Genomic DNA, 57,307 nt, shown 5'->3' with positions numbered 1-57,307 from the left:
CTTTCTATCCAAAAGGGAGTATAACAGCTGGCAATGCTTCACAAATGAGTGATGGGGCCGCATCTGTGTTAGTAATGGACCGTGAAGAGGCAATCGTCAATGGCATTACTCCTCTTTTAAAGTTCCGGTCATTTGCTGTAGCGGGCGTTGCTCCTGAAATTATGGGAATTGGTCCAGTTGAGGCGATCCCGAAAGCTCTTAAACTAGCAGGACTAGAATTAGCTGATATAGGGTTGTTTGAGCTAAATGAGGCGTTTGCTTCTCAGGCACTTCAAGTGATTCGACACCTTGATCTAGATCTTGATCGTGTGAATGTCAATGGCGGTGCGATTGCGCTTGGTCACCCATTAGGCTGCACAGGGACAAAATTAACGCTTTCCCTCCTGCACGAAATGAAACGACGAAAGGAACAATTTGGTGTTGTTACGATGTGTATCGGTGGCGGAATGGGCGCTGCAGGTGTTTTTGAGTTAATCGGTTAGAAAAACAATAAAGGGAGGAACGAGATATGAGTCAAACAGAAGACAAAGTGGTAAAAGGCGGGAGCTTTCTAGTAGAGGATGTTTGTTCTGACCAAGTATTTACTCCAGAGGATTTCACCGATGAACAAATAATGATTGGTCGTACAACGGAAGATTTCGTCATTAATGAAGTAGAGCCCGTTTTAGAGAAAATTGAGCAACATCAATTTGATCATACAGTTAGACTTCTAAAAGAAGCTGGTGACTTAGGCCTTCTCGCTGCGGATGTACCTGAAGAGTATGGCGGGCTTGGACTAGATAAAATTAGTTCATCACTTATTTCGGAAAAGTTTGTTCGTGGTGGTGCATTCGGGTTAAGTCACGGGGCCCATGTTGGGATTGGCTCTCTTCCTATTGTCTTTTTCGGAAACCATGAACAAAAATCAAAATATTTGCCTGACCTAGCATCAGGCGCAAAGCTTGCCGCTTATGCGTTAACTGAGCCAAGTTCCGGCTCAGATGCACTTGGTGCGAAAACGACAGCTGTTCTAAATGATGCCCGAACACATTATGTATTAAATGGAGAAAAGCAATGGATAACAAATTCTGCTTTTGCAGATGTGTTTATCGTCTATGCAAAAATTGATGGAGATAAATTCACAACGTTTATTGTTGAAAAAGAATTCGAAGGTGTATCAACGGGTCCAGAAGAAAAGAAAATGGGAATCAAAGGTTCTTCAACGCGAACGCTTATTTTAGAAGATGCCCTTGTACCAGTGGGGAATGTTCTTGGTGAAATAGGGAAAGGTCATGTAATTGCGTTTAACATTTTAAATGTTGGTCGCTATAAGCTAGGAATTGGATGTGTCGGAAGTGCGAAACGAGCACTTGAACTAGCTGCAACATATGCTACGGAGCGAAAACAGTTCAAAACGCCAATCGGCAAATTCACACTCATTCAAGAAAAGCTCGCCAATATGGCAACGGCAACCTATGCAGCAGAGAGTTCGATCTATCGTACGGGTGGGTTATTTGAAGATCGTCTTGGTGGGCTAACAGACGAGGAACAGAAGGATGGTCGTGCAGTTGCCAAAGCGATTGCTGAATATGCGATAGAGTGCTCCTTAAACAAAGTAGTAGGTTCTGAAACACTTGACTACGTTGTAGATGAAGCGGTTCAAATTCACGGTGGCTATGGGTTCATGGCTGAATACGAAGTCGAACGCATGTATCGTGACTCGCGAATTAATCGGATTTTTGAAGGGACAAACGAGATCAACCGTTTGCTTGTTCCCGGTACGATTATGCGTAAGGCGTTGAAAGGAGAGCTTCCTCTTTTACAAAAGGCAACAGCTTTGCAAGAAGAGATCATGATGTTAATGCCGCAGGAAATCGGGGACGCCTCACTTGAGCAAGAAAAGTACCTGCTTTCTATGGCGAAAAAAATCTTCTTAATGGTAGCTGGGAACGGGGCGCAAAAATATGCAGATAAGCTTCAGCATGAACAAGAACTTTTATCAAATGTAGCCGACATTGTTAGTGAGATTTACTCAATGGAGTCAGTGATTCTTCGTACTGAAAAAGCAATCAACAAAAGAGGCGAGGCGAAAGCTGAGCAAAAGCTTTTAATGACTCAAGTCTTCTGTCAAGAGGCCTTTAATAAAATTGAAGCTCATGCAAAAGAATCTTTGGTAGCAATGGAAGAAGGCGATACTCTTCGGACAATGCTAGGTATTCTCCGTAAGCTTACACGTCACACTCCGACCAATGTCGTCGCGTTAAAACGCCGTATTGCAGGTGTCGTATTAGAAGAAAAACGTTATGTCGTTTAATTAATAACTTTTGAGGAAATTCGTTTCCTCAAAAATAAAATATACTCCTTTCTTATGGAGCATTCTCCTCTCTAGTGCAAAGAAGTCCCAAAATGGGGCTTCTTTGTCAATTTTGTTGCTAGTCAGATTTCATCGAGTGTCTCGGTAGTTGACTGACTTTACATGTGATGGTACCGTGACAACAGGAAAGAAGCAATTGCATGATTCCTCTTGGCCTAACACATCCTAAACTTATTCTAGGTAGGAGAGGAGGAATCTTTTATGAGCAAAAAAGAAAAGATTAGCTATACAGCACCACTTACTGGGGTAGAAGAATTCTCGACTGAACTGAATGCAGATTCTGTTCATGATGCCTTGCAAACGACCTGGGATACAAAGCAAATCGATTGTGAACAAGTAGAAGATAAGCAATAATAGAGATAGTTCAAGTAGGTAGAAGACAAGCATGAACGCACAAACAGGGTCTGCCCCCCGAACGAAAAAATGCGCTAAAGAGCTAGAAATAAACTCGAACGAGCTTACTAAGTCGGGGGGCTGATCCTTCCAAGACACACCTATTGAATATAAATAGAATCGAAAAACGAAAGGAGACAGACAACATGACAATTACCTATTATGAATACCCAAAATGTGGAACTTGTAGAAAAGCAAAAAAATGGTTCGCTAACAAAGGAATTGGCGTAAACGCAATACATATCGTTGAACAACCACCAACCAAAGACGAATTGCGTAACCTTTTAGAAAAAAGTGGTCTTGAGTTAAAGAAATTTTTTAATACGAGTGGTCAAAAATATCGTGAGCTCGGCTTGAAGGATAAACTGAAAGAAATGACTGAAGATGAAGGACTTGAGCTACTTGCATCAGAGGGAATGTTAATCAAACGTCCAATTACAACGGATGGAACAAACGTAACGGTCGGGTTTAATGAAGGACAATTTGAGCAAACTTGGAGTGAATAGGTTTTGTTCTGATGGAAAAGCAGGTATAATGTAGTAAAATTTGTATTAATTTAGATGGAGGTATTAGGATGAGCAACTTACCTAAAGAATTAAAGTATTCTGAAGAGCATGAGTGGGTAAAAGTAGAAGGAGAGAAAGTTCGTATTGGAATTACGGATTTCGCTCAATCTGAGCTTGGAGATATCGTATTTGTAGAGCTTCCAGAAGTTGGCGATGAAATTGAAGCGGACGAGCCTTTTGGAAGTGTAGAATCAGTAAAAACGGTTTCTGAGCTATATGCACCTGTAAGTGGAAAGGTTGTTGAAGTTAACGAAGACCTTGATGATTCTCCTGAATTCGTTAATGAATCTCCATATGAGAAAGCATGGATGATCGTTGTAGAACCAAGTGACTCAAGTGAAGTAGATAACTTAATGTCAGCTGAAAAATATGAGGATATGATTAGCGAAGAATAAGAGAGGTTTTCAAACAAGCCTTTCCTTTTTGAAACTAGAAGCCGTTGTCTTAAGGTTTTCCTTATAGTTATGCAGAGGAAGAGCAGCACACTGCGTGCAAAGGCTCTTCCTCTTTTGTATTTTTCCACCATGGTTCATCTCCCCGAATTCGGATAACCTAATACTAACTTCTGTTTAAGGAGGTTAGAGTAATGAGTCTTGTACGCGTTGACGTAACGAGTCAAGTAAAAGGTAAGTATGAAAATGGACATATGAATCTGTATATGGGGGAAGCTCAAGTCGGAAAGGTAATTGAAACGAATGAAGGTTTTCAGCATGAAATGGCTGAAGGCTTTGAGTTCGAAAACGATAAAGTGTTTCGATATGAGCAAGAAAACCCAAATGAAGTGAAATCTTATGTAGAAGGTTGCGATGAAGGCTGGTGCTAAACATTTGTTGGCTGACTCAATAAGACATTGAGTCAGCTCTTTTTCCGTGGAGTTTTCAGCTAAAAGAGGAATTGATGATACTAGAATAAACGCCATAAATAAACCTGTTACAAAAGCAGTACCTATTAACACTACGTCTCCTGTTAAAATTGCATGTAGTAAGAGAATGGTCGCAGCAAATACGTGTTGTAATAATGAGAAGATCGAAATAAATCTTGAATAAAGGTTACTATTGGTACGAATACTATCGTTGTTACAACTACATAGAGGAGGCTCTCGAATGGATCAGCAACAGCAGCAAGATAACCCAATTGACATGGCTCTACAAGAATATAAAGAAGGTATTGGGAATTTCACAAAAAAAATGCCTAATATCGCCAAAAAGTACAATGCGTTCACAGAAGCTTGCTTTGAAGAAGGGAAGCTCACTCAAAAGGAAAAGCAAATGATTGCATTGGGGATTAGCGTGTATTCTCAAGATGAGTATTGTATCATCTATCATGCAAAAGGGTGCTTAGATCAAGGTTGTACAGAAGAAGAAATTCTTGAAACAGTTGGAGTAACAGCTGCGTTCGGTGGTGGTGCAGCTATGTCTCAAGCGGTAACACTAGTACAAGAGTGTATATCTACGTTAGGAAATAACGATTCACAGCTTCAATAAAGGCAGTCAGGGTTTATTAAGTTGTATGCAAAAGGAATTGTATTGGAACATTTTCTGACAATGCGTAATCAGATCTCACGTCGTTAAATGAAGGTAGATCCCTTTATTTCAAAGTTGATCAAATTTTCTCACTATGGTACGATTATTTCTGATAAAAACGAGAAAGGGTTGATTCATTATCCATTTATTAAAAAACCATCATCATGGTGAAATGGAAAAAGCAATGCAACAATCTCATGGAACAAGTTATGCAGAGTATAATCGTAACTTAGAAAAAAGAATTGAAATTGAAAAAGAACGTGAAAAAGACTATAAGGCTAGCAAGAAATTGATAGCTCAATTTGGCTAAGCTGTAATAAAACGAGAAGAGTAGTGCCTATTGGTACTGCTCTTTAATCATTTAAAAAAGAAATAAGTTTGATTTTAAAGTGATTTTTTTTATTTTTATAGTGATTTAAAGGAATGCTAATTATAGTGAACCATGTAGTTTGTGTGAGTGGAAGAAAGGCGTGGAAAAGGTGTAACGACTGACATTGCTACGCTATAGTAGGGGTGAGGATAGGAAAACACTATAGGCATAGTTAGAACAGTAACTTAATTAGTTCTGTCTCCTTGAACTTATAATAGATTTGTTATAAGATTGTAATGAGAATAGATTGAGAATAAAACAAAACATTATCGGCTTTGTCCCAATTTAAGATAAAGCAAAATACATTGGAGGTTATCGTAATGTCAGCACCATTTCTAAAGATCGAAAACTTAAACGTATCAGTTGAAGGAAAAGAAATCTTAAAAGACTTCAACCTTGAGATAAAAGGTGGCGAATTCCATGCCATCATGGGACCAAACGGAACAGGAAAATCAACCTTAGCGTCAGCAATTATGGGTCACCCGAAGTATGAAATTACGAGCGGTTCAGTCACGATTGATGGAGAAGATGTTCTTGAGATGGAAGTTGATGAGCGTGCTCAAGCAGGTCTTTTCTTAGCAATGCAATATCCAAGTGAAATAAGCGGGATTACAAATGCCGACTTCTTACGTTCAGCGATCAATTCGAAGCGCGAAGAAGGTGATGAGATTTCTCTTATGAAATTTATCCGTCAATTAGATAAGAAGATGGAAGTACTTGATATGGATGATTCTTTCTCACACCGTTACTTAAACGAAGGATTCTCAGGTGGGGAAAAGAAACGTAACGAAATTTTACAATTGTTAATGCTTGAGCCAAAGATTGCGATCCTTGATGAAATTGACTCAGGTTTAGATATTGATGCCTTGAAAGTCGTGTCAAAAGGTGTTAACGAAATGCGTAGTGAGAACTTCGGTTGCTTAATTATCACTCACTATCAACGTCTCCTTGACTACATCACTCCTGATAAAGTACACGTTATGATGCAAGGACGCATTGTGAAATCTGGTGGTGCTGAACTTGCTGCACGTCTAGAAGCAGAAGGTTACGACTGGATTAAGGCGGAGCTTGGAATCGATGACGAGCGTGTAGGTGTAAACCAAGAAGCATAATGTAGATCGGTTAAAGTGAGAAAACATATACTCGCGATTGGCGAGTGAGTACATTAGTAAAGGGTGGGTATGTATGTCAGTCGAGACAAAAGGATTGTTCGAAAAAGAACAAATTGAATCATTCTCGAATGGACGCAATGAACCAGATTGGGTACGCGACATTCGTTTAAAAGGCTTAGAGCTATCAGAAACAGCAGAGCTTCCAAAGCCAGAAAAAACAAAAATTGATAAGTGGAATTTTACAAAAAGCCGCTTTGACATGAATCAAAAGCCAAAAGCAACATCTGTGAAGGCTTTACCAGAAGTACTACAAGCGTTAATTGGCGAAGAAACAACAGAACAGAATTTGCTTGTTCAACAAGATACATCTGCTGTCTTCGTAAAAACGAGTGCCGAGCTAGCTGAAAAAGGTGTTATTTTTACAGATATTGAAACAGCTCTAAAAAAGCATGCAGAACTTGTGAAACCTTATTTGTTTGGTGAGGCAGTAAAACCAAATGAGAATTGTCTTCTTGCGTTGCATGCAGCACTGCTAAACGGTGGAGCGTTTATTTATGTTCCTAAAAATGTTCAAGTGGAAGTTCCTTTGCAGGCTGTATTTTCACTTGAAACACCTGAGGCAATTTACAGCAACCATGTGATTGTTGTAGCTGAAGAAAATAGTTCAGTCACATATGTAGAGAACTACACATCAATAGCTGGTCAAGAAGTAGTAGCAAACATTGTGGCAGAAGTATATGCAAAAGCGAACGCAAGAGTTGCATTTGGTGCAGTTGATAACCTTGCAAAAAACGTGACAACCTATGTCGTACGTCGTGGTCATGTAGATAAGGACGCTCGTATCGATTGGGCACTTGGTCAAATGAACGACGGAAATACGGTTTCAGAAAATACAACACATCTTGTAGGTGATGGCTCTTGGGCTGACACTAAGACCGTGACAATTGGTCGTGGAGATCAAAAACAAAATTTCACGACGCAAATTTTCCATCATGGAAAGCATTCGGAAGGTCACATTCTTAAGCACGGCGTTATGCGAGAAGCTTCAACAGCGATTTTTAACGGAATTACGAAAATTGAGCATGGTGCAACTAAGTCGAATGGTGTTCAAACAGAGCGTGTGTTAATGCTAAGTGAAAAAGCGCGTGGAGATGCAAACCCGATCTTACTCATCGATGAGGATGACGTAACAGCAGGTCACGCAGCATCCGTTGGTCAAGTAGATCCATTGCAAATGTTCTACTTAATGAGTCGCGGTATTTCACGTAAAGAAGCAGAGCGCCTAGTTATTCACGGTTTCTTAGCTCCAGTAGTTAATCAACTTCCGATTGAGTCCGTTAAGGAGCGTTTAAGAGAGGCAATTGAAGGGAAAGTACGCTAATGAATGCCAAAGAGATCAAAAAGCAGTTTCCGATTTTAGACCAAAATGTCAACGGAAATCCGCTCGTCTACTTGGATAGCGCCGCGACTTCTCAAAAGCCACTTAAGGTGATTGAAGCAATCGATGATTATTATCGTCGTTATAATTCAAATGTTCATCGGGGGGTTCATACACTTGGTACACTGGCAACAGATGGATACGAAGGAGCTCGCGAAAAGGTTCGGAACTTTATCGGAGCAAGTTCCATTGAAGAAATTGTTTTCACACGTGGAACGACAACGGCATTAAATTTAGTTGCATCCAGTTACGCTCGTGACAATTTAAAAGAAGGCGATGAAATTGTGATTTCCTTAATGGAGCATCACAGTAACATCATTCCTTGGCAGCAAGTTGCGAAGAGAACGGGGGCAACGTTAAAATATTTCCCACTTCAGCCTGATGGAACGCTAGATTTGGCAGATGTAGAAAATACAATAACAGATAAGACAAAAATTATTTCTGTCATGCACGTTTCAAACGTCCTTGGAACGATTAACCCGATCAAAGAAATTGCTGAAATTGCTCATCGTAATGGAGCGATTATGGTTGTCGATGGTGCGCAAAGCACACCACATATGAAGGTAAATGTTCAAGACCTTGATTGTGACTTTTTCGCTTTTTCTGGTCACAAAATGGGAGGCCCTACTGGAATAGGGGCGTTATACGGCAAGAAGCATCTACTTGAAAAGATGGAACCAATTGAATTTGGTGGAGAAATGATTGATTTTGTCGGCTTACAAGATTCAACTTGGAAAGAACTTCCTTGGAAATTTGAAGGTGGTACTCCAATCATTGCAGGTGCTATTGGCCTTGGCGCAGCCATCGACTTCTTAGAGGAGATTGGTCTTGATCATGTATTAAAACATGAGCATGAGCTAGCTGATTATGCAATCGAGCGCTTATCTGAAATTGATGGTTTGAAAATTTTCGGTCCGAAAAAGCGTGCAGGCGTTGTGACATTCAACCTAGATGATGTTCATCCGCATGATGTTGCAACAGTCTTGGATGCTGAGGGAATCGCAGTTCGTGCAGGTCATCATTGTGCACAGCCGCTGATGAAATGGCTTGACGTCACAGCAACAGCTCGTGCTAGCTTTTATTTATACAACACGAAAGAGGATGTTGATGTACTTGTCACTGGACTAGTAAAAACAAAGGAGTACTTTGGCGATGTCTTCTAAACTTGATACACTGTACAGACAGGTGATTATGGATCACTACAAAAACCCACGTAACCGAGGGGAATTTGATGGAGATTCCGTTACCGTAAATATGAATAACCCAACATGTGGTGACCGCATTCAAATTCAATTAAAAGTGAACGATGATAAGGTTACTGATGCGAAGTTTGTTGGGGAAGGATGTTCGATCAGTTTAGCTTCCGCTTCAATGATGACTCAAGCAATCAAAGGCTTGAAATTGGATGAGGCTGTAGCAATGGCTCACATTTTTTCAGATATAATGCTCGGAAAAGAGTATGATGAAGAGCGTTTTGACTTAGGGGATATTGAAGCATTACAAGGAGTGGCAAAGTTTCCGGCTCGTATTAAATGTGCGACTCTTGCTTGGAAAGCAATGGAAAAGGGAATCAACGACCACAAATAGCAAGACAATTTTAAAGGAGGCTTTCACAATGGCGAAAAAAATGCCAGAAATCGGAGAATATAAATATGGGTTCTCAGATAAAGATGTTTCGGTTTTCCGTTCAAAGCGTGGGTTAACGAAAGAAATCGTTGAAGAAATCTCACGCATGAAGAGTGAACCGCAATGGATGTTAGATTTCCGTTTGAAATCATTAGAACAATTTTATAAAATGCCAATGCCACAATGGGGTGGAGATTTATCAGAACTTCACTTTGATGACATTACTTACTATGTTAAGCCATCAGAGAAGTCAGAGAAATCTTGGGATGAAGTACCTGAAGAAATCAAGAATACGTTTGATAAGCTTGGGATTCCAGAAGCAGAACAAAAGTATTTAGCTGGGGTTTCAGCTCAGTACGAATCTGAAGTTGTTTATCACAGTATGAAAGAAGAATTAACAGAGCAAGGTATTCTTTTTACGGATACAGATACGGCACTCAGAGAGCATGAGGAAATTTTCAAAGAGCACTTTGGAACAATTATTCCTCCATCTGATAACAAGTTCGCAGCATTGAACTCAGCTGTATGGTCTGGTGGTTCGTTTATCTATGTACCAAAAGGTGTTAAGTCTGAAACGCCATTACAAGCGTACTTCCGTATTAATTCAGAAAACATGGGTCAGTTTGAGCGTACGCTAATTATTGCGGACGAAGATAGCTCCGTACACTATGTTGAAGGCTGTACAGCTCCAGTTTATTCAACAAACTCATTACACAGTGCGGTAGTTGAGATCATTGTTAAAAAGAACGCATATGCGCGTTACACAACGATCCAAAACTGGGCTCCAAATATCTTTAATCTTGTAACAAAGCGAGCAGTTGCTGATGCTGGTGCTACAATGGAGTGGGTAGATGGGAACATCGGCTCAAAATTAACAATGAAATATCCAGCTGTTGTTATGCGTGGAGAAGGTGCAAAAGGAACGATCCTTTCCATCGCCATCGCTGGTAAAGGGCAGCACCAAGATGCAGGGGCGAAAGTTCACCATCTTGCGCCAAACTGTTCATCTACGATTGTATCAAAGTCCATTTCAAAACATGGTGGGAAAGTAACATATCGTGGTATTTGTCACTTTGGCCGTAGATCTGCTGGCTCTAAGTCGAAAATTGAGTGTGATACACTTATCATGGATAATGAGTCAACGTCTGATACAATTCCATATAATGAAATTTTGAACAACAACATTACGCTTGAGCATGAAGCGACGGTTTCTAAAGTGTCAGAAGATCAACTCTTCTACTTAATGAGCCGTGGTATTTCAGAGCAAGAAGCAACAGAAATGATTGTAATGGGCTTCATCGAGCCATTTACAAAAGAACTTCCAATGGAATACGCTGTTGAAATGAACCGCCTTATCAAGTTCGAGATGGAAGGTTCAATTGGATAACTAACGATTAACCCTTGTATATCAAGGGTTTTTCTTATTTTTGGCACGTGCCAAATTCGATTCTTGCCAAGTTTATGCCAAGTTCTTGTAAAGTTGAAATTATTTTGATGTTATTTGAAGTGATTTTTAACATTATTTTTGTGAAGTATAAGCAGTGAATTTTGCAAGTTCATCTGTTTGAATTTTTTTAGTGATATGTCCATATGTTCTACTTAATTCTTTCGTGTCTACATGACCTAATCTTTTTGCTATATAAATTTCACTTACACCTGCTTCAAGTAGTAAAGTGGCATGAGTATGTCTGAAAGCATGTAAACCCCTATATTCGACCCCTGAAGTCTTATGATAGTTCTGAATCGTTTCACGAATGATAGAAGGTGTGAGATAATGCCCATTATAATTTTGAAAAATGATTCCATTATTATTTTTCTTAAATCTTGGATTTCCAAGGATCAGTTCATTTTGTTTTGCCTTGAATTTTTTTAATTCACGAATAAAATCTTCATCAATGCTAATTTGACGATATGATGAATCGTTTTTCAATGTGGTAAGAATCACTTTGTTGTTATCGTCACGGCTTGTTTGTTTATTGATATCAATCATATTACCTTCAATATCATCCCATCTTAAAGCAAGTGCTTCAGAAATCCTTAAACCTGTTTTGTATAAGAAGAAAATCAACATATAATACAACCGATATTCAGGAAATCTCTGATGCTTGTATGTCTTTAAATAACCCAATAACTGATTCATTTCATCAAGGGTAAAATATTTAACTTTTTCATCTCCTATCTTCAATGCAACATTATCCTGAACTTCTAACTTCAATTTGTCCGCAGGATTCTTTTCAAGTACTTCAAGTTCTTGCACCGCATAAAACAGAATACCTTTAATCACTGAAAGATATTTTCGCCTTGAACCAAGTGAATATTTTGGCTTGCCATTTTCATCAATTTCTCCAAATTTAGAAAGCCAATCTTTTACATCCGTTCTACTCACTTTCATAATCTTTTTATGTCCAAAAGTGGGCATCACATGATTTCTAATAATCACTTCTGTTTGCCTGAAAGTTGATTCTTTCGTTGTATTCTTTTTATGCTTCAACCATTCTTGCACAACATCTGAAAAAAGCATGTTTCTATCAGTTAGGGTTTGACTATAATATTTTCTTTCTTCAGCCTTTGCTGAAACAATTTCAGCCTCCTTTTTTGTCTTGAATGTTCCAAGGCTCACAAGTTTACCATCAACATGAACACGTGCCTGATATTTTCCGCTATTTAATTTTCGTATGTTTGCCATCTATTCTCTTTCCCCTTTCAATCCTTTAATACGATTTCGATAACGCTTTTTATTTTTGCTTTTTCTTCTTTTGTCAAAATCCTGTCTTGAAAAAATAATGGATGATTGGAATCCAGTAAAAAATTAAGTTCAATTGGCGTTTGTTCTTGTTCTGATAGTGACCATTCTCTATCTTCTCTTTCGTTTTCCATAATCATATCAATTGGGTCAATATATCCTGCTTGCACTAATAAATTAAAAGAAGGAACATTAAGTCCTGTTGCAATCTTTTCAAGTGTTTCTACTTTTGGGGTTCCACGTTTACCTGTTTCAACTTGTGATAAATAGGAGTGTGCAACCCCTGATAATTCACTAAGCTTTCTTATTGATAATCCTTTTTCTTTTCTTAATTTCCTTAATTTTTCCCCGAACTTGTTCATGTTTCATTCCCCTCTCTTTCTTCTTTTAAAATACTCTACTATTTTAATACAAATGGTTGCTAAAAGTAAATATTTTTTAATTTGTTCTCAAATGTATAACAAACGATGTTGTTGTCTACATTATAACCATGTGGTTGCAAAAGGTAAACACACAACTAATAAATTGGAGGTAAAAAACATGTTAAACATTTCATTAGATGAAGATGAATTAAAGAAACTGTATTTGGAGGAAGTACGAAAAAGGGTAGAAGAAATTGAAGAAGATATGTTCCTTATAGATACCAAGGAACTTTGTAGAATGCTTTCATTAAGCAGACCAACAGTAGAGAAATTATTTATTTACAATCCGAATTTCCCTGCTATGCGAGTGGGAAAGAAGTGGTTGTTTAATCGTCAACAAGTAAAGGAATATATCAACCGTTGGTCAATAGATGTTAGAAAAAAAGGTGGAAGTGTTGAGTATGACTAAGAAAAGCAAAGGAGAACATCACGAATGCAAGCAGAAGAAACCTACAAAGAATTTATAGAAAACGAAAAGTTCCCAAGGAAGGATGCAGAGATATCAGACACACATGAAACATTTGATTCATGTGGGTGGGTTCTGAAAGATGATGAAGTGGTGGTTGATATTGATTGCCTTCCAAAAGATAAGATTGAAAGGATAATCAGTTATTTTGACATCAAGACCCAAATTGTTTGGACTAGCAGAGGGGCACACTTTTATTTCAATAAACCAAAAGCATTCAAAGGAGCAAAGAAAGTGTGTCCCCTTGGATTTGAAGTTGAATATAAGCATTCAAAGAACACTGATTCTATCACAATCAAACAAAATGGTGAATTAAGAATCATAGACAATAAAGGCAAACGTGAGAATTTGCCTGAAATATTTTACACTAAAAAGTTTTTAAAACCTTTGCTTGGCTTGGATGAAGGCGAAGGAAGAAACAATTTGCTATTTGCCCACCGTATGAAGATATATGAGTTGAAGCAATGGCAACCCATTTTGCGATTTATCAACAATTATATTTTCGCTACCCCTTTACCTGAAGATGAATTCCAGACCATTACAAGGGATGTACATATTGAAGCGAAGAAAAACAGAGAACCTGAAGTAGCATCCGTATTGATAGCAAAATACAGGATTGTGCAATACCTTGGGAAATTGTATTGGTATGAAGATAATCAATACATGACTGATGATGATTTACTCAAACGATTGCTTTTCAGTGAGATAGGACAACAGAAATCAAGGTACTTTGAAGAAATCGTAAAGCAAATGAAAATACAAGCACCGATCGTGGACACAACCAAGGTTTTTAGTATCAAATTGCAAAACGGCATTTTGGTAGATGGGCAATTTCACAAGGTTGATTATAAAGAGTTCACACCTTTTTCAATTAACATTCCCTACAATGAAGATGCCGAACCAGTGAAGGATGTTGATGATTATATTGACCATTTAACAAACAATGATGCAGATTATCGGAACAGATTACTTGAAATATTGGCACATCCATTGATTGTTGATAAAAAATTTAAAAGGATGCTTGCAAAGTTCTTTATCTTTGTTGGTGATGGTGGGAACGGAAAAGGAACGTTGCTATTTATTATCAGAGAAATCCTTGGGCACAAAAATTGTTCAGGGTTATCAATTAAAAATATGACAGATGAACGATACTTTACAACCATGCAAGGCAAACTTGTGAACCTTGGTGATGATGTTCAGGATGAAGCCATCAACAACGAGCAAATGAAGGTTCTCAAAAATATTAGTACATGTGATTACGTCGCCACAAGGAATCTTTTTGAACAATCAAAAGAGGTTGAGTTGACCCTTTCATTGATATTCACATCTAATCATATTTTGAAATCCTTTGAAAAGGGTGAATCTTACAAAAGAAGGGTTGATTGGTTGCCAATGTACGGCAAGCCAAAAAAGAAGGACAAGAATTTCATTGACAAGTTGGCAACCCCTGAAGCATTAAAATATTGGGTGAAATTGATTGTTGAAGGATATCAAAGGATTTATAAAAATCTAGGTTTTTCCGAATCAGCATTGGTTACAAAATTCAATGAAGAATATCATTCAATGAACAATACTTGTATTGAGTTTTTGCAGGATTTTGACCCAAGCCATTTTGAGGGAAAGCGAGCACCTGAATCATATGAAGAATATGAAATTTGGGCAGTAGAAAATGGATTGAATGTACAAAGCAAAAAGTTATTTAAAGAATCTATCAGGAAGATATTGAATTTAGAAATAACAAAAGGAACCAAAGGTAGTAGAGTATATCGACCAATTAAAGAAGAAGAATAAAATTGCCACTTAGCCACCTTTTTGCCACCTATTCTGCCACCTATCAAAACATAGTAGTGTCAAGGGTTTAACCCTTCTTAGGTGGCAAAGTGGCAAAATATCATAATAATCTATAAAATAATAATTATTATTAGTTCAAGTAAAAAAGTAACTATAAGAAAAAGTAACAAATAAACAAATAAGAGAATTTGTGAAAAAATGCCACTTTGCCACCTTATTATGTTCAAACCCTTGATATCTAGGTTTTTGAAAAAAATGAGGGGGGCAAAAGGTGGCAAAGGGTGGCATTTTTGATTTTAAAATGTAAAATGATATCCCCCCAGTTTTGGATTTTTGGGATATCAATGGGACAAACGGTGGCAAGGGAACCTTTTCCGACCAAGCGATATTTTTGAAGAACTTTTTTAAAGGGGTTCTAAAAGTCCTGAACCAAGGATGTTATAGTATGAAACAGGGTTGAAAAGCCAATAATAATAAGGCTTGCATTACGGTGAATGAAGTTTCAATTTCTCCTTTACATTTTTTTGTTTCAATTGCTGAAATGATTTCAATAGTTTGCAATTGGTTGTTTTAACATCAACCCTTCCTTTTCCCCTGTTGGTTCGCAATCCCACAGGGGTTTTCTTTTGTAGATCGTCAATAATAGAATTAGAAAGGAAATGAATCCGAAAATGAGATGTTCAAGACCATTGTTTGAATTGGGGAAAATCGTGACAACAAAAAGTATTGATGAAACTCTTGAACCAAGTAAAATTGCTAGTCTTATTAGAAACCATATAACAGGGGATTTGGGCATACTTGAAAATGCTTATATTGATGCTAACAAGAATGCAATTCAAAAAGGTGAAAGGGTTTTGTCTACTTATATATTGCAAGGACAAAAAGTCTTTATCATAACTGAATGGGATAGAAGTATTACAATGGTTCTATATGCTGATGAATATAGTTCAAGAGAAAAGGTTCTGAATGTGTTCCAAGATTGATTGAAACCAAGCCAACAGGTGCATAATATTACTACACAAGATTTACATCAATTTCACAAGTTGATTCAAAATCTGCAATAAGAAGAACTCACAAAAGGAGCATTTTGTGAGTTTTTTTATTGCTTTTTCTGTTGTTATGAACCATGAAAAATCCTTATTTATCAAGGTTTTGGGCAAAATAATAACACCTATTCCATACCAAAAATCTATTGCCGAAAAATAGTGCTGATATAAAAATCCAAGATAGAAAGGGGGTACATAATTTTGATTGAAATCAGGGACAATTCTGTTATTATTACTGGCTATGTGAATGCCGTGGAACGTGAATCAGACTTTATACCATCCCCCAAAGGTAGGTTTAAAGAAATTATAAAAGCCAAAGTATTTGAACGTGCTTTGAGCCGTGCAAAGGATGTTCTATTGCTTTTTAACCATGATGAAAATAGAATACTTGGTTCCATAACCCAAGGAAATCTAAAACTCATGGAAGATTCAATAGGGTTGAAGGCTGAAACCGAAATCAGGGATTCATCCATTATTGAAAAAGCAAAACAGAACAATTTTTTGCAAGGTTGGTCATTTGGATTCATAGAACGGAAAAGCCGTTTTGAAAAAGGTTCTGATGGGATTGAAAGGCGGTTCATTGAAGATTTAGACCTGATAGAAGTGTCTCTATTATCGGTGAAACCTGCTTATCCGTGTTGTTCGGTGGAAATCAGAAATAACGGCATCTATGAAAGGCGATATTCTGATTTATTGATTGATGCAACATCAACAAAATCCTTTGTGGATTTATCACGATACGAGAACGAAATAAGATTCTTAAAACTGAAAGGAATGACTATATAACTATGGTATTAAAACAAATTCAAGATGCAAGATTGTTAAAACTGGCACATCAAAGAGAGCAATATTTAGTTGAAATGCAGGGGATTTTAGCAAGTGCTAAAAAAGAAAAACGTGCATTTACTGAAGATGAAAACAAGAAATTTGAAAGTCTTGAAAAACAGATTCAAACCATTGATAATGAACTTGAAAAAAATGATTTTAACAACCTTGAAGATTTAACGGAACGTATGCAAGAACGTGAAGCAAGATTTAAAGCAATGCAAAACCCAAGTTCATCCGACAAAATGAAAGAAAACCGAGCAAAAAAGCGTTCTGAAGAAAACCCTTTAGAAGTTCGAGGATATACAGGAAAAGAACGAATCGGAAAACATGATACAAGCGTTACAATCGGGGATCTAATTTACTCCCATGTAACAGGCAAGTTTAGAAATCAAGAGGTAAGACAAGCACTTTCAACAACTTCAGGGGGCATTGTGGTTCCTACTGATGTATACGAAAATTTTATTGACCTAATGAGAGATACAAATTTCTTGTTGAATACAACAATCTATCCAATGACAACAAAGGCACTTGTAATTCCAAAGGTTGTGGGTGATATTCTGCCAACATTTAAGGTTGAAAATGACTTAATTGTTGAAAGTGCCCCTGTATTCGATTCAGTACGATTGGAAGCAAAACCATTGTATGCAATGACTTCCATTTCACTAGAATTGATTGAATCAGGTGGACTTGATATTGGAATGGCGGTAACTAATATCATGGCATCTGCAATGGCACAAGCCGTTCAAAGTTTTATGTTGAAGGGTGGAGGTGTTAATGGATATAAAGGTATCTTGAATGACCCTTACATCAATTTAATTGATGCAACGACCATTGATTATGCAAGTATTGGGGCAGGGTTTAGAGCAATCAGAAGTGCAAACGGAAATCCTGATGGCATCATTCTAAACAATGCTGATGCAATGGATTTAGAATTGCTAACAGATACAACAGGGCAATATATTCAACCTCCTAAATTCATGGAGAACCTTGAAACCTATTCTATAGGTGGTGGACTTGATGAAGGCGAAGGGGTTGTTGCTAACCTTCAATCTATTGCATGGGGCATTTTGTCCGAAGGTGGACTTCAAATTGATATTGATAAATCAGGTGATGCTTTCAACCGTGGGCAAATTAAGATTCGTGCAAGAATCAATAGTGATTTTGCGTTGACGAATCCGAAGTTGATTTCATATATAAGACCAACACTATAGAAATAAAGTTTCACAAGGCAGGGGAGAACCCTTGCTTTTTTTGTTGTAAAAGGTTTTAGTATTTGAAATAATTGTTACTGAACTAACGGGCAGGTTAGTGAAACAAGGAATTAAGGAAAAATGTTTATACTTTGAAGGAAACGCAGACATTATGAAATATAATCATTTTTCTTTAGATGAATGGAGGTCATTTTAATGTGTACCTTAATTGGTTTTGGAATTGGCTTATTCTTTCTATTAATCGGTGGATTTTTCTTGTATTTGAATACAAAAGATGAACCGAGATTTTTAAGGCTAATTTCTCTTTTTTCGTTTGAAGGTGGAGCAATTTTATTTGGTTTGCTAATAATCTTAATAACTATTCTTCCTATCTTGGGCATAGGAACTGGAACGTGTGAAAGTGATTTTTTCAACTAACGGGTTGCGTATCTGGAATAAGCGGATATGTTTTTTTACTAACTTAACAAGAAAGTTGATTAAAGAATAAAGGGGGAAAGTGAAATGAGTATAGTAAATTATCTTGGTTGTAATTTTACTCTGCCTTTTAGTGATGATGATAGTGATGACAAAATTTTAATAGGAGATTTTTTTTCAGATGAACAAATGAGAAAGGATGTAAAGAAAAACTTTTCAACTAAGTATGTTTATGAAGTAACATCGAATGAATTTGGGAGTATATGGTTTAATGAATATTACAAAAGTGATTATCCAAAGGGTCATTTAGAAGGACATAAAAGTTTTAAAGCATTATGTGAATTTTTAGATGGTCACCTAAAAATAGGAGATTATTGTGAATTATACACTTGTTGGTTTGGCGATGAATTAGAAGATAAAGAATTTGAACAAACTTTAAACATAAATAACTTTGACATTAACCACATCAATATATTTGAAAAAACACTATTAGTAATTAAGAAATAGTTGTTGAGTTAACGGGTAGCATTACTTCAATAAGGAATCTTCAATAAAAAATGAAAAGAACTCACAGTGGCGACTATGAGTTCTTAGTGAAATACACTTATTTTATGTGACTTTAATCAATGCCAAGTTCGTGCCAAGTTTGTGCCAAGTTGAGTTGATGAAATATTTTGCAATATTATCCAAAAGACTTTGTATCAAGGTTTATCAGGTTATTTTTGATTATATTTTAACCCTTTTCACCTGTCGTTAATCAAGTTCGAGATGGAAGGTTCAATCGGGTAATAAGTATGGTGAAGCGAATCTTCAAGATTCGCTTCATTTTTTTGGGGAAAAGGAACATTCATGTTTACACTTAATATAAATCAGATCAATATCTCGTATTGCTGATATGAAAACGCCTTTTAAGATCAATCCGTACCAATGCTAAACAATGAAAACATGCTCTTAATGAGCGCGGATTTACTCGCGCATGACATACAGGGAACGCCGTTTGCTGTGAAATGATTATATAACAGTAGTGGTTACCAATCGTTTTTGCACCCGCTTGAAATAAAGTGGGTGTTTTTTCGAGTTTCTGGTACGGTTAAGGACTTATATCCTCCTACTTAAGAAGTGTAATCATGCAAGCGTTTTCTCAGTTGCGCGGATGTTTCACAGCATGAGTCAGTCATACTACTCATTTTAATGCAAGTTGTGAAAACCGATTGAAATGAAAGGGGTTTCACTTTACCATTAATGTAAGCCTTTTGGAGAGGCGGTTTCACAAAACAGAAATGGAGGGGTTTGAAGAATGAAGCGTCTATCTTTATTAGTTCTGTCACTGTTGCTTTTGTTAAGCACATTTATGCCAACGTTTGCACAACCGAGTTATGCTCAGTGGTCTGGGGATGATGGAGGTTATGAAAGCGTACTACTAAGAGGAAGTGTAGATCCTCTGAAATGGGATGGAAATGATCACCCCTTGTTACTTAATGAAGAAGAAGATGCCTGGGTTAGTGAACCTATCAACCTACCAGGTGGACAGAAGGTTGAATACAAGTTTGTGTATGATGGCGAATGGATGTCAGGGGAAAACTTAGCGTTTACGACTCCGCAGGCCGGGGCTTATCAATTTGTTTTTCATCCAGAAGATGAAAGGCATGTCGATGTTCGTCCTGCGACAGAATACGATGGGGAGCTAACATTACAACTTGAAGTACCGGAAGAAACTCCGGATTGGGTTGTCCCAACGGTAGCTTCGAATATGAACAACTTTAATTATTCTGTTACTCGTATGAATAAAGATGAAGAAGGTCTATATTCGATTACCTTAAAAGGTCCTGCTGGAGACGAGCTTGAATATCGTTATGGCTTGGGCGATGCGAAATATCAAGAAACAAGAGAAGAACACCGCACAGCCGATTTCACTGAAATAGGAAATGTAGTGGAAGATACAGTGGAAGGTTGGACTGGAATTCCAATTGCGAGTAATGTCTCTCATAACTTTAATCATTCTCCATTTGTTCCAAGTGAGAACGATGATGTAACTATAACTGTTGAGGTCGAACATTATGGACCAATTACTGACGGCGCTATTTATTTTACAACAGATGGTGCTTCGCCTGAGGGAGCAAGAGGAGAAGCTCAAGTAGGACAAGCAGTTGAAATGAGTGTGGTATCAACTGATGAAAGCAGCAATGGATATGTATCTATTTTAGAAGGAACCATCCCTGCTCAAGCAAATGAAACTCCAGTCAAGTATAAAGTAGACGTTTGGGATCAAGAGGAAAAAGGTTCTCAATTCGCTGATACCAATAGTTTAGATGCATCCGGAGCAACGGAATTTGCTTATTATGTCGATGAATTTACATCTCCAGATTGGGCCAAAGATGCTGTGATTTATCACATCTTTGTCGATCGATTTAAAGATGGAAATGTCGATAATAATTATGACACGGTAGATGTTGATGAAGTAAGTATAGAGGAAGCGTTGAAAGATTGGATGGGCGGTGACCTGGAAGGGATTATCGAAAAACTTGATTACTTAGATGATTTAGGAATTAACACGCTTTACTTATCGCCAGTTTTTGAAGGACCGTATTCTCATGGATATCATCCAATTGATTTCTTAGATATTGATAAAAACTTTGGTACGATTGAGGTATTAAAAGAATTAATTGAAAAAGCCCATGATCGTGACATGAAAGTGATTTACGATATGGTTCCAAACCATAGTTCAGATGAGAGCCCCTTCTTTCAAGATGCATTAGACAATGGAAAGGAGAGTCCTTATTACGACTGGTATACTTTCTATGAAGACGGATCTTATGAAACGTTCTACGGCGTGGAAAGTCTTCCGCAATTAAATAACGACAACCAAGAAACAAGAGACTATATGTTAGAAGAAGTAATTCCTTTCTGGTTGGAAGAGGTTAACTTTGATGGGTACCGCTTAGATTATGCTAAGGGACCTAGCTACAGCTTCTGGGTTGACTTCCGCCATGCGGTAAAACAATTAGATGAAGATTATTATATTTTTGGTGAGATTTGGGATAATTGTGAGAAGATCAACTCTTATTCTGGTAAGTTAGATGGAGCTCTTGATTTTGGTTTCCATGATACGTTTAAAAGCACGTTTGCTAATGATGGTTCCATGCAAAGTGTAAGTAACTTAGTAAAAGAAAATGCAGCAACTTATCATCCTGAATATATCATGTCGTCATTTTTGGACAACCATGATGTGCCAAGGTTTTTGTATGAAGCGGAAAATGATACGAATAAGCTCAAGCTTGCGTCCTTTACTCAATTTATGTTGCCTGGCTCACCAATGATTTATTACGGTACGGAAGTCGGTTTGTCACAAAGTGCAAACCATAATGACTACAGTGATTGGAAAGACAGATGGTACCGTGAGATGATGCCTTGGGATAAGCAAGACCAAGACCTTGATGTGTTTGCTCATTATCAAGAAATTATTGCATTAAGAGATAAGTATTCTGCATTACGAACAGGTACGTTTGAAGAAATTTATGTGGATGAAGATGTTCTCGTTTTTGAACGTGAAGATAACGATTCACGCTTACTTGTTGTAGTGAATAAAGGTGTTGAACAAACGTTTGATTTAGCAGAACTTTATCAGCAAGATCGCTTAACGAATGTAAGGCTTGAGAATGCATTAACTCAAGAAAAGAAAACGACGAAAAAAGGCACCATTGAGATTACAACCGAAGCGCAAGGCTTCCAACTCTTTGAAGTATCAGGTAACTTAGTCAAGGGGGAAGAGGAAGAAGAGTCGGTAGGTAGGGGAAATGGAAAAGCACCCGAAACACCGGTACGTAAGGGGCATGATAAGAAACTAGAATCACCGGTTCGAAATGGTCATGAGTAAGAGATAAGAATAAAGGGTCAGACGAGGGCACTGAAAAAGTCGTTTTTTCTTTTTCAGTGGCTTCGGTAATTTATTTTTAGGAGGGTACACTGGCTATTTCATCTTAATTATCTTTCAATTCTATTTGTTGCATGTACTCTTTCGTAAATACTTAAAATAATGGTCCCATACTAAAGTTTTAATCGTAGCTTTTATAATAAATGCTAGCTATCTAATCTTCTTTAATTTTTCAGAGCTAGTTCATACACCTGTGGGGGAGTATATTTGGCAAAGAGGGTATTGGCTTTTAAGAAGAAGCTTCAAGAACATAAAACTGTGTTAACGGCAACTCCTGTAGGAGCACTCTTCTTGATTGTTTTCTTAGTAAGAAGCGACATCTTACCAGAGGTTTTCATCGAAAAGAGTAGACTACATTTTTTACACGGTGAGTGTCATCATGTTCATCATTCTTTGGACTTCAAAACTAAAGAGGACACCAAAGCCTATCCTAATAATAAGTAAATGTTCTTTTACTGTTCACTTAATTCACAAAGTATTTCTTTATTATTTACCACCCCTTGCTTATCTAAGCCCGCTAGCCTATTTTTTATTTGCTGCCGTTTTTTGTACGTTTGGATCAATTGTAGTATCAAAAATGTTTTCCTATGTTCCATTTAGTAAGTATTTGATAGGAAATCCTCTACATATCCCTAAAGAAAAGCAGCAGTATAATCAAAAGAGCTATCACAGATTATTGTGATAGTCTTTTTTAATAGAATGAAATTCATTTGTATACTTCTCTATTAATCTGTCAATGATGGTAGGGAGGTGAGAGATATGCTAAAAAATATATTTATTTATGTGATCTTATTTGGGTTTATTTTTTCTTTTTATACAATCAATGCTGATAGTAGTAATAAGAATACTATTAATGAACTTATAGACATGATGGAAGTGGCAGAACAAAAGAAAATAGATATCCAAACATGGTCAGCTTATGCAAAACAGGATAATATTCAGGCAAAAACGACGAGTGAAGTTGATCAAATCATTGATGAAATGCAAAAGAAATACATGAACTTTCAATGGAGAGATGAAAAGGAAAGAAATAATCACTATAGAGAGATTATTGGTACAAAACATGATTCTGGCTTAAACAAGCGTATCGTTTTAACTGCTTATGAGAGCCATGGCAAACATGAAGTTAGTATGACCTTCCAAGTTGTTGGAGAAGAGTGGGATTCAGACATCATGACTAAACTTGAAGAGGATCTCAATGATGAATCGATTTTTTATACGGTGAGAGGAATAATTAAAAAGGAACAGAATGACCTGCAAAACGTAGCTTTTCAATTAGTTGAAGCCTTTTCTGGAGAGGTAGAGGAAGGGTTGAAGGAGGAAGATTTTGTGTCGCTTTCGGCTTATACCGATAATTGGAATTCAAGTATTGCTGTTGATACAGAGAAAAATATCAATTTGCAAGTTGGTGTAAGAACTACGCAAAATTCAGATACAATTAATGTGACAGTGGGAACACCAATTATTACGAGTGAATACTAATCATAGTTAGATAGATGAAACGAGCCTAGTAGCTTCATCTATCTTTTTTTAATTCGAAGTTTGATATAATTAATTTTTCTCATTTAATCCTTATACACTAAACTACCATTAGTGTGTAATTAAACGGTGAATGAAGCTTGATGATCTGAAAACGATTAGATTTCATGATAGAATTAAGACGTTTTAAGAATTTATGATAAAACACCTGCCTAAAAGGAGTGGAAAAAGGATGATCTATATTGGCTTAGCTGGGTGGGGAGATCATGACGAATTGTACACCGTAACGAGCAAGCAGTCGAAGCTTGAAATATATGCGGGGCATTTCCCGATTGTTGAGATTGATGCTTGTTTTTATGCGGTGCAGCCGATACGTAATATGGAAAAATGGGTTCGCGAAACGCCAACGACGTTTCAATTTGTTGTCAAAAGCTTTCAAGGAATGACGGGGCATCAACGTGGGTTTGCTCCATTTGAAAAGAAAGAAGAAATGTTCGAGGCTTTTCGTTTATCTCTTGATCCTCTCATACATGCTAAGAAGTTAGCGATGGTTCTTTGTCAGTTTCCACCTTGGTTTGATTGTAAGAAAGAACATGTGCAATGGATTCGCTATGTGAAGGAGCAGTTGCAGGGTCTTCCCGTTGCACTTGAGTTCAGGCATCGGTCTTGGTTTGAAGGTGGAATGCGTAATAAGACGTTACAGTTTATGAAAGAAGAAGAGTGGATCCATAGTATTTGTGACGAGCCCCAGGCTGGAATGCGTTCGATTCCGACAGTCTTGGAAACTACTGACCCTCACAAAACATTGATCAGGTTCCATGGCCGTAATGTTCATGGCTGGAATGACCCGCGAGATGGAACGTGGCGCGATGTGCGTTATTTGTATCAATACAATAAAACAGAGTTACAAGAGTGGAAAGAAAACCTTCAACAACTAGCTTCACACTCAAAGGAAATATTTGTTATTTTTAATAATAACTCAGGCGGACACGCTGCAGGAAATGCCAAACAACTCATTGAAATGCTAGGTATCGAATATCATGGATTGGCACCTAGACAACTTGATTTGTTTTCATGATAATAGAGATAGTTCCAAAAGGGTGACTTTCCCTTTTGGAACTATCTCGAAGTGATGAGCAGAGCCGCCGTAATGTTTTAAGGCTTTTGGATGGTTTCCCCAAAAGGCGCACGGCGAGCGGAGCCATCGCAGCCATTGTTCGCACGAGTGGGCTTTTCAGAAATGGTGCGCAGTGGGCTACAAAATTAGTTAATATGTGAGGATCAGGTGAGAATTATGGTTTGGTTAATCTTAGTAGTCGTTGGCTTGCTTGGGGGTACACTAGGAAGTTTAATGGGACTAGGCGGCGGAATCGTTGTTGTACCTGCCTTGCTTATGCTTGCAAGTTTATCGTATCTCGATATAACTCCGCAAGTTGCTGTTGGTACGTCACTTCTTATTATGATATTTACAGGTATATCAGCAACGATATCTTATATGAAGCAAAAGAAAGTAGATTATAAAAGTGGTTTGCTTTTCTTCAGTGCTAGTGGTCCAGGCGCAGTTGTAGGAACTTGGTTGAACAGGGGGGGGGATGCAAGTTCATTTCAGATGTATTTAGGTTTTTTTATTTTGTTTGTTTCTTTTATTCTATTGATTCGTAATCGTTTATCCCCACTTCCAAGGTCAGGAAAAGGCGTCGAGAGAGTCACTACGGATGAAGAAGGAAATGTATATACATATGGTTACAGACTAGTTCCTGTTCTTGCCTTATCGTTTGTTGTTGGAATGCTATCTGGTTTGTTTGGAATCGGCGGTGGCTCGTTATTAGTACCAGCCATGATCGTTCTTTTTTCCTTCCCTCCGCATTCAGCAGTAGCAACATCAATGTTTATTATATTACTATCAGCGGTCGTTGGGTCTTTATCCCATGTTATGCAAGGGAATGTGAATTGGATGTATGCCTTGGCGCTTATTCCTGGAGCTTGGTTTGGAGGGACACTTGGTGCGGCGATTAACCGTCGTCTTTCTAGTGATAAACTCGTGCTCGTTCTTCGTTTCATTCTCATTATTATCGCTTTCAGATTAATTTATGAAGGTATGACATCAACGTAGTACTTGGAAAAGGAGGTTTTTTATTTTGACGATTGAGCGTGTTACGATTTTCCACACGAATGATATACATAGTTGTTTTGATAATTGGTCACAAATAGTTGCTCATATAAAAGCTGAACGAGATGAACAAACACTGTACTTAGAACTTGGTGATCACGCAGATCGTAGCAATCCATTAACGGAAGCAATGATTGGAAGAGCCAACGTCGTATTATTAAATGAAGCACAAGCAGACTTTGTGACAATAGGGAATAATGAAGGCATTACTTTTTCAAAAGAACAGCTTGAGTCTTTATACGATCAAGCAACATTTCCAGTTCTTCTAGCCAATGTGTTTCACGCTGATGGGACTCGTCCTACTTGGGCAAAGCCATCTTTTGTGCACACTTTAAAAAATGGAATCAAGGTGGGAATGATTGGATTAACAGCTCCATTTGTCGCTTTTTATGAATTGTTAGGCTGGCGAGTGGTATCCCCAATAGAGACATTAAAAGAAATATTGCCAGGGCTTAGAGAAGAGGCCGATATAGTTATTCTCATGTCCCATTTAGGATTACGAAAGGATGAAATGATAGCTAATGAGTTCGAAGGAATAGATGTAATTCTAGGAGCCCATACGCACCATGTTCTTCCAAAGGGAAAATATGTGAATGACACCCTGATTGCGCAGGCGGGGAAAAATGGAGCCTTTCTTGGAAAAGTAGAGGTAGAATTTGATCAAAATAACAACCTTCTCTATCGAAAAGAAGCAACGTTAATAGACGTTACAAATCAACCAACAGATGAAACGACAGATCTGCTGTTAGTGGAAATGAAAGAAAAGACGAGTGCGCTCCTAGATGAAACGGTTGCAAACCTACCAAAGCGGTTGCCTGTAATGTGGCAAGAAAAAAGTGAGGCAGGGCAACTTTTATGCGATGCTGTAACACAGTGGTGTGGGGAAAAGATTGGTATGATAAATGCAGGGGTTCTTCTTGACTCTTTTGAAGAAGGACCGATTACAAAAGGGGATATCCACCGAATTTGTCCACATCCAATTAATCCTTGTGTCGTTCCATTAACAGGTGAAGAGTTAGAGGTAACGATCAAACGTGCGCTGACGCGGGAGTTGACTCATCTTGAGTTAAAAGGGTTTGGTTTTCGTGGGAAAATCTTGGGCAAAATGCTGTTTACCGGTATTGAGGTAGACGATACAGGTGGATCAATCAGGATCTTAGGAAAGTCACTTGAAAAAGAACAGGTATATCCCCTCGCTACACTGGATATGTACACATTTGGCTATTTATTTCCTGCAATTGCAGAATCAAAAAATAAGCATTACTTCATGCCCGAATTTCTTCGCGATGTCCTTGCCTGGAAGCTCAAACAAAATTGGACATAAATAGGTTCACGCCTCTTATAATATTTTCATATCGTATAAATGAGAATAATATGAGAATCTAATTAGGAGGGTGTAATCAGTGCTTGATATGAATCCAATTCAAATTGAAGGTGAGACGTTTATTGCTGTTACATTAAAGTTGCCTAAGACTAATTTTATGGCAGTTATGAATGATACAGGTTATATCATGTGCGGAGCACTAGACGTTGCCTTGTTAAATGAAAAGCTGAAAGAACGAAAAATCGTTGCAGGGCGTGCTGTTGGTGTCAGAACCATTGATCAGTTGTTAGAAGCTCCATTAGAATCAGTCACTCTAGAAGCCGAGCAACTCGGAATTACAACGGGCATGAAAGGCAAGGATGCATTGTTAAAAATGAAATATGAATAGAGGTCTTTCTATTAGTAGGAAGACTTTTCTTATGTATGCTGCCGTTAAAAGGTTATCGGTAGCATATTTTGTTTTAATATATATGTATACCTGCGATAAGTTTTAACTATTGGTATCAAAGTGAAAAAGTACAAATCTCTTTAGTGAGTGGATGTTCGAACGTATTCCGACGTTATTTAGTAAAGTGATCATATGTGAAAGCTATTTATTTGCAGACTGATTGTAATGTTGTAAACTTAATGTAATGATTATAGAAACAGAAGCGACTCTGGCTACTGCAAGTAGTGCAAATTAGTCTCTAGAGTAAAGAGTAAAGTGAAAACAGCTTAAGTAGAAAAAAGCGATTCGCTACTGTGCGAATTGCTTTTTTTGATTTAAAATCCCCATCTAATAAACATTGTTAATCGGCAACACTGGGATCCACCTACAGTGGCACTGAGTGTGAAAGTAACACCTGTTGGAGTGTAGGTTGTTTCTACAATTGAAGGAACTCCTGTTGATTTAATGATTTGGTCTACTTGTGTATCATCACTAGCCTGCGCAGCTTCCATTAATTGAACCATTGTTTCTTGGGAACTCACAAGACTGTTGATTACGATTCTGCCATGTTCTAATAATGTTAAATAGGCTGTTAATGAATTCTCGAAATATTCTATCGTAACTGGAGGGAAAGAAGATTCTGGTCTACGGTAGTAATATGGATAATACGGACCGTAATTTTGGTAAAACACTAATTTCAGTCCTCTCTTTACATGTATTGGATGTAGTCTATACACTATATGCAACATGAACTCTATACGTTAGCCAACCACAAGCTAGTCCAATTGTTTTTTAGTGAGAAAGCACTATTTATTGGTAATTTAGGTAATATTACAAAAAACATTTTGGAAAGTGAGTAATAAGTTGTAAAAAAATGAACTTGCCTATACAATAGATATTGTATATTATTTTGCAAATAATGAATTATTTGCAAAATAATAAAATTCATAGAAATAAGGGGGAAATTACACATGAAAAGGTTAAGTTTCTTAATGATGCTAGTTCTTATGTTAGTACTAGCTGCTTGTGGTGGTACAGAAGAAGCAGAGCCTGAAACTGATGGCGGTGCTGATGCTGGCGAGGAAACGGAAGACGCTGGCGATGCGGACGCTGGTGGATTCACTGATATTACAATCATGACAGGTGGAGAGCAAGGTACATACTTCCCACTTGGAGCAGCTCTTGCAAACAACATTATCAATGCGAACATTGAAAATGTAGACGCAGCTTCATTCTCTTCAGGTGCTTCAGTAGTTAACATTAATGGAATCGTTGACGGTGATGCTGATCTTGCTTTAGTACAAAACGATATTGCTTACTATGCGAGTGAAGGTATCAACATGTTTGAAGAAGATGGTGCATTAGAGGGATTTCAAGGCATTGCAACCCTTTACCCTGAAGTTATCCAAATCATTACGCCTGCAGATAGCGGAATTGAAACAGTTGAAGATTTAGCTGGCAAGCGTGTTGCTGTTGGTGACTTAGGTTCAGGTGCAGAAGCAAACGCGAAACAAATTCTTGAAATTCATGGAATCACATATGATGATATTACTGCAGAGTACATGAGCTTTGGTGACGCTGCTGGAAGCATTCAAGATGGTAACATCGATGCTGCTTTTATTACAGCTGGTTTACCAACTGGTGCAGTAGAAGCTCTTAAAGCAACAAAAGATATTAATCTAGTTTCGATTAGTTCAGAAAAGATTGCTGAATTAGCTGCTGAATATCCATACTACACAGAACATACAGTATCTGCAGATACGTATGACACTGAAGGAGATGCAACAACAGCTGCAGTTCTTGCAATGCTAGTAGTTTCAGCTGATATGGACGAGGACCTTGTTTATGAGATTACAAAAGCAATGTTCGAAAATACAGATCAATTTAGTAACGCTCACCAACAAGGAGCGAACATTACATTAGATACTGCATTAGACGGTATGCCGATTGATGTTCATCCAGGTGCACAACGTTATTTCGATGAGCAATAGAAATAAGAAGAAATACAGCAAAAAGGCATTGCTTATAAGCACTGCCTTTTTGTTCCTTATTATAACGATAAACATAGTGATCTTTTGGCCTAGTGAGAAAAAGGAATACTTTTTACAAATTTACCTACCTTATGCAGATATAGTTTTTTTTGAAGAACCTGTTCAGCCTGGTGCAACGTTTTATCATGAATATTTCCATTCCGTTGAATTATCACCAGTTAGAGAGCATTTTATAATTGGTGAAAACTATCAGATGATCGCGACAGAAAGCTGGTCGAAATCTTTTGGTGCCGGATTGCCATACGAAACAAAAGATAAACTTGAGAGAATAGACGGTTTTTTTGTCATACATGAGGAAAGGGAAATCGAACACCTAAATTTACTACCATCCGATTTATATCCTCATTTCTTTTTTTATGGTGAAAAGACGGTCGATTTATCAAGTGAATTAAGCGGAGAACGAATCCGTATCCAAGTAATCAAAAAGCATTAATAGTTACTAAGTAGTTGTGCTTAGTGACAATAAAGCAGACTTTTGTTCAATGAAAAAACTGATTTTTTTCGGGAACAACGGTAAATAAGATATAAGCTATATAGTGTGACATGATACTGTCACTATCAATTCTAATTAAACGTTTGATTAGTAAACGATAAACCTAGTCGTAAAGGAGTTGAAACGCTTGTCTAAGAAAGAAGAAATCAGCTATCAAGCAGATCCAGACATTGATAAGAAAGTTAATGAGCTAGCAGGCAGTGACCGTTCTGTTCGTGGATGGATGGCTTTATTAATTTTAGTTCTTACGATTCTCATGTCTATGTATCACCTTTATACAGCTGGATTTGGTTTAATGCCAGGAGTTGGGACGCGTTCCCATATGATCATCCACTTAACATTTGGCCTTGCGCTCGTCTTTTTGATTTTCCCGATAAAAAGAGGACTAGGTCAAACAAAAATTGTTTGGTATGATTTCATCATAGCGTTAATTGCTGTTTTTGTTGGGTATTATTTGTACGCTAACCAAGCATCAACATCGATCCTTACAGGACGTATGACCGACATGGATAAAGTGGTTGGTATAGCATTACTTGTTCTTATTCTTGAGGCAACGAGAAGAGTAGTTGGTAAGCCACTTGTCATTATAGCGGGCTTTTTTATTGCTTATTTCTTTTTAGGACATTACTTAAACCCTCCGTTTAGACATACACGAGCAAATTTTGAAAACTTTATTTATGAAATGACTTATACGACGTCCGGTATCTTTAGTACACCGTTGTCGGTTTCAGCCGTATATGTGTTTATTTTCATTTTATTTGGTGCAATTTTGGAAGCAACGGGTGCTGGAAAAATGTTTATCGACCTTGCTTTGAGAGCATTCGGTAAATATAAAGGTGGACCTGCTAAAGCGGCTGTTGTTTCATCGGGAATGCTTGGGTCCATCTCAGGAAGTTCAGTGGCTAATGCGGTTACAACGGGAACTTTCACGATCCCACTAATGAAAAAGGTTGGATTTCGACCACAGACGGCTGGGGGAATTGAAGTAGCAGCTTCTTCGAGTGGTCAGTTACTTCCGCCAATTATGGGTGCTGCGGCTTTCTTAATGATTGAATATACACCTTACACGTACGCAGAAATTATTCGCTCGGCAGCTATACCTGCCATTTTGAGTTATATTGCAATTTTATTTATGGTTCATATTGAAGCATCAAAACATAATATTAAAGGTTTACCAAAAGAAATGCTTGTGTCAGCGAGAAAAACGCTTATCCAACACGGGTACTTGATTTTGCCAGTTATCATTCTTGTATACTTTTTAGTTAGAGGGAATACGGTACCAAACGCGGCATTCTTCTCAATCGTTATTCTGTTAACATTGGCTGTCTTTACACATCGATTCCGAGAGAAGATGGGTTCAGGAATCATTATTGCAGCAATTGTTGGGGGATTTGCCTATGCAATGCACTTTGTTTTAGATTGGAACATTGAAATTGCCGTAATGGTCGCTATCGGTATCTTTGTAGCTATTTTTGTAGTCTTGTTACAAAAGAGCTTTAAAGTGGATTCAGCGCCTGTCCGCTTTGGAATGAGAGAGCTTTTTGCTGGATTTGAAATGGCTGCGCGTAACTCACTTACTGTTGTTGTCGCTTGTGCGACGGCTGGTATTTTAATAGGGGTTATTAACCTGACTGGATTGTCTGCGAAACTGCCAATTATCATTGTTGGTTTTGCCGGAGACAATTTGTATTTGGCACTTGCATTTACGTTAGTTGCTTGTTTAATCTTAGGACTTGGCTTGCCGACAACAGCAACATACGTTATCTTGGCTGCAATGGTTGCACCTGCCCTTGTTCAAATGGGAGTTCCTATTATGGCAGCTCACTTGTTTGTTTTATATTATGGTATTTTAGCTGACGATACACCACCAATCAATTTACCGGCGTATGCAGTGTCGGGGATAGCTAATTCAGAACCGATCCGAACTGGGATCCAAGGGTTTAAGTTTGACTCTGGTGCATTGCTATTGCCGTTTGTCTTTGCGACCAATACAGTCATTCTCTTATTACCTGAGAATGCAGGATTATACTCATGGCCGGTAATTGCACAAAATATTTTTACAGCATTACTTGGAATCGTAGCGTTTGTTGTCTTTATTCAGAATTTCTTCTTAGTGAAATTACACTACTATGAGCGTATTTTAGCATTTGGGACAGCGCTCGTATTTATTCACGGTTCATGGGTTACGGATGTAATTGGGATTGCTCTTTTAGTTCTACTAGTCGCGTTGCAGTATACGCGTAAAAAGAAGGTAGATAATGAAGGACAACTAGCCACGTCGTAATAGTGCAGAATATTTTTATGGGATATCTACTATAAAAAACAGGGATTAGATCATGACGAGATCTGAGTCCTTGTTTTTTTGTCTGAATAGAAGTTGCGAACGGGAATTAGATCAAATACAATGGATACCAAAGTCTGTTTGCAGATGGTTTGTTATCATGTAAAATTAGAAGCAAGAATAATTGCGGGGGTAGGAAAATGAATCAAGCTGATCAAGTCTATCTAGATCTATGTCAATACATATTAGCACACGGAACAAAGAAAGAAGATCGCACGGGAACGGGAACGATATCAATCTTCGGACACCAAATGCGTTTTAATTTGCAAGAAGGCTTTCCGCTATTAACGACAAAACGAGTGCCATTTAAGTTAATCGTCAGTGAGCTTCTTTGGTTTTTAAAAGGTGATACCAATTTGCGATACCTTCTTCAACACAACAACCATATTTGGGACGAATGGGGATTCCAAAAATGGATAGAGTCTGATGAGTATAACGGACCGGATATGACCAATTTTGGTCTTCGGAGCCAACAGGATGAACAATTCAATGCCGAATATCAAGAACAATTAAACCTTTATCAAGAGAAGGTATTACATGATGATGAATTTGCAACAGTATACGGCGACCTCGGAAATGTGTATGGCAAGCAATGGAGGAGCTGGGAAGGAGCAGATGGAAAAACGTACGATCAAATTCTTTATATTATCGAAGAAATCAAGAGGAATCCTGATTCACGTAGGCTTCTATGCAACGCATGGAGCGCTTCTGAACTTGAAAATCAGCAGCTTCCCCCGTGTCATTACGCTTTTCAGTTTTATGTGAATAACGGGAAACTAAGCTGTATGTTTAATATGCGCTCAAACGACGTCTTCCTCGGACTGCCATTTAACATCGCATCGTATGCACTCCTTACTCATCTAATCGCTTATGAGTGCAAGTTAGAAGTTGGCGAACTGATCTATACAGGAGCAGACGTTCATATTTATTCAAATCACGTCGAACAAATCAAAACACAACTACAACGCGAACCGCGAAACTTACCAACGATTAAGTTAAATCCCGAGCGAGATAGTATTTTTGATTTTGAGATAGAAGACATTGAGTTAGTAGGTTATCATCCACATGGAGCAATTAAGGCAGCAGTTGCGGTATAAAAGCAGCAAGAGATGTCAATAAGGGTCTGACCCCGATTAGTTAGCACAATATATAGAAGTTGAGCATTTGCACAACATGGTATATTGTCGTTAGGGGTCAGACCTTTTTTTGAATTAAACTACCTAGATAGTTCGTCTATTAGTTGTCTTGAGCGTTTGGCATTGCCTTCTGCAAAGTTTACTAAACGTGTTTTAAGTTCTTCATTATCGTGAATTCTCTCTGCTAGGATTAAATATTTCCTCATCATTTCTTCTTCTTGCACTAGACTTGTTTTCAATTCACTCAGAAGATATTCAGGGTTTAGGACATCTTCTAGATCACCATCACGATCGTAATCAAAATTGTGGTCCAACGGTATCACCTCTAGGTTTAAACTTATACAGATACTATAGGAATGTCCTATAGATCAATATTTATTCAGGCTTGATGTTACAGATTGAATACTCGTCTTATGTTAAGGAATCACAGCTGCGATCAAAATTCTCCGAACTAGTTATTGTTCACGATTTACTTACTGATGCATACTCCGTTTTAGCCAGGCTCTCCATTTTTAAACTTAATAGAGCATGTTCAAGAAGTTGGCAATGGCTTTACTCGCTACGCGTCCGTGCGAGAACTCCACTCTAACGGACTTAAAGGCATGTAGCGGCTTCGCTCACCGCTTATTTTTGAGAAATAAAGTACTATGTTCATTATAGAAATGAATTCGTAGGGCTAGAATGGTAAAGGTGTAGTATATAAATAAAGTTTTTATGAGGTTTGGATAATCGGGTGCGATAGTTGGTGAAATCTTATACCCATTTTAAAAAAAAGAATTGGTAGCACTTTTTTATTATCCGAATCATTCTTAAGGGAGAAGTTAAGTATGATTCGTATTTCAAACATTCAATTATTTGTCCTAATTATGGTCTTTGAAGTAGGCAGTACAACGCTATTTGCCTTAGGAATAGGGGCGAAACAAGATGCGTGGATTGTGATTTTGCTTTCAGCGATAGTTGGGTTGGCTCTGGTGTGGGTTTATACTCAATTCCCGAAGTACTATCCGAACCAGAATTTTTCTGAGATATTAAATGATGTAGTAGGAAAGGTTATCGCAATCCCGTTGCTTCTGCTATATGGTTTGTATTTTTTTGGTCAAGCAAGTCACAACTTTTATGAATTTGGATTATTAATCAAGATGACTGCTTTAGAAAAAACCCCGCTTATTGTAATATTGTATTTTTTTATCTTTGTTATGATTTATATTCTAAGCTTAGGCTTTGAAGTTTTAGCACGGACTTGTGAAATCTTACTACCATACTTAGTTGGCTTTCTAGTCATAATTTATATCTTAACTTTATTTTCAGGACAAGTTGACTTTAGTTCCTTACGTCCAGTTTTAGGAGATGGCCTGCAACCTATTTTAGGAGAATTGCATAGGGTTATCGCTTTCCCTTTTGGTGAAATGGTTGTTTTTCTTATGTTTTGGCATTATATCGACGATCAGAAATTAATTCGTAAGACCGCGTTACTAGCTGTTGGGATTGCAGCTTTTCTCCTAATGATCTCTTTGATTGTTATTGTATCTATATTAGATTCAGAATTGGCTGCAAATGTAGAAGTCCCTTTATTAGAAACGATTTTAACAATCAACATAGCAGAAATTATAACGAACTTAGATAGTATAGCCGTCTTTATCATGTTTATTGGAGGGTTTTATAAAACGGCTTTACACTTCTGGGGTTTTTCTTTGGCGATGACGTGGCTGTTTAATGTTAAAAGCTCAAAATGGATTATGGGTATTTCGGGTCTACTTCTTCCGTTATTTTCTATCTATCGGTTTCCAGGTTTTGCACAGCAAAGATGGATAGGGGAGATGGGGCTTACGACTATTTTAATTTTTTCTTTCCTGCCAGTTTTGTTGTGTGTCATTATGTTTATGAAACAAAGAAAAAAGTCTTGAATGTAAAAGGAGAATCAACATGCCGTCTACTCAGACAATCATAAAAGAGGACTTACTTAATGGTATCCTCCTGATAGGAGGGACACTTTACATCGTAGTCCTCTTTCTTATCATGCTCTATCATACATTTTCCTTCCTGTTTAACCGGAAACGGTAAGTCTTTGCATCATTGCTTCGGTTCCAATGGACCTTGCAATAACACAGAACTTGTAAGTTCTACATTTGCATTAACGGTGTAGGGAACTTCGGTAAAACGTTCCTGCCAGTTGTCCTTGACGTTGTTCCAAACATCTGGATACTCTTTACTTAATGCTCTTCCAAAGCCAAAGATATCAGCTTGAAAGTCTTGTTGTGCTTTTTTTACGACTATATCAATTTCTTCTTCGATCCTTTTTTTGTTTTCTTCTTCAATTTCTCTTAAATAATCAACTTGTTGCTGTCGATCATCGAATTGACCGGTCGTTTGCTGTTCGGTGAGTCGTCCCTTCTCAGTAACGTCAATTGTGAAGGAGATTTGATTTTCTCCGTTTACTTCTGGTGTAATTTTAGAACTTACATCTAGGACTTCAACCGTTACATATTTGCCTTCTTCACGAACAGAGGGGAGCGAAATAGCACCAGTATCGGCGGGTCCATCCCCTGTTAGCCAATGATAACCTTCTGTTTCACGTTCATTCAAAAAACCTTTTAATATATCCTTTTGAAAAACAGCTCCTCCTGTAAGTTTTACACGTTCAAATGGTTTAGTTTCTATTTTATCTATACTTAGAACCCCTGCGACAGGGTCTTTGCCTTCACCTAATGTTTCTTTCATGAAAGTAAGAATATTGATAGTAGCTGCGTTGTTTTCAGCATTATCAATTAGGCTATTTAAATAGTTTGCAGGAATCCGTGCTATGTTATCTGACTTTATTTCTAATATCTTTTTTGCTTCAGTCCCTTTAGCGATACAAAGCCATACATAGCCTCTTATTTCTTTGCCTCTTTGAAAAGGGTCCATTATTGGGACTAGTCCTTCCTTTGCGATCTCCTCGCTAATAACAATGACTTTATTATGGGCGAAGAAACCTTTTCTGTCGGTTGTTTGATTCGCATTTCTCATCGCTTCAAAAATAGTTTTTCCAGTTGTTGTAACTAATAAAAAGGGGCGTTCTGGACTCGGTGTTTGCGTGCTTTCGGCAGAGGGTCTCAGGAATTGTGACGTAATTTCATATTCTCCTGTATCAGGATCTTTATCGATTGCTATTGCGGCAACGATTCCGATTTCAGTTAATTCCTTACGATCCCAACACCCTGTAACTAGTAACAAGCAGATTACAATTATGACTATTCGCATCAACTTTGACCCTCTCCTTTGTTCGCATTCGGATGATTGGGTTTGTTTTTTTGTCCTTGCCTTTGCGAATTTTTCCACACGACTGAAATTGGTCTTACTTTCAGCTTCCATAATGGAAACCGTAAAATGGAGTCTTTCCACCCCTCAAAGATAATTGGACCAATTGGAGCTAAATAAGGGGTCCCAAAAGAACGTAATGAACACATATGACCTAGTATTAAAAGAGTTCCCATAAGAATGCCGTAAAAACCAAGTGCAGCTGCTAAGAATAGAAGTAAGAACCTTGATAAAATAACCGCATCATTTAATGCTGTGACCACAAAACCTGTAATGGCTGTCAGAGCAACAACAATAACCATCGGTGCACTCACGAGCCCAGCTGTTACGGCAGCTTCTCCAATGACTAACGCTCCGACAATACTAATCGCAGAACCGACTGGACGTGGCATTCGAACCCCTGCTTCTCGGAGTAATTCAAAAACTACGGACATGAGTACAGCTTCGATAAATACCGGAAAGGGCACTTTTTCTTCAGCGGCGGCCATTGTCGTTAGAAGAAGAGATGGGACCATTTCATGATGATACGTTGCAACAGCAACAAATAATGCAGGAGTAGCAACAGTTAAAAATAAAGCTAAAATTCGTAACAACCTCATCAGTGAAGCTAAATAAGGTCGTGAATAATAATCTTCTGCCACTTGTAATGTTTCAACAAATAAGTGTGGAACCGTTAATACAAAAGGGGTTCCATCACAAAAGATAGCAATCCTGCCTTCTAATATTTTGGCTGCAACTTTATCAGGTTTTTCACTATTTGCAATCGTTGGAAAGATTGAATAAGGATGATCCTCAATATACTGTTCAATGTACCCTGATTCTAATATCATATCTGTGTCGATTCGAGTTAAACGCTGTTTTACTTCTTCAACAATTTTTGGATTCGCAATTCCGTCTATGTAGCCGATTCGAACGTTTGTTTTTGTCTCTTTACCAATTTTCATGCTTTCAAATAGAAGATTTGGATTATTAATCTTTCTGCGAATTAAAGACGTATTTACTTTTAGAACTTCGTTAAATCCTTCTCGTGACCCTCGTACGCTTGATTCAGTATCTGGTTGTTCTACATTTCTTGATTCAAAACCTTGGGTGCCAATAAGTAAAGCTGAATCATATCCATCTATAAAAATAACGGTTTGTCCTGATAATATTTGTTCTATTACATCCTCCATCGTGTTTGCTTCATTAATACTTGATGTGCTTAATATTCGGTTTTTTACTACTGTTAGACAATCATCATTTCCTGGATAGTTTATTGTGAAGTTAGGTTCCATTAATGGTTTGATGATATGTAAATTAATATATTCTTCATTAGCTAAACCATCTAAAAAACAAACAAACACTTTAATGGGTGGGTCGAAATAGACCTCAATTTCTCTAAATTTCACATCGGCACTTTTTCCTAGTACGTTTTTTAAGTGATCAGAATTTTTCGCTAAATGTTTTTCAATTTTAATTTTATTGAGAGTTTTGTTTTCTTGAGGCTTTGAAGTTTTGTATGACTGAATTTTTTTAGCGATTCGAAATTTCTTTAGCACGATTTATTCCTCTTTCAACACAAATTTATGCCTTATATTATATTGTTTGTGAAATTAAGGAAATCATGCAATTTTCTCTGATTCTTTCTAGTGATGGGTAAGATGAGTTGATTTGAAAGGATGAGATAGAATAGTGGATGTTTGAATATGTCTGGTAGTGTGGATGTAGGTGAAATCAGCCCCCTCTTACTTGACTTTTTAACTTGATTATAAGAAGAGAAGGGGCGGTGTTATGTTGCAAGATGATCGATGTTTTAAGGGGGGATCAGTCAGAGTTTGTGCGATCTGTCATCCGCCAGTTGATAAAGCCGACAACGACAAACAAAAGAAATAAAGCAAAATATACTCGGTTTGACCAATTTCCAAAATCAGTAAAGGCGAGGAAAAGCCAAAGTAGAGCTGCTACAAAGTAGATGATGCTACCTATTGGGATCTTTTTCACAATTACGTCCTCCTTTGTGGTGCTTGACACGCCTCGAAGCTTGTCGATTGCTCCACTGCTTACGTATTTCTTATTATTAGTAATGAGAAGGTTATTTATCCTTAATGTCCCTCCATTAGGTCGAAATGTACTCTAATACATGTCTCTTCATCTTTTGTAGTGACAGTCTGTGCTTTTTAAATTACTCAAATACATATTTTACTCTACCTTTTCTTCTGAATAAGTAAACATCAGTAGATAAATACCAGGTACGCCCCGAATTTTGACTCATTCAAACAGTTTTTTTAGAATAGTGTCGGTTATTGTTGGACGAAAGTTATAGGGAATTTAAAATGATTGCCGAATTACTAGTATGGGGAATAGGAATAGAAAGAGAGGAGATGGAATTATGGACAACATTAGAGAGTTTAAAGTGAAAAACCATTATTTAGTCGAGATTGATAATCAAGGGGATATAGATTATAGAGAGAAAGTAAAGACATGGAGTTGGGATATATACATTGCTGCAAATGACCATCAGGAATATCGTGGGAAGGCACTTGCACCTGGAAAAGGGATCGAGATCCCATGGACAGAATTAAGTAAAGCTGATTTACTTGAAGAAATGATTGAAATTTGCGAGAGGCAAATGCCTAAGCATTCATAATAGAAGTTATCAAGAAATGACTTGGATAATAAACATATAAACCGCTAGGCATTTAAACCTAGCAGTTTTTTTGTTTTTCATTTGATCACTAAAAAGTTTTTTAAGTTAAGAGAGATCATAGTTTTTTTTACTTTGAATAGGTCATAACAAAATGTAAAACGGTTGTGGATGAAGTAGGGTTTATATATGCATGTTCTCTGTCTCCACTAAACTTAATTGAATCATATTCATAAAGATGGTAAGAGTCATTTTCAATTTGAATTAGTACTTCACCTGACATCACTGTTACATACTCAGTCACTCCAAGTTGATGTGCACCTGGTTTGTATTCACTGTGTGGCTTTAAGAATGCACGGTGTATTTCGCTAGAACCATGGTGAACACTATCAAACATTGGCTCAAGTGTACAGGCCTCATTTGCACTCAGCACTTTATTCCCCTTATGTTTACGGGAAATGGTGATGTCTGCATTTTCATGTAACAATAAGGATAGAGGGATGGAGAGACCATTTGCGATTTTCCAAATAACTGTTAGAGAAGGATTGGCCTCGCCTCGCTCGATATTTCCTAACGTTAATTTGCTTACGTCAGTTGCCTCAGCTAATTGTAGTAAACTCATTCCTCGTTTTTTTCTGATTTCCCTCAACGTTTCTCCCACTTGTCTCGCTATTTTTTCAGCTTCGTGTTGATCCATAAAGACAACCTCCTTACATAACGTTGGTAATATTCTGAACAATAAAGTATATTATACTTTAGCTATGATATAATATATTATACACTACGTTTGGTAGAAAGGTTGAGAGTATGAAAGAAATCATGATCGGCATTATTGCATCAATGTTTTTTGCCGTAACCTTTATTTTAAATCGTTCAATGGAATTGTCTGGCGGCAGCTGGCTTTGGAGTTCCTCATTGCGATTCGCTTTTATGGTACCATTTTTATTTTTAATTGTACTTTTTCGTAACAATTTAAAACAAGTTTTTATTGAAATGAGAAAACATCCATTTCAGTGGTTAGGTTGGAGTTTTGTTGGCTTTGGTTTATTTTATGCACCTATAACGTATGCTGCGGCATATGGTCCAGGTTGGTTAGTTGCTGGAACTTGGCAACTAACGATTGTAGCAGGAACACTTCTGGGACCTTTGTTTTTTGAAACAAATAGTGATAAAAAAGTCCGGAATAAAATACCAAAGAGGGCTCTTGCAATTTCGCTACTTATCTTGGTTGGAGTTAGTCTAATGCAACTGCAAAAAGCTCACAGTCTCACAGTTCATACAGTTACAATTGGGATGCTACCTGTGGTCGTAGCGGCTTTTGCTTACCCATTAGGAAATCGCAAAATGATGGAACTATGTAAAGGAAGGTTAGACTCGTTTCAGAGAATCTTAGGAATGACTTTAGCGAGTATGCCATTTTGGGTTGTCATTGGTGTAGTTGGTTTTCAAACAGTGGGAAGTCCTTCAACCGATCAAATTGTGCAATCATTTATTGTCGCCATTAGTTCAGGCGTCATTGCGACAACCCTATTTTTTATTGCGACCGACCGCGTCCGCCATCATCAAGGGAAGCTTGCAGCTGTGGAAGCTACACAATCAACACAAGTACTCTTTGTGCTAATTGGTGAGGTGTTGCTTTTATCGACGCCTTTGCCAAGTGGTATAGCTGTAATAGGTTTATCATTAATTGTTATTGGAATGCTGCTTCATAGTTATTTTATGAAAAAGCTAAACGTACCTGTGCAGTTTGTTAAGAGAAGCGAACATCGTATGTAATGGAATGCCCTCCTTCATGATTGATGATGGTCATAAAGGAGGGTCTAATGCCAAGTGTGTCTTAGTAAATATATACACAAATCTTACTGCAATGCTTTATCCAACTCAGAAAAACCGATCACTTTTAATGCCTCAATTTCTTCGTCGGAGAACCGCTCTTGTAGCATCGTAAGTAACTCTTCTCTTTTTTCCTCATCAACTCCATGACGGACACTTTGATAAATGCTAATCAGTTCTGTTAATGAAAAGTGTTTTAATACGGCCTCCATTGCCTCATCTGATGTTGCATATACGAGTTCTTGGTTTTCTTCTTCTTGGCTGTCATTCATTTTATCTAATTCATGTTCTATTTTTAAATCCATAGATTTCTCATCATTCCTTTGTTCTAAGCTTGTATCATACTCTGACTCTTTCACAAAAGAGGCGAAGGGGCGGTTATTATCGCTATGATAATAACCGAGTAAACTAGGTATAGCAACACAAAGAATGACAAAGAAAACGCCTGCTACAACTGCTTTTAACATAGTGTCCTCCTTATTGGTTTGTGCAAATGATTGACATATACTGATTTATTCTTAACTATGTAATATATAAGTAGACAAGTGAGAATGCCAATCGAGTTGATGATAACGTCCAAAAATCTTCCATCTCGTTCAAAAAAGGGCTGAAAGAATTCTGAGATAATGGCGAAACAAAAGCTAAATAGGAATCCGTATCTTGCTTCTTTCCATGCTAAAATACTTAAGACTGCAAGTGTAAAAAAAGCGAGGTAGTGACCAAGTTTTTGCAATAGAAACAGATCACTTGCTCCAGTCAGGGAATAGGTATTAAAAAAGGTTGAGAACCTAGGTTGTAATGTAAACGAAAACTGAATGATCCCGTTCATCCAAAGCTCTCGAAAATTCTCTGTAAATAAAAAAGGAAGTAAAATGAGGAACCAACATCCTAACAATAATTTATATCTATACATTATGACTCACCTCACTACAAGCAAGTGTAGTCATTCTTTTTTCATTTCAAACATTCGAGAGGTATTAAGTACCTCCGAATGTACATAACAAAAGCCCGTATCACGATCTGGATTGATCATTTCTACAGGCTTTAATCAGTGACATTATAGATCACAGAATGTTTGGTGATTATCGATTTCAGAGCAAATTAGTAGTCTTAATTCTTCTTCTGTTGCTTCATATAGTTGGCGTCCGTCAGGCATTTTAAATAACTGATTTTCTAAAAGGGTGTCGATAATTTGTTCTTTATCGATCTTAGGTGGGGTAAAAAAAGACATAACGTCACTCCCTTTTGCATAATAGTACCAATGAAAAAAATGTAAGCGTTTACAATATCGATTATAAAATAAATGGTAAGTCATTGTCAACTAGTAAACAAGTTGAATTTGCTAATTAGGCGGAAATATAAAAGCTAAATTTAGGAAAAGAGGGAGCTAGATTTATTGTCGGATCAGCATTTTATGGTACGATAAGAAAAAATGTTGAAAGGAATGAGTAGTTCTATGATTTCTTTTGTTGTTGCAATGGATCGTAACCGTTTGATCGGGAAAGAAAATCAACTTCCATGGCATTTGCCAGCTGATCTCGCTTATTTTAAAAAAGTTACAACGGGACATACGATTGTAATGGGAAGAAAAACGTACGAGTCGATTGGCCGTCCTTTGCCGAAAAGGAAAAATGTTGTACTTACAAGGAGCAAAGATTATGAAGCAGAGGGCTGCGAAGTTGTGCACGACATTTTTGAAGTCCTGCAAATGGCAAAGCAAGAAGATGAGTGCTTTGTGATTGGAGGAACAGAGGTGTTTAAACTGTTTTGGGATTATGTTGATCGCCTTTATGTTACATATATTGATGAAAATTTTGATGGTGATACGTTTTTCCCAGAAATTGAAGCTCAAAACTGGAACATAGTATCAGTTGAAAAGGGAATGATGGATGAGAAAAACCGTTATCCACATGAGTTTCGAATCTATGCACGAAATATGAGTTAGGTTTGCATAAACTTTTTGGTCAAACTATCCCCCTTCCTGCATAGAAATGTGGGGAAGGGGGTTTTTCAGCATGAGAGCGCCAAGAAGATATAGACCCCAATCTCGAAAAGGTCCGCTGCCATTTCGTTATGTGCTACTTTTATCTTTTCTTATTTTTGTTGTGTTAACAGTACAAGGGTTGTGGATTATTGAGAAGGGGATTCGGCCAACTTTGATGTCTATCGCTACGACAGAGACAAGAGTGATTGCAACAAAGGCAATAAATGATGCCGTATCGAAGAAAATCGCAAGTGATCTAAACCAGGAAGATTTATTTTTTATTGAAAAAAATGCGAATGATGATATTCAATTGATTCAATTTAATACTCAAATTTACAACAAAATATTATCAGAAGCAACTAACCGTGTTCAGCGTCATTTAAAAGCAATCGAACAAGGAGAAGCTTTCGATGTGACATTTGATTCAGAAGGCAATAATGAAAGTCTGACTACTGAGGGTGGAATTATTTATAGCATTCCTCTCGGTCAGGCGACAAACAATGCCCTACTTGCCCAACTTGGACCACAAATTCCGGTTCGCTTCTCGGCAATTGGGGATGTGAAGACTGACCTTAATGCTGAAACGATAAATACAGGCATCAATAATACGACGATCTCATTTAATTTTGATGTCATTGTCGATGTAAAGATTGTTATTCCGTTTGCGACAAATACTGAAGCAGTAAAAACAACGATACCTGTTGGCTTTATCAATATCCAAGGAAAAGTTCCAGAATATTATTCAGATGGTGGAGGGGGGATGATTTTACCTGCCGAATTAAAAAAATCATCTGAAGATAATGAACTAGGTCTTCCTCCAAGTGGTGGAAATTAACATTGCCTTTCCTAATAAAACATGATAACATCCATAATTGGTAATTAAATAGAGGTGCCTCATTTTACAATGAGGTAGAGGCGCGATTGCTATCAGTATCTTTTCTGAGGATGACAACGTTGATGAGAAGAAAAAGGAGCCATCGCCGAAGTGGGAGTAGATGTCAGGCTATTTCTGCTGGAGCTGCATTGAATAAATGCAGGGCTGTCATAACTTGAAGTGATCAAGTTATGGAGGACTACCATGATTATGGGGATTCACTCGGCTAAAAGGCGATAGTGGGTTAACCATTGTCGTCTTTTTCTGTTTTGAAGCTATGTATGAGTAATATTGCTTATGCGAAGTAGGCATAGTTTATTAAAGTGAGCATGTGCTTAAGAAGTCCTCATTCTATGAAAGAACCAGTATATATTATTTAGGAGGATATTTTATATGGAATTATCTATTTTATCTTTAGTGCCTCCGATTTTAGCGCTTGTAATGGTTATTGTTACAAGACGTGTCTTAGTATCACTTGGGACAGGTGCTATTGTTGGAGCGTTGATGTTACACAATTTTAATCCGCTTACTGCGGCAGCAAATATTTATGGAATTGTTATGGGAATCATTTTTGATTACGAAGTAGAATCTGTGACATTCCAATCGGTCACTCGAGCGATTATTGACGAAGGGTTTGCGATAAATACATGGGAATTCTTTATCATTCTCTTCCTCTTGTTATTAGGGATGATGGCTGCACTCATTACTCGATCCGGCGGGAGTCGTGCGTTTGGAGAGTGGGCAATGCAACGAGTGAAAACTCGTGTTGGTGCTCAAATCTTAACGGTCGTGCTTGGGCTAATCATTTTTATTGATGACTACTTTAATAGTTTAACGGTTGGGAATGTGAGTCGCCCTTTAACAGATCGTCACCGGATTTCACGTGCGAAATTAGCTTATTTAGTTGATTCAACGGCAGCACCAATGTGTGTCATTGCGCCAATTTCAAGTTGGGGTGCGTACATTATCGCCATTATTGCGGGGGTTTTTGCAACGCATTCAGTGACCGAGTACGAAGCATTACAAGCGTTCATGTTAATGGTGCCAATGAATATTTACGCACTTGTTGCGATTGGGCTTGTGTTAGCTGTTGCATGGTTCAACCTTGATTTTGGACCGATGAAAGCTCATGAACAACGAGCGATGAAAACAGGCGAATTGTTTAATATAGGGCTAGGAGCTATTCCTGGTTCTCAAGAAGATATCCAAGCAAGTGATAAAGGCAAAGTTGGCGACTTAGTATGGCCGATTATTGCGCTCATTGTAGGCACAGTCTTTTTTATGATTACAACAGGAATTCAAGGAACGGAAGGCACCGCAACACTTTTAACCATTTTTGAAAACACGGATGTGGCAGCAGCTCTTGTATACGGTGGACTGTTTGGCTTAGCCATTGCCCTTTTAATGAATGTGTTCAAGCCGAAGTCAGGTACAGGGATTGGTCCTTCCCTTTTTGTGGGAATGAAGTCTATGCTTCCAGCTATTTATATATTATTCTTTGCTTGGACGTTGATCTCCATCATTGGTGATTTAGGTACAGGAACGTATTTAGCGTCACTTGTTGAGGAAGCGAATCTTCATCCAATGTTTTTACCTGTTATTTTATTTGTGATTGCAGGTTTTGCAGCGTTCTCAACGGGAACATCTTGGGGGACGTTTGGATTGTTACTTCCGATTGCCGGTGAAATGGCAGCTGTCATTGATATTACGATGATCTTGCCGATGATGGCTGCAGTTCTTGCTGGTTCTATTTTTGGTGATCATTGTTCACCGATATCAGATACGACGATTCTTTCCTCTACTGGAGCAGGGAGTCATCACATTGATCACGTTGTGACACAGCTTCCATATGCGTTAGTAGCAGCTGGAATTACGATGATTTCATATGTTGTACTCGGAATGACGACAAGTGTCTTATTGAGTTTAGTAGTGGCATTTGCTCTTCTTTTTGCAACCGTGGTTATTTTAAAAAGAATGTATGGTAAAAAAGCATAATAAATAAGAAAAAGGTCACCTTCTATTTTATTGAAGGTTGATCTTTTTTTGTTATCAGAAGGGAAGCAAAAATCTAGCAATCGAGAAGGTCATTTATGGTAGAGTGATGAAAGAGTATTTTTGGTAAACTTGACCGTATGAAGGAGAAAAAGGATGGAGATAAATATCGTTATTAAAATGATTATTTGTACTGTCGTAGCATTATGTCTTGGATTCTTTGGCTTTTTTGCAGCGGCTTTTAGCTTGTTAATGGGAGAATTTCAGTTTTACACACCTCTTATTATTGTCACCACCATTGCTTTATTTGTCTTTTTTATCATGAAGATATTTACGTTAGCGAAACCAAGAACGCTTAAAATTAGTTCGCTTAGTTTTCTTGCCCTATGTGTTATTGCGACCGTTATCTATGAAATCAGAGAGAGTTATATAAATAATATCGCCACGGTTAGTGATCAGGATTTTAATTTATACGGCTATCAGCCATTTCACGAGGATTCTAGTGTTGTTGCATTAGTAGAACCATCTAATTTACAACTAGAAAGTGAGCTTCCTATTTTAGACGGGGCGACAGCACTTTATCCGGTGTATTCTGCCTTTGCACGAGCAAGCTATCCCGAAAAAGAGTATGACGTACATCAAAGTGAGGTCATGTCGAGCCAAACAGGTGAGGCGTATCGCAAGCTTATAGATGGAGTGGTTGATATCATCTTTGCGGCAGGTCCTTCTGCGCGTCAGTTGCAAATGGCTGAAGAAAAAGGTGTTGAACTTGAGCTAACCCCGATTGGACGTGAAGCGTTTGTCTTTTTTGTGAATGAGAAAAATCCGGTAAAAGGACTTACGGTTGAGCAAATTCAAGCCATCTATTCAGGTGACATTACAAATTGGAGAGAGGTAGGGGGAAACAATGAAGCAATTCTAGCCTTTCAACGACCTGCTGATAGCGGAAGTCAAACAGCATTAGAAAAGCTGATGGGGGAGGAGCCGTTAGTTGAGCCTCCTACTGAAAATATCGCTTCAGGTATGGGAGGGATCATTGAAGAAGTCTCCAGTTATCGAAATTATAAAAATGCAATTGGTTTTACTTTTCGTTTTTTCTCCACTGAAATGGTGCAAAATGGAGAAGTTCGCTACTTAGAAATAAACGGTGTTTATCCAAATAAAGAAACAATTCGAAATGATGAATATCCGATTACGTCAGAGTTTTATGCGATCACTGCTGGAAGTGACAATCCGAATATTGATGTTTTTCTTCAATGGATCTTGTCTGAACAAGGACAATGGTTAGTGGAGGAAACAGGGTATGTGCCTATTAACAATTAACCAAGTAAAAAGAAAACCCTCCTTAGAATAAAATTCGATAAATCTAAGGAAGAGAATTTACTGATACGTTTTGATGTGTAGTTGGCAGCCGACTTATGATTGAATCTACGTTTTCACAAAGAGTTCTTTTGATTTTCGCTTTAACTTTCGTAATGATCTCTTGAGGAAAGAGGTCACATCTGAACCATCTTTTACACGCTCATACGTTTTCACAAATTTTTCTGCTGTACATGGGTACTGCTCTCCATTTTTATCTGTTATAAGGTAGTCGCCAGGACGGCCAACGATTGAGCCTTCTGCAGTCTCAATCGTGATCGTTCTTGTAATTTTTACAGCTTCGATCACGACTGGCTTTGTTCGATAACGAGCCATCTCTTCACACCTCCTTTATCCTACTTCGACCACGCGTTAAAAAAACATCCTTTATTATTTCATCGTACTCAATGTTTATGGAAAATGTGACAAGAACCTACTCCATTCGAAACTAGGGTTGTTTCGTTACATGAGGGGATTTTGAAAAGTGAAACCGAAATTGGAAAGAGCTTTAAAGGAGCGATAATGCTCCACACATTGCACTACGTAGCTTCTCTTGATTCTTTTAACCATCAAGGAACGCAGTGCAGTTAATTATGTAAGCGATTTCAAATTATTGAAAATATCTATACTAAATTGAGAACATTCGGAATAAATAAATAGAGAAAGTGATTCAAAAATACATGTAAAGAGGTGAAGCGAATGAACGTAAGGGAACAGTGGGGGACGCGTGCTGGATTTATTTTGGCTGCAATTGGTTCGGCAGTTGGTTTAGGGAATATTTGGCGTTTTCCGTATGTAGCGTATGAAAATGGAGGAGGAGCTTTCTTTTTACCGTACTTATTTGCTCTTATTACTGCTGGTATTCCTCTTCTCATTATGGAATTTACTCTCGGCCATAAGTATCGAGGTTCGGCGCCGTTATCCTATGCAAGAATGAATAAAAAAACAGAATGGATCGGTTGGTGGCAAGTAGCCATTTCCTTTGTGATTGCAACATACTATGCGGTCATAATTGCTTGGGCGATGTCCTATACGTACTTTGCTGTCAATCAACGGTGGGGTGAAGATACGGGTGGCTTTTTAATGGGGGATTACCTCCAAAGAATCGATGTTGTTTCAGGTGGAGCTCCTGGTGACATTGGAGCACTTGTTCCAGGCGTATTCATTCCACTTGTGCTCGTCTGGATTATCACGCTTGGTGTGCTATTTAAGGGGATAAGACGTGGAATTGAAATCGCAAACCGAATCTTTATCCCATTACTCGTTGCGATGTTCTTGCTTATTGTTATCCGAGCGATCACGCTAGAAGGTGCATTAACCGGGTTAGATGCTTTCTTTAAACCAGAGTGGAGTGAAATTATGTCACCAGGGGTTTGGGTGGCAGCGTATGGACAGATTTTCTTTAGTTTATCGATCGCGTTTGCGATAATGATTACGTACTCGAGTTATTTATCGAGAAAATCGGATATTACAAATAATGCGTTTATTACCGGCTTTAGTAACTCAAGTTTTGAATTATTAGCTGGGATTGGTGTCTTTGCAGCCCTGGGGTTTATGGCAAATGCATCAGGTGTTGCGGTAGCCGATGTTGCTGATGCCGGGATCGGTCTGGCCTTTGTTGTTTTCCCTGAGATTATTAACACATTCCCTGGTATGAATGGATTGTTTGGAGTGTTGTTCTTTGGATCACTCGTGCTTGCAGGTTTGTCGTCGCTCATTTCCATTGTTGAAACGTTTGTATCAGCTGTACAAGATAAGTTTAAATTCTCACGACGAAAAGCCGTTACAATTGGTGGGGGTTTATCTGCTCTCATTTCAGTCCTGTTCGCCACTCAAGGTGGGTTGTTCTTCTTAGATGCAGCTGATTATTTCATTAATCAATTTGGGGTTGCTCTTGCTGGTCTTGTATCTGTCATTGCTGTCTCATGGTTTGTAAAAAAATTGCCAGAGTTTCAAACACATGCGAATGGAGTGTCTGATTTCCGGCTTGGTTCATGGTGGAAAATCTGTTTAAGTATCATTACACCAATTGTACTCGGGTACATGTTTATTCAAAATACGATTAACAACTTAACAGATAATTATGAAGGCTATTCTACTGCGTTTTTAATTGGTTCAGGTTGGCTCGTGGCCATTTTAGCCATTGTCGTTGGGTTTATTTTTGCAAAGTTTAAGTGGAAAAATGGTGATATGAATATTCCGAGAAAATAATAAAAGGAGTTGAGCGATATGAGTGGTGGAGCAGTTACAATGATGATTCTAGGTATGTTTATTATTTGGGGAGGTTTAGGACTTAGTATTGCCAATGCTGTAAAGGTGTCAAAAAGTAAGAGATAAAACAAACAGATGTCGCACTAAGGCTATTGTCCTATGTGCGACATTTTTTTATAAATTAGTCTCCGCTATACTATTTCTTTTAAAGTAAATAAATAAATTTGTGATCCACTTAGACACAAGGAAAACAAATACATAGCCGATAAAAAGATGGAGGTAGTTTACCTTATGCATCTCAAACAACTGAAAAACAACTAAATAAGGCTTGAAGACAAATGCAAGGCCTGCGCTTAAGGCGGTCGCGTACAAGTAGTAATTTTTCTTGTGATTAAGAACCCATTGATATAGAAAAATAAATAAGACTGGGATAAGGGAGACGTCTAATCCAAAATTTACAGGGGTGATCGGGATGGCTTGGTACGGATAACTCACTAAACCCACTTTTACAAAAAATGTATCAAGATAAGAGAACCAGACATGAACGTTAAATCCATAAAAACCTAAAAGAAATGCTTTGCTTTTATCTAATTTAAAGTAAAGCACGATGAGTGGGGCAAATAGCATAATAAAGTTAAACCAAAATTGCCATGTATCGAGAAAAGAATACTCGAGCCAATAGTTGATCCACTCGGTTGTGATTTCCTCTTGTGAAGTTCTTAAGTTTGTTAAAAGTTGAGTTTGATCTTCTGTCATTTAAGCTTCCTCGCTTTAATTGTCTTGTACATTTAGTCTTTTCTAAAGGAATAAACTTATTCGTCACCGGCTAATAAAATAGCGCTAGAACACTTATTCTAGCGCTTGAAATCATGTTATTTTTTCTTTCTTCGATCTTGATACGCTTTTCGTTCCCACTGCTTTAAAGAAGGGTATGGGTCAAATGACCATTCTGTATAGCCGTTATCACGATACATTCCGTAATGAAGGTGAGGAGGGAACTTTCCTTGTGTACCAGGTTTTCCATAACCGGAGCTCCCACAATACCCAATTACATCACCTGGGGCAACGATGCTATTTTCTTCAATGCCCTTTTCAAATCCGCTTAAATGGGCGTAATAATGATAGATGTTATCTAAGTCACGAATGCCGATTCGCCAACCACCATATTTGTTCCAGCCTTTGATTTCCACTCGACCATATGCTGTGGCACGTATGGGGACGTTGTAGCCTGCGAAAATGTCCGTTCCTTCATGAATCCGTCTACCACCCCAGCCACGCCTGTCTCCCCACGTGTTTTTGTAACTATAATTATAGTTCAGAGGCATTGGAAAAGCATGGTCATCTAAATCCAACGTGTCGAACTTTTTGTATACTTGAGCATGTCCATGGACAATCCTCACTGATTGATCCCGTTTATACTTCTCCCATAAACCAATCCGAAGGTCATCTTCGTTAAAACCAAAGCCTTCTAGATAATGAGCAAGAGTATATAGAACATCTTCATCATTGCTTCGATCAGCAAGACCATCTCCATCACCGTCAAGTCCTACTCCACCAAACATTTGAATAGATAAAGGGTGCGTATCTTGTTTATTAGGGTTGAACTTACCAGCCCATTCCTCTTCAGAATAATAAATAGAAATGAACCCTTCCTCTTTTGGACGGTCTTTAATAGCACGTCTTAGACCTCGCTCATACGTATCAACAGCGGCTAAGTAGTGCCACGGGACATTTGTAACGGTTTCTACTTTTTTAAATAAATCCATCCGTTTTTCATAAATTTGTTCATTCGTTAGCTCCTCTTTCTCTGCCGCTGTAACAAGTGGAAGAGAAACAAACACGAAAATAATGGCTAAGACAATGACTTTACTTAATCTCATGTTAGGCTCCTTTCTAACGTTTAAGAAACAGTTATTCCTGGCCGTGTTTTGCTCTTTATATAGTGTGGTAAAAAAAGCCCGAAAAATTGGAGAGAATGATTGGAAATTTTGAGCGGTCGCTTGGTTATTTTTTCGAAATCATGATAAAGTAGTAGAGAGAATTTTGATGAGAGAGTATTTATAGTATGTGTAAAATGCTTTTTTCCAATAGAGAAATTACTTTTGGGAAAATAAAGAGACAACGATTGGATGGAGTGAGTTGAATGGCAAAGAAAGAAGAGCATTTTCGTAAGCCAGATTGGCTGAAAATAAAATTAAATACAAATGAGTCGTATACAGGACTTAAAAAAATGATGCGAGAAAACAAGTTAAATACGGTATGTGAAGAAGCGCGTTGCCCGAACATTCATGAGTGTTGGGCCGTTCGTAAAACAGCAACCTTCATGATTCTTGGTGATGTTTGTACGAGAGCTTGTCGTTTCTGTGCCGTCAAAACAGGTTTACCAAATGAACTTGATTTACAAGAGCCAGAGCGTGTAGCAGAATCCGTTGAAAAGATGGGATTAAAACATGTCGTTATTACTGCTGTCGCTAGAGATGACTTAAAAGACGGAGGGTCTGCTGTTTATGCAGAGACGGTACGAGCGGTAAGACGCCGCAATCCTTTCTGTACTATAGAAGTATTGCCATCAGATATGCTTGGTAGTTACGACAACTTAAAAACATTAATGGATGCGCGTCCAAATATTATGAATCATAATATTGAAACGGTCCGCAGCCTAACACCAAGGGTTCGTGCACGTGCTACCTATGAGCGTACATTAGAATTTTTAAAACGTGCAAAAGAAATGCATTCAGACATTCCTACGAAATCAAGTTTAATGATTGGTCTTGGTGAAACAAAGGAAGAGATCATTGAAACAATGGACGATCTACGTGCAGCAGATGTCGACATCATGACAATAGGACAATACTTACAACCAACAAAGAAACATCTGAAAGTTCAAAAGTATTATCACCCAGACGAATTTGCAGAACTTAAGGAAATTGCTTTGGAGAAAGGCTTTAGTCATTGTGAAGCTGGTCCACTTGTTCGTTCTTCTTATCATGCCGATGAGCAAGTAAATGAAGCACAAGTACGTGCCGAAGCTAAAAAGGTAACAAATCAATAAGGAAGCTGCTAAGAATCGTTTCTTAGTAGTCAAGGAGAAGGAGCGCAGTGACGCTCCTTCTTTATGATTTTCATGTGCAGGTTAGCCTTCTTGTTAGCGATCCATTAGCCGTCGTTGCTTTGATTGCATGATGTTGACGTTATCATCAGCATCTTCGTTATACTCTCCTTGTGGTGATTCTTGCTTCATTTCTTGAATCGTTTGTTCTAATGTTCCTTCAAGATCTGAATTGGCAGAAGATAAATTTTGGAAACGTTCAATTTCATCAAAATGATCGTGATTATCAGAGATGTATACTTCGTAATAACGTGGTATGATCGATAGCGCACTTCGTTTTACTTGATCTGCTACAAACTCACGATTATCCGCCTGAGCATCGTAAGCAACAAGTACATATTTATCTGTGACAAGTGCTCCTGCTTCATTTACAACGTCATTCGTTAACACCATTCGTGTAACCGCATCTGATAGACGATCTCGATCAATGACAGGAATGGCATCTTGTCGGCCGTTTTGGACAATATGGTCTCGCTCATAACGAGAATAGCCGAAGTGACTGTAGTCGTTCGTTTCGTTTAACGCATTAATCGGATAGTGTCCTTGGTTTGGCTGATGACTATCATGATTAGCTGTTCGCTGCAACGTTTGCCCTTGTTCAGGCATTTGACAACCCGATGCAAGTAACATGGTTGCAATACCAGTAACAAGTAATGATTTTTTTATCATAATCAAACCTCCTCTATCTTCAGATTGACCAGAATGACTGACTTTTACAGCTAGTAAATGATGGTGTATGACTGCATGAAAGAGGTTTGCGAAAGATAAGTGTGAGTAGTTTTTGTAGTATGTGGTTTGAAATGTGGTATAATAAGGAAAGCAAAAATAAAGAGGTGAGCCAAATGGTTCGCATTCAAGGGATGCACTATGAAATTTTAGAAGATGTAAAAAATGGTTGGGATGAAGAAGCTTTCAAAGCCCGCTACGCTGATGTCTTAAATAAATATGATTACATAGTTGGTGATTGGGGTTACAACCAGTTAAGGCTAAGAGGCTTTTTTGAAGACCGACATAAAAAATCAACACATGATACAAAAATTAGCACATTGCCGGATTATTTGTATGAGTATTGCAATTTTGGCTGTGCCTATTTCGTCATTAAAAAAGTAAAAGAAGAAAAAGAAAAGCAGCCTCGCTAATTGCGGAGGTTGCTTTTGTTACATAGAAAAACCGTCCGGTGAGTGTGCTCATAGGACGGTTCGTTTGGGGATCAGTCGATTTTAATTTGTTGTGTATGGTGGTTCTTCGTTTTTATTCTGGTCATCATGAGTTGGGTGAGCTCCCGGAAATTCCCTTGGTAAATTTTGGTGCAGTGACTTAAACTCATAGTTAAAAGCACTATAGTAACGTTGTCCAGGCTCCCATGGTGTACTTTTATTTGAAACAGGTTGATTTTTATTAATTGGTGAGCCGTACGGGCCCTCAGGAAAGTCTTCTGCGGCAAGGAAATTTCGCTGAGTTTCAACATTTGAAAAATCTGTATACTGTTGTTTCTCTTTATCTGCCATGAATAAGGCACCTCCTTTCCATTAATTTGCCCGGTACGTTTTATTTTTACTAATAGTGAATGCTACCAAATATGTAGGAAGAGGAAGGGAAGAGTGACAAATTGAACTAGTAATAGCCCGAGAAGAGCTTTATCTCGGGCTAACTATTTGAAGTTACATGAGTTCGTGTAAGAATGAACGAAGCTCAGATGCTTCTTCTTCAGATAAATTATAAGCATGTTCGAGGTAGCCTGGTTCGTCTAGATCATCGGAGCCGATAATGGCAAAACGACTCGATTGAACATCTAGGACAAGCTGCTTGCCATAATATCGAGATGAAGAGACAATAGCAAGATCGAAGCGCTGATGTTCACCCATAAAACTGACAAAGCGTGTTCTTGTTTCTTCTATATCATCGTATAAATAAAAGCGCTCGGACAAAGTATATAGCTCCTTTCCATTCTTTTAGAGTCATCATACCATGAGAGGAGCTTGGAGGAAATGACATCTATTGCTTGTAGAACTTTATGTAATACATCAGTTGAATCTGCTGGCTTGATCTTTCATGCTGAAATCCCTCCAATGTTGTATACTAAGAGTATACTCGTACGAAAATGAAATGATAGGTGGATGAGTGAGATGTATTTTGTTGACCGAGAAAAAATTGAACAAACACTTGTTTATATGGAAACATTGCAGGGCCAACTTGCTCAGGGAGCAATTAGTAATTTAACAGAGAAACTGGCTTTGGAACGAGCTACCTATGTTGTTATTGAATCGATTATTGATGTTGGAAATAGCATGATTGATGGATTTATTATGAGAGACCCAGGGGGTTACGAAGATATTATTGATATTCTCGAAGACGAGAAAGTTGTACAAGCAGAAGATGCAGTTTCGTTAAAAGAGGTTATCGGTCTCAGAAAGCAGCTTGTGCAAAATTATTCTAACGTTGATCATCAGCAATTGCTTGAAACATTTGCTACACATGAAACAGCATTGCTACATTTTCCAGTTGACGTTAGACGATATTTAGTAGAAGAGTTAGGTCCAGTTAGTGCGTTTTTACCAAATAATAACAAATAGGTAAGGTTGATTATTTGCAATTTTTTGTACATTCCATACAATGAGAGGTAAGGATGGTGATCGTTGTGAGAAGTGAGACGAACTCTACACGTCAAGTCATCTTAACTCTGTTAAAGCGAAATCAAGAGCAAACCGTGTCATCTTTGGCTACGACACTGGAACTTACAGAGATGGCGGTTCGTAGGCACCTACGAGAACTAGAACGAGATGAGTTGATTAGTTCAAGGTTAGAAAAGCAGGCGATGGGACGACCAATTCATAAGTATTTTTTAACTGAAAAAGGAAGCGAAACGTTTCCACGAAATTATAGTGATTTATCTTTAGGAATTCTTCAAGACGTTGAAGTATTAAATGGAAGCGAAATGGTTGACCAATTATTTGAACAAAGAAGAGATCGTCTCTATAAAAAATATGCAGCAGAAATAAAAGGATCGTTTCTAGAGCGTGTCGAGGCATTAGCGCGAATTCAAAGTCAAGCAGGTTATATGGTTGAGTATAAAGAACTAGAAGATGGCACATTCGAGTTTATTGAGTACAATTGTCCAATTTCACAAGTAGCTAAGGAATACCCAATTGCATGCACATGCGAGCAACAGCTGTTCAAACGATTACTTGTCACTGATCACGTTGAACGCAAGTCTTGTATTGCAAAAGAAAATACTTCATGCTGTGTATATAAACTCAAAGGACCATAATAGGCACAAACGTAAAAAAAAAGAAAGAGGATTTTGAATGCAACATGATACTTTGCCTGAAAGAGGGAGAATATGAAAAGTTACAAAGGTTTTTTAATTGATTTAGACGGGACTGTTTATCGTGGGAGTGAAAAGATTGATGAGGCCGTATTGTTTGTGAAAGAGTTAGAAAGAAGAAAGCTACCTTATCTTTTTGTTACAAATAACTCAACAAAACGACCTGATCAAGTGGCTGAGCATTTAAGAGAGATGGATGTACCTGCAACAGCAGAGCATGTCTTTACGACAAGTATGGCGACTGCTACCTATATATCCGAACAAAAGACACATGCTCGTATTTGCATGGTTGGTGAAGAAGGACTAAAGTTTGCATTAGAAGAAGAAGGTCACACAATTGTAGATGAGAATGCTGACTTTGTCGTGATGGGACTTGACCGTTCAATTACATATGAAAAGTTAGCAAAGGCTGCTCTTAATGTTCGCCAAGGAGCTACGTTTATCGCAACAAATGGGGATGTTGCCTTGCCAACTGAGCGTGGATTGTTACCGGGAGCAGGCTCTCTTATTTCGGTTGTTTCTGTATCAACTGGGGTAACTCCGAAGTTTATCGGAAAACCTGAATCAATTATTGTTGAACAAGCATTAGATGTAATTGGCTTAACGAAAGAAGAAACGATTATGATCGGCGATAATTACCACACAGACATCCTTGCAGGAATACGGGCAGGGATGGATACATTAATGGTATACACAGGTGTCTCAACAAAAGAGCAAGTCGAATCGTACAAAAAGTTACCTACTCACGCGATAGAAACACTCGCACAATGGACATTTGAATGAAAAAGAGACTCCAAAGGTCGGTTTATGACCTTTGGAGTCTCTTTTGAAGCAATGAGCGTAGCCACTACTATGTTTTAAAGTATCTTATGAGTGTTCTTCTCATAAGAAACGCGTAGTGAGCGAAGCCATTGCTTTTTTAATCGGTCGGTTTATGACCTTTGGAGTCTCTTTTGATGCAATGAGCGAAGCCACTACTATGTTTTAAAGTATCTTATGAGTGTTCTTCTCATAAGAAACGCGTAGTGAGCGAAGCCATTGCTTTT

The 57,307-nt window shown here is 37.9% G+C and carries 62 protein-coding genes and 1 riboswitch (1 of these 63 cut by a window edge); of the genes, 45 read left to right on the top strand and 17 right to left on the bottom strand.

What is annotated here, in order from left to right; all coding sequences use genetic code 11:
- The 13 genes from SLH51_RS15220 to sufB all read left to right on the top strand — a co-directional run.
- Window positions 1-482 carry the 3' end of an acetyl-CoA C-acetyltransferase gene (locus tag SLH51_RS15220; RefSeq protein WP_335962210.1) on the top strand. 700 nt of this gene lie to the left of the window's left edge, so only the last 482 of its 1,182 coding nucleotides appear in the window; the start codon falls outside the window, past its left edge; the stop codon is at window positions 480-482.
- A 26-nt stretch (window positions 483-508) separates the two neighbouring features.
- The gene (locus SLH51_RS15215; protein ID WP_335962209.1) at window positions 509-2,293 is read left to right on the top strand and encodes an acyl-CoA dehydrogenase family protein; all 1,785 of its coding nucleotides are present in this window, start codon (window positions 509-511) and stop codon (window positions 2,291-2,293) included.
- 261 nt (window positions 2,294-2,554) lie between these two features.
- Entirely contained in the window at window positions 2,555-2,707 is a 153-nt protein-coding gene (locus SLH51_RS15210) for a hypothetical protein (RefSeq protein WP_335962208.1), read from the top strand.
- Between the two features lie 185 nt (window positions 2,708-2,892).
- Window positions 2,893-3,252, top strand: a complete 360-nt coding sequence (locus tag SLH51_RS15205; RefSeq protein ID WP_335962207.1) for an arsenate reductase family protein — start codon at window positions 2,893-2,895, stop codon at window positions 3,250-3,252.
- 68 nt (window positions 3,253-3,320) lie between these two features.
- Window positions 3,321-3,707, top strand: coding sequence for a glycine cleavage system protein GcvH (gene gcvH, locus SLH51_RS15200; protein ID WP_335962206.1), 387 nt, complete (start codon window positions 3,321-3,323; stop codon window positions 3,705-3,707).
- A gap of 191 nt (window positions 3,708-3,898) precedes the next feature.
- Window positions 3,899-4,135, top strand: a complete 237-nt coding sequence (locus SLH51_RS15195; RefSeq protein WP_335962205.1) for a YusG family protein — start codon at window positions 3,899-3,901, stop codon at window positions 4,133-4,135.
- Window positions 4,136-4,415: 280 nt separating this feature from the next.
- Entirely contained in the window at window positions 4,416-4,796 is a 381-nt protein-coding gene (locus SLH51_RS15190; protein ID WP_335962204.1) for a carboxymuconolactone decarboxylase family protein, read from the top strand.
- A 211-nt stretch (window positions 4,797-5,007) separates the two neighbouring features.
- A complete protein-coding gene (locus SLH51_RS15185; RefSeq protein ID WP_335962203.1) occupies window positions 5,008-5,145 on the top strand; it encodes a YuzK family famiily protein in 138 nt (45 codons plus the stop codon).
- A 380-nt stretch (window positions 5,146-5,525) separates the two neighbouring features.
- Window positions 5,526-6,317: a Fe-S cluster assembly ATPase SufC gene (gene sufC, locus SLH51_RS15180; protein ID WP_335962202.1), complete on the top strand. Its 792-nt coding sequence runs from the start codon at window positions 5,526-5,528 to the stop codon at window positions 6,315-6,317.
- Window positions 6,318-6,390: 73 nt separating this feature from the next.
- Window positions 6,391-7,698 (top strand): Fe-S cluster assembly protein SufD, encoded by a 1,308-nt coding sequence (gene sufD / locus SLH51_RS15175; RefSeq protein WP_335962201.1) that lies wholly within the window; start codon window positions 6,391-6,393, stop codon window positions 7,696-7,698.
- A complete protein-coding gene (locus SLH51_RS15170) occupies window positions 7,698-8,918 on the top strand; it encodes a cysteine desulfurase (RefSeq protein ID WP_335962200.1) in 1,221 nt (406 codons plus the stop codon). Before sufD ends, SLH51_RS15170 begins: the two co-directional genes overlap by 1 nt.
- A complete protein-coding gene (sufU, locus tag SLH51_RS15165; protein ID WP_335962199.1) occupies window positions 8,908-9,342 on the top strand; it encodes a Fe-S cluster assembly sulfur transfer protein SufU in 435 nt (144 codons plus the stop codon). Before SLH51_RS15170 ends, sufU begins: the two co-directional genes overlap by 11 nt.
- Window positions 9,343-9,370: 28 nt before the next feature.
- Complete coding sequence (gene sufB, locus SLH51_RS15160) at window positions 9,371-10,768, top strand: Fe-S cluster assembly protein SufB (RefSeq protein WP_335962198.1); 1,398 nt, start codon at window positions 9,371-9,373, stop codon at window positions 10,766-10,768.
- Between the two features lie 132 nt (window positions 10,769-10,900).
- Here sufB and SLH51_RS15155 read toward each other — a convergent pair whose 3' ends face one another.
- Together SLH51_RS15155 and SLH51_RS15150 are read right to left on the bottom strand one after the other, a co-directional pair.
- On the bottom strand, window positions 10,901-12,067 hold the full coding sequence (locus SLH51_RS15155) for a tyrosine-type recombinase/integrase (RefSeq protein WP_335962197.1): 1,167 nt from the start codon (window positions 12,065-12,067) through the stop codon (window positions 10,901-10,903).
- 17 nt (window positions 12,068-12,084) lie between these two features.
- Window positions 12,085-12,486 carry a helix-turn-helix domain-containing protein gene (locus SLH51_RS15150; RefSeq protein ID WP_335962196.1) on the bottom strand — a complete coding sequence of 134 codons (402 nt, stop codon included), beginning with the start codon at window positions 12,484-12,486 and terminating at the stop codon, window positions 12,085-12,087.
- A gap of 178 nt (window positions 12,487-12,664) precedes the next feature.
- Between SLH51_RS15150 and SLH51_RS15145 the strand changes: the two genes are divergently transcribed.
- The 14 genes from SLH51_RS15145 to SLH51_RS15080 all read left to right on the top strand — a co-directional run bounded on the left by SLH51_RS15145 (window position 12,665) and on the right by SLH51_RS15080 (window position 27,594).
- Window positions 12,665-12,955, top strand: coding sequence for a helix-turn-helix domain-containing protein (locus SLH51_RS15145; RefSeq protein WP_335962195.1), 291 nt, complete (start codon window positions 12,665-12,667; stop codon window positions 12,953-12,955).
- Between the two features lie 24 nt (window positions 12,956-12,979).
- Window positions 12,980-14,803, top strand: a complete 1,824-nt coding sequence (locus SLH51_RS15140) for a DNA primase family protein (protein WP_335962194.1) — start codon at window positions 12,980-12,982, stop codon at window positions 14,801-14,803.
- A 710-nt stretch (window positions 14,804-15,513) separates the two neighbouring features.
- Window positions 15,514-15,786, top strand: a complete 273-nt coding sequence (locus SLH51_RS15135; protein WP_335962193.1) for a hypothetical protein — start codon at window positions 15,514-15,516, stop codon at window positions 15,784-15,786.
- Between the two features lie 264 nt (window positions 15,787-16,050).
- Window positions 16,051-16,635 (top strand): HK97 family phage prohead protease, encoded by a 585-nt coding sequence (locus SLH51_RS15130; RefSeq protein WP_335962191.1) that lies wholly within the window; start codon window positions 16,051-16,053, stop codon window positions 16,633-16,635.
- A gap of 2 nt (window positions 16,636-16,637) precedes the next feature.
- Window positions 16,638-17,888 carry a phage major capsid protein gene (locus SLH51_RS15125; RefSeq protein WP_335962190.1) on the top strand — a complete coding sequence of 417 codons (1,251 nt, stop codon included), beginning with the start codon at window positions 16,638-16,640 and terminating at the stop codon, window positions 17,886-17,888.
- A 195-nt stretch (window positions 17,889-18,083) separates the two neighbouring features.
- The gene (locus tag SLH51_RS15120; RefSeq protein ID WP_335962189.1) at window positions 18,084-18,305 is read left to right on the top strand and encodes a hypothetical protein; all 222 of its coding nucleotides are present in this window, start codon (window positions 18,084-18,086) and stop codon (window positions 18,303-18,305) included.
- Window positions 18,306-18,389: 84 nt separating this feature from the next.
- On the top strand, window positions 18,390-18,809 hold the full coding sequence (locus tag SLH51_RS15115; RefSeq protein WP_335962187.1) for a hypothetical protein: 420 nt from the start codon (window positions 18,390-18,392) through the stop codon (window positions 18,807-18,809).
- Window positions 18,810-19,599: 790 nt separating this feature from the next.
- Window positions 19,600-22,176, top strand: coding sequence for an alpha-amylase family glycosyl hydrolase (locus SLH51_RS15110; RefSeq protein WP_335962186.1), 2,577 nt, complete (start codon window positions 19,600-19,602; stop codon window positions 22,174-22,176).
- 264 nt (window positions 22,177-22,440) lie between these two features.
- Window positions 22,441-22,677, top strand: coding sequence for a hypothetical protein (locus tag SLH51_RS15105; RefSeq protein ID WP_335962185.1), 237 nt, complete (start codon window positions 22,441-22,443; stop codon window positions 22,675-22,677).
- A 315-nt stretch (window positions 22,678-22,992) separates the two neighbouring features.
- A complete protein-coding gene (locus SLH51_RS15100; RefSeq protein ID WP_335962184.1) occupies window positions 22,993-23,715 on the top strand; it encodes a YwmB family TATA-box binding protein in 723 nt (240 codons plus the stop codon).
- A gap of 229 nt (window positions 23,716-23,944) precedes the next feature.
- Window positions 23,945-24,790, top strand: coding sequence for a DUF72 domain-containing protein (locus SLH51_RS15095; protein WP_335962183.1), 846 nt, complete (start codon window positions 23,945-23,947; stop codon window positions 24,788-24,790).
- A 216-nt stretch (window positions 24,791-25,006) separates the two neighbouring features.
- Window positions 25,007-25,825, top strand: a complete 819-nt coding sequence (locus SLH51_RS15090) for a sulfite exporter TauE/SafE family protein (protein WP_335962182.1) — start codon at window positions 25,007-25,009, stop codon at window positions 25,823-25,825.
- A gap of 25 nt (window positions 25,826-25,850) precedes the next feature.
- Complete coding sequence (locus SLH51_RS15085; protein ID WP_335962181.1) at window positions 25,851-27,206, top strand: bifunctional metallophosphatase/5'-nucleotidase; 1,356 nt, start codon at window positions 25,851-25,853, stop codon at window positions 27,204-27,206.
- A gap of 88 nt (window positions 27,207-27,294) precedes the next feature.
- Window positions 27,295-27,594 (top strand): YunC family protein, encoded by a 300-nt coding sequence (locus SLH51_RS15080; RefSeq protein WP_390183773.1) that lies wholly within the window; start codon window positions 27,295-27,297, stop codon window positions 27,592-27,594.
- 374 nt (window positions 27,595-27,968) lie between these two features.
- On the opposite strand, the gene SLH51_RS15075 is transcribed toward SLH51_RS15080, so the two are convergent.
- Window positions 27,969-28,325 (bottom strand): YuzC family spore coat inner layer protein, encoded by a 357-nt coding sequence (locus tag SLH51_RS15075; RefSeq protein ID WP_335962177.1) that lies wholly within the window; start codon window positions 28,323-28,325, stop codon window positions 27,969-27,971.
- Window positions 28,326-28,604: 279 nt separating this feature from the next.
- Here SLH51_RS15075 and SLH51_RS15070 point away from each other — a divergent pair, with 279 nt between their 5' ends.
- The 4 genes from SLH51_RS15070 (at window position 28,605) to SLH51_RS15055 (ending at window position 33,615) form a co-directional block, all read left to right on the top strand.
- Window positions 28,605-29,624, top strand: coding sequence for a TAXI family TRAP transporter solute-binding subunit (locus tag SLH51_RS15070; RefSeq protein WP_335962176.1), 1,020 nt, complete (start codon window positions 28,605-28,607; stop codon window positions 29,622-29,624).
- Window positions 29,614-30,117, top strand: a complete 504-nt coding sequence (locus tag SLH51_RS15065; protein WP_335962174.1) for a DUF1850 domain-containing protein — start codon at window positions 29,614-29,616, stop codon at window positions 30,115-30,117. Before SLH51_RS15070 ends, SLH51_RS15065 begins: the two co-directional genes overlap by 11 nt.
- 187 nt (window positions 30,118-30,304) lie before the next feature.
- Complete coding sequence (locus SLH51_RS15060) at window positions 30,305-32,461, top strand: TRAP transporter permease (protein WP_335962173.1); 2,157 nt, start codon at window positions 30,305-30,307, stop codon at window positions 32,459-32,461.
- Window positions 32,462-32,658: 197 nt separating this feature from the next.
- Window positions 32,659-33,615 (top strand): thymidylate synthase, encoded by a 957-nt coding sequence (locus SLH51_RS15055; protein WP_335962172.1) that lies wholly within the window; start codon window positions 32,659-32,661, stop codon window positions 33,613-33,615.
- 119 nt (window positions 33,616-33,734) lie between these two features.
- On the opposite strand, the gene SLH51_RS15050 is transcribed toward SLH51_RS15055, so the two are convergent.
- Window positions 33,735-33,968 carry a hypothetical protein gene (locus tag SLH51_RS15050; RefSeq protein WP_335962171.1) on the bottom strand — a complete coding sequence of 78 codons (234 nt, stop codon included), beginning with the start codon at window positions 33,966-33,968 and terminating at the stop codon, window positions 33,735-33,737.
- A gap of 513 nt (window positions 33,969-34,481) precedes the next feature.
- On the opposite strand from SLH51_RS15050, the gene SLH51_RS15045 reads away from it, so the two are divergent.
- Window positions 34,482-35,558: a GerAB/ArcD/ProY family transporter gene (locus SLH51_RS15045; protein ID WP_335962170.1), complete on the top strand. Its 1,077-nt coding sequence runs from the start codon at window positions 34,482-34,484 to the stop codon at window positions 35,556-35,558.
- A 166-nt stretch (window positions 35,559-35,724) separates the two neighbouring features.
- Here SLH51_RS15045 and SLH51_RS15040 read toward each other — a convergent pair whose 3' ends face one another.
- From SLH51_RS15040 to SLH51_RS15030, 3 genes are all read right to left on the bottom strand, one after another.
- Window positions 35,725-36,894, bottom strand: a complete 1,170-nt coding sequence (locus tag SLH51_RS15040; protein WP_335962224.1) for a Ger(x)C family spore germination protein — start codon at window positions 36,892-36,894, stop codon at window positions 35,725-35,727.
- Window positions 36,894-38,489, bottom strand: a complete 1,596-nt coding sequence (locus tag SLH51_RS15035) for a spore germination protein (RefSeq protein WP_335962169.1) — start codon at window positions 38,487-38,489, stop codon at window positions 36,894-36,896. Before SLH51_RS15035 ends, SLH51_RS15040 begins: the two co-directional genes overlap by 1 nt.
- 265 nt (window positions 38,490-38,754) lie before the next feature.
- Window positions 38,755-38,931 carry a hypothetical protein gene (locus tag SLH51_RS15030; RefSeq protein WP_335962168.1) on the bottom strand — a complete coding sequence of 59 codons (177 nt, stop codon included), beginning with the start codon at window positions 38,929-38,931 and terminating at the stop codon, window positions 38,755-38,757.
- 388 nt (window positions 38,932-39,319) lie between these two features.
- Here SLH51_RS15030 and SLH51_RS15025 point away from each other — a divergent pair, with 388 nt between their 5' ends.
- A complete protein-coding gene (locus SLH51_RS15025) occupies window positions 39,320-39,577 on the top strand; it encodes a hypothetical protein (protein ID WP_335962167.1) in 258 nt (85 codons plus the stop codon).
- Window positions 39,578-39,704: 127 nt separating this feature from the next.
- Here SLH51_RS15025 and SLH51_RS15020 read toward each other — a convergent pair whose 3' ends face one another.
- Window positions 39,705-40,271 (bottom strand): helix-turn-helix domain-containing protein, encoded by a 567-nt coding sequence (locus SLH51_RS15020; protein WP_335962166.1) that lies wholly within the window; start codon window positions 40,269-40,271, stop codon window positions 39,705-39,707.
- Window positions 40,272-40,381: 110 nt separating this feature from the next.
- Between SLH51_RS15020 and SLH51_RS15015 the strand changes: the two genes are divergently transcribed.
- The gene (locus SLH51_RS15015; protein WP_335962165.1) at window positions 40,382-41,350 is read left to right on the top strand and encodes a DMT family transporter; all 969 of its coding nucleotides are present in this window, start codon (window positions 40,382-40,384) and stop codon (window positions 41,348-41,350) included.
- A gap of 83 nt (window positions 41,351-41,433) precedes the next feature.
- Here the strand turns inward: SLH51_RS15015 and SLH51_RS15010 are convergent, their stop codons facing one another.
- From SLH51_RS15010 to fbpA, 3 genes are all read right to left on the bottom strand, one after another.
- Window positions 41,434-41,874 (bottom strand): hypothetical protein, encoded by a 441-nt coding sequence (locus SLH51_RS15010; protein WP_335962164.1) that lies wholly within the window; start codon window positions 41,872-41,874, stop codon window positions 41,434-41,436.
- A complete protein-coding gene (locus tag SLH51_RS24485; RefSeq protein WP_390183770.1) occupies window positions 41,868-42,320 on the bottom strand; it encodes a VanZ family protein in 453 nt (150 codons plus the stop codon). Before SLH51_RS24485 ends, SLH51_RS15010 begins: the two co-directional genes overlap by 7 nt.
- A gap of 144 nt (window positions 42,321-42,464) precedes the next feature.
- Entirely contained in the window at window positions 42,465-42,638 is a 174-nt protein-coding gene (gene fbpA / locus SLH51_RS15005) for a Fur-regulated basic protein FbpA (RefSeq protein WP_335962163.1), read from the bottom strand.
- Window positions 42,639-42,863: 225 nt separating this feature from the next.
- Here fbpA and SLH51_RS15000 point away from each other — a divergent pair, with 225 nt between their 5' ends.
- From SLH51_RS15000 to SLH51_RS14985, 4 genes are all read left to right on the top strand, one after another.
- Entirely contained in the window at window positions 42,864-43,352 is a 489-nt protein-coding gene (locus SLH51_RS15000) for a dihydrofolate reductase (RefSeq protein WP_335962162.1), read from the top strand.
- A 70-nt stretch (window positions 43,353-43,422) separates the two neighbouring features.
- A complete protein-coding gene (gene yunB, locus SLH51_RS14995) occupies window positions 43,423-44,226 on the top strand; it encodes a sporulation protein YunB (RefSeq protein WP_335962161.1) in 804 nt (267 codons plus the stop codon).
- A 67-nt stretch (window positions 44,227-44,293) separates the two neighbouring features.
- Window positions 44,294-44,475, top strand: a riboswitch (Lysine riboswitch).
- A 183-nt stretch (window positions 44,476-44,658) separates the two neighbouring features.
- Window positions 44,659-46,260, top strand: coding sequence for a Na+/H+ antiporter NhaC family protein (locus tag SLH51_RS14990; protein WP_335962159.1), 1,602 nt, complete (start codon window positions 44,659-44,661; stop codon window positions 46,258-46,260).
- 153 nt (window positions 46,261-46,413) lie between these two features.
- A complete protein-coding gene (locus tag SLH51_RS14985) occupies window positions 46,414-47,580 on the top strand; it encodes a PstS family phosphate ABC transporter substrate-binding protein (protein ID WP_335962158.1) in 1,167 nt (388 codons plus the stop codon).
- A gap of 105 nt (window positions 47,581-47,685) precedes the next feature.
- Here the strand turns inward: SLH51_RS14985 and SLH51_RS14980 are convergent, their stop codons facing one another.
- Window positions 47,686-47,952, bottom strand: coding sequence for a hypothetical protein (locus SLH51_RS14980; RefSeq protein WP_335962156.1), 267 nt, complete (start codon window positions 47,950-47,952; stop codon window positions 47,686-47,688).
- 363 nt (window positions 47,953-48,315) lie between these two features.
- On the opposite strand from SLH51_RS14980, the gene SLH51_RS14975 reads away from it, so the two are divergent.
- Window positions 48,316-49,827 carry a sodium-dependent transporter gene (locus SLH51_RS14975; protein WP_335962155.1) on the top strand — a complete coding sequence of 504 codons (1,512 nt, stop codon included), beginning with the start codon at window positions 48,316-48,318 and terminating at the stop codon, window positions 49,825-49,827.
- An 18-nt stretch (window positions 49,828-49,845) separates the two neighbouring features.
- Window positions 49,846-49,953, top strand: coding sequence for a methionine/alanine import family NSS transporter small subunit (locus SLH51_RS14970; protein WP_335962154.1), 108 nt, complete (start codon window positions 49,846-49,848; stop codon window positions 49,951-49,953).
- Window positions 49,954-50,001: 48 nt separating this feature from the next.
- Here the strand turns inward: SLH51_RS14970 and SLH51_RS14965 are convergent, their stop codons facing one another.
- The gene (locus SLH51_RS14965) at window positions 50,002-50,583 is read right to left on the bottom strand and encodes a CBO0543 family protein (protein ID WP_335962153.1); all 582 of its coding nucleotides are present in this window, start codon (window positions 50,581-50,583) and stop codon (window positions 50,002-50,004) included.
- 116 nt (window positions 50,584-50,699) lie between these two features.
- Window positions 50,700-51,707: a M23 family metallopeptidase gene (locus tag SLH51_RS14960; protein ID WP_335962152.1), complete on the bottom strand. Its 1,008-nt coding sequence runs from the start codon at window positions 51,705-51,707 to the stop codon at window positions 50,700-50,702.
- A gap of 263 nt (window positions 51,708-51,970) precedes the next feature.
- Between SLH51_RS14960 and lipA the strand changes: the two genes are divergently transcribed.
- On the top strand, window positions 51,971-52,879 hold the full coding sequence (lipA, locus tag SLH51_RS14955; RefSeq protein ID WP_335962151.1) for a lipoyl synthase: 909 nt from the start codon (window positions 51,971-51,973) through the stop codon (window positions 52,877-52,879).
- Between the two features lie 93 nt (window positions 52,880-52,972).
- Here lipA and SLH51_RS14950 read toward each other — a convergent pair whose 3' ends face one another.
- Window positions 52,973-53,605: a YhcN/YlaJ family sporulation lipoprotein gene (locus SLH51_RS14950; RefSeq protein ID WP_335962150.1), complete on the bottom strand. Its 633-nt coding sequence runs from the start codon at window positions 53,603-53,605 to the stop codon at window positions 52,973-52,975.
- A gap of 173 nt (window positions 53,606-53,778) precedes the next feature.
- Here SLH51_RS14950 and SLH51_RS14945 point away from each other — a divergent pair, with 173 nt between their 5' ends.
- On the top strand, window positions 53,779-54,075 hold the full coding sequence (locus SLH51_RS14945; protein WP_335962223.1) for a YutD family protein: 297 nt from the start codon (window positions 53,779-53,781) through the stop codon (window positions 54,073-54,075).
- Between the two features lie 81 nt (window positions 54,076-54,156).
- Here SLH51_RS14945 and SLH51_RS14940 read toward each other — a convergent pair whose 3' ends face one another.
- Entirely contained in the window at window positions 54,157-54,444 is a 288-nt protein-coding gene (locus tag SLH51_RS14940) for a cytosolic protein (protein WP_335962149.1), read from the bottom strand.
- Window positions 54,445-54,597: 153 nt separating this feature from the next.
- Window positions 54,598-54,864 (bottom strand): DUF3055 domain-containing protein, encoded by a 267-nt coding sequence (locus SLH51_RS14935; RefSeq protein ID WP_335962148.1) that lies wholly within the window; start codon window positions 54,862-54,864, stop codon window positions 54,598-54,600.
- A 198-nt stretch (window positions 54,865-55,062) separates the two neighbouring features.
- On the opposite strand from SLH51_RS14935, the gene SLH51_RS14930 reads away from it, so the two are divergent.
- The 3 genes from SLH51_RS14930 to SLH51_RS14920 all read left to right on the top strand — a co-directional run bounded on the left by SLH51_RS14930 (window position 55,063) and on the right by SLH51_RS14920 (window position 57,044).
- On the top strand, window positions 55,063-55,509 hold the full coding sequence (locus SLH51_RS14930; protein WP_335962147.1) for a DUF86 domain-containing protein: 447 nt from the start codon (window positions 55,063-55,065) through the stop codon (window positions 55,507-55,509).
- A gap of 53 nt (window positions 55,510-55,562) precedes the next feature.
- Complete coding sequence (locus SLH51_RS14925; protein WP_335962146.1) at window positions 55,563-56,204, top strand: helix-turn-helix transcriptional regulator; 642 nt, start codon at window positions 55,563-55,565, stop codon at window positions 56,202-56,204.
- 72 nt (window positions 56,205-56,276) lie between these two features.
- Window positions 56,277-57,044: a TIGR01457 family HAD-type hydrolase gene (locus SLH51_RS14920; RefSeq protein ID WP_335962145.1), complete on the top strand. Its 768-nt coding sequence runs from the start codon at window positions 56,277-56,279 to the stop codon at window positions 57,042-57,044.
- The last annotated feature ends 263 nt before the right edge of the window (window positions 57,045-57,307 follow it).

The sequence above is a fragment of the Halalkalibacter kiskunsagensis genome (genome assembly GCF_037027555.1).
GTDB classification, from domain to species: domain Bacteria; phylum Bacillota; class Bacilli; order Bacillales; family Bacillaceae_D; genus Halalkalibacter; species Halalkalibacter kiskunsagensis.
Note: the sequence above shows the minus strand (reverse complement) of the source record. Positions and strands in the feature narration are given on the sequence as shown.

What these genes read in the sequence shown, in the direction of transcription:
- SLH51_RS15215 (WP_335962209.1), top strand. Translation starts at nt 509, where the DNA reads ATGAGTCAAACAGAAGACAAAGTGGTAAAAGGCGGGAGCTTTCTAGTA.
- SLH51_RS15210 (WP_335962208.1), top strand. Translation starts at nt 2,555, where the DNA reads ATGAGCAAAAAAGAAAAGATTAGCTATACAGCACCACTTACTGGGGTA.
- SLH51_RS15205 (WP_335962207.1), top strand. Translation starts at nt 2,893, where the DNA reads ATGACAATTACCTATTATGAATACCCAAAATGTGGAACTTGTAGAAAA.
- gcvH (WP_335962206.1), top strand. Translation starts at nt 3,321, where the DNA reads ATGAGCAACTTACCTAAAGAATTAAAGTATTCTGAAGAGCATGAGTGG.
- SLH51_RS15195 (WP_335962205.1), top strand. Translation starts at nt 3,899, where the DNA reads ATGAGTCTTGTACGCGTTGACGTAACGAGTCAAGTAAAAGGTAAGTAT.
- SLH51_RS15190 (WP_335962204.1), top strand. Translation starts at nt 4,416, where the DNA reads ATGGATCAGCAACAGCAGCAAGATAACCCAATTGACATGGCTCTACAA.
- SLH51_RS15185 (WP_335962203.1), top strand. Translation starts at nt 5,008, where the DNA reads ATGGAAAAAGCAATGCAACAATCTCATGGAACAAGTTATGCAGAGTAT.
- sufC (WP_335962202.1), top strand. Translation starts at nt 5,526, where the DNA reads ATGTCAGCACCATTTCTAAAGATCGAAAACTTAAACGTATCAGTTGAA.
- sufD (WP_335962201.1), top strand. Translation starts at nt 6,391, where the DNA reads ATGTCAGTCGAGACAAAAGGATTGTTCGAAAAAGAACAAATTGAATCA.
- SLH51_RS15170 (WP_335962200.1), top strand. Translation starts at nt 7,698, where the DNA reads ATGAATGCCAAAGAGATCAAAAAGCAGTTTCCGATTTTAGACCAAAAT.
- sufU (WP_335962199.1), top strand. Translation starts at nt 8,908, where the DNA reads ATGTCTTCTAAACTTGATACACTGTACAGACAGGTGATTATGGATCAC.
- sufB (WP_335962198.1), top strand. Translation starts at nt 9,371, where the DNA reads ATGGCGAAAAAAATGCCAGAAATCGGAGAATATAAATATGGGTTCTCA.
- SLH51_RS15155 (WP_335962197.1), bottom strand. Translation starts at nt 12,067, where the DNA reads ATGGCAAACATACGAAAATTAAATAGCGGAAAATATCAGGCACGTGTT.
- SLH51_RS15150 (WP_335962196.1), bottom strand. Translation starts at nt 12,486, where the DNA reads ATGAACAAGTTCGGGGAAAAATTAAGGAAATTAAGAAAAGAAAAAGGA.
- SLH51_RS15145 (WP_335962195.1), top strand. Translation starts at nt 12,665, where the DNA reads ATGTTAAACATTTCATTAGATGAAGATGAATTAAAGAAACTGTATTTG.
- SLH51_RS15140 (WP_335962194.1), top strand. Translation starts at nt 12,980, where the DNA reads ATGCAAGCAGAAGAAACCTACAAAGAATTTATAGAAAACGAAAAGTTC.
- SLH51_RS15125 (WP_335962190.1), top strand. Translation starts at nt 16,638, where the DNA reads ATGGTATTAAAACAAATTCAAGATGCAAGATTGTTAAAACTGGCACAT.
- SLH51_RS15120 (WP_335962189.1), top strand. Translation starts at nt 18,084, where the DNA reads ATGTGTACCTTAATTGGTTTTGGAATTGGCTTATTCTTTCTATTAATC.
- SLH51_RS15115 (WP_335962187.1), top strand. Translation starts at nt 18,390, where the DNA reads ATGAGTATAGTAAATTATCTTGGTTGTAATTTTACTCTGCCTTTTAGT.
- SLH51_RS15110 (WP_335962186.1), top strand. Translation starts at nt 19,600, where the DNA reads ATGAAGCGTCTATCTTTATTAGTTCTGTCACTGTTGCTTTTGTTAAGC.
- SLH51_RS15100 (WP_335962184.1), top strand. Translation starts at nt 22,993, where the DNA reads ATGCTAAAAAATATATTTATTTATGTGATCTTATTTGGGTTTATTTTT.
- SLH51_RS15095 (WP_335962183.1), top strand. Translation starts at nt 23,945, where the DNA reads ATGATCTATATTGGCTTAGCTGGGTGGGGAGATCATGACGAATTGTAC.
- SLH51_RS15090 (WP_335962182.1), top strand. Translation starts at nt 25,007, where the DNA reads ATGGTTTGGTTAATCTTAGTAGTCGTTGGCTTGCTTGGGGGTACACTA.
- SLH51_RS15080 (WP_390183773.1), top strand. Translation starts at nt 27,295, where the DNA reads ATGAATCCAATTCAAATTGAAGGTGAGACGTTTATTGCTGTTACATTA.
- SLH51_RS15070 (WP_335962176.1), top strand. Translation starts at nt 28,605, where the DNA reads ATGAAAAGGTTAAGTTTCTTAATGATGCTAGTTCTTATGTTAGTACTA.
- SLH51_RS15065 (WP_335962174.1), top strand. Translation starts at nt 29,614, where the DNA reads ATGAGCAATAGAAATAAGAAGAAATACAGCAAAAAGGCATTGCTTATA.
- SLH51_RS15055 (WP_335962172.1), top strand. Translation starts at nt 32,659, where the DNA reads ATGAATCAAGCTGATCAAGTCTATCTAGATCTATGTCAATACATATTA.
- SLH51_RS15045 (WP_335962170.1), top strand. Translation starts at nt 34,482, where the DNA reads ATGATTCGTATTTCAAACATTCAATTATTTGTCCTAATTATGGTCTTT.
- SLH51_RS15040 (WP_335962224.1), bottom strand. Translation starts at nt 36,894, where the DNA reads ATGCGAATAGTCATAATTGTAATCTGCTTGTTACTAGTTACAGGGTGT.
- SLH51_RS15025 (WP_335962167.1), top strand. Translation starts at nt 39,320, where the DNA reads ATGGACAACATTAGAGAGTTTAAAGTGAAAAACCATTATTTAGTCGAG.
- SLH51_RS15020 (WP_335962166.1), bottom strand. Translation starts at nt 40,271, where the DNA reads ATGGATCAACACGAAGCTGAAAAAATAGCGAGACAAGTGGGAGAAACG.
- SLH51_RS15015 (WP_335962165.1), top strand. Translation starts at nt 40,382, where the DNA reads ATGAAAGAAATCATGATCGGCATTATTGCATCAATGTTTTTTGCCGTA.
- SLH51_RS15010 (WP_335962164.1), bottom strand. Translation starts at nt 41,874, where the DNA reads ATGTTAAAAGCAGTTGTAGCAGGCGTTTTCTTTGTCATTCTTTGTGTT.
- SLH51_RS24485 (WP_390183770.1), bottom strand. Translation starts at nt 42,320, where the DNA reads ATGTATAGATATAAATTATTGTTAGGATGTTGGTTCCTCATTTTACTT.
- fbpA (WP_335962163.1), bottom strand. Translation starts at nt 42,638, where the DNA reads ATGTCTTTTTTTACCCCACCTAAGATCGATAAAGAACAAATTATCGAC.
- SLH51_RS15000 (WP_335962162.1), top strand. Translation starts at nt 42,864, where the DNA reads ATGATTTCTTTTGTTGTTGCAATGGATCGTAACCGTTTGATCGGGAAA.
- yunB (WP_335962161.1), top strand. Translation starts at nt 43,423, where the DNA reads ATGAGAGCGCCAAGAAGATATAGACCCCAATCTCGAAAAGGTCCGCTG.
- SLH51_RS14990 (WP_335962159.1), top strand. Translation starts at nt 44,659, where the DNA reads ATGGAATTATCTATTTTATCTTTAGTGCCTCCGATTTTAGCGCTTGTA.
- SLH51_RS14985 (WP_335962158.1), top strand. Translation starts at nt 46,414, where the DNA reads ATGGAGATAAATATCGTTATTAAAATGATTATTTGTACTGTCGTAGCA.
- SLH51_RS14980 (WP_335962156.1), bottom strand. Translation starts at nt 47,952, where the DNA reads ATGGCTCGTTATCGAACAAAGCCAGTCGTGATCGAAGCTGTAAAAATT.
- SLH51_RS14975 (WP_335962155.1), top strand. Translation starts at nt 48,316, where the DNA reads ATGAACGTAAGGGAACAGTGGGGGACGCGTGCTGGATTTATTTTGGCT.
- SLH51_RS14970 (WP_335962154.1), top strand. Translation starts at nt 49,846, where the DNA reads ATGAGTGGTGGAGCAGTTACAATGATGATTCTAGGTATGTTTATTATT.
- SLH51_RS14965 (WP_335962153.1), bottom strand. Translation starts at nt 50,583, where the DNA reads ATGACAGAAGATCAAACTCAACTTTTAACAAACTTAAGAACTTCACAA.
- SLH51_RS14960 (WP_335962152.1), bottom strand. Translation starts at nt 51,707, where the DNA reads ATGAGATTAAGTAAAGTCATTGTCTTAGCCATTATTTTCGTGTTTGTT.
- lipA (WP_335962151.1), top strand. Translation starts at nt 51,971, where the DNA reads ATGGCAAAGAAAGAAGAGCATTTTCGTAAGCCAGATTGGCTGAAAATA.
- SLH51_RS14950 (WP_335962150.1), bottom strand. Translation starts at nt 53,605, where the DNA reads ATGATAAAAAAATCATTACTTGTTACTGGTATTGCAACCATGTTACTT.
- SLH51_RS14945 (WP_335962223.1), top strand. Translation starts at nt 53,779, where the DNA reads ATGGTTCGCATTCAAGGGATGCACTATGAAATTTTAGAAGATGTAAAA.
- SLH51_RS14940 (WP_335962149.1), bottom strand. Translation starts at nt 54,444, where the DNA reads ATGGCAGATAAAGAGAAACAACAGTATACAGATTTTTCAAATGTTGAA.
- SLH51_RS14930 (WP_335962147.1), top strand. Translation starts at nt 55,063, where the DNA reads ATGTATTTTGTTGACCGAGAAAAAATTGAACAAACACTTGTTTATATG.
- SLH51_RS14925 (WP_335962146.1), top strand. Translation starts at nt 55,563, where the DNA reads ATGGTGATCGTTGTGAGAAGTGAGACGAACTCTACACGTCAAGTCATC.
- SLH51_RS14920 (WP_335962145.1), top strand. Translation starts at nt 56,277, where the DNA reads ATGAAAAGTTACAAAGGTTTTTTAATTGATTTAGACGGGACTGTTTAT.